This window comes from Burkholderia sp. Ac-20344 (assembly GCF_017104975.1).
Taxonomy (GTDB): Bacteria; Pseudomonadota; Gammaproteobacteria; order Burkholderiales; family Burkholderiaceae; genus Burkholderia.
In genome coordinates, this window is sequence record NZ_JAAGPP010000071.1 from 1 (window position 1) to 44,408 (window position 44,408).

At 58.3% G+C, this 44,408-nt stretch carries 38 protein-coding genes and 4 pseudogenes; 24 read left to right on the top strand and 18 right to left on the bottom strand.

What is annotated here, in order from left to right; genetic code table 11:
- From G3N64_RS21575 to G3N64_RS21590, 4 genes are all read left to right on the top strand, one after another.
- A partial coding sequence (locus G3N64_RS21575; protein ID WP_241021136.1) for a lyase family protein occupies window positions 1–750 on the top strand: 750 nt, incomplete at its 5' end.
- Between the two features lie 13 nt (window positions 751–763).
- A complete protein-coding gene (gene pcaD, locus G3N64_RS21580; RefSeq protein ID WP_205785734.1) occupies window positions 764–1,549 on the top strand; it encodes a 3-oxoadipate enol-lactonase in 786 nt (261 codons plus the stop codon).
- 10 nt (window positions 1,550–1,559) lie between these two features.
- Window positions 1,560–1,946, top strand: a complete 387-nt coding sequence (gene pcaC, locus G3N64_RS21585) for a 4-carboxymuconolactone decarboxylase (protein ID WP_046548861.1) — start codon at window positions 1,560–1,562, stop codon at window positions 1,944–1,946.
- Window positions 1,947–2,131: 185 nt separating this feature from the next.
- A complete protein-coding gene (locus G3N64_RS21590) occupies window positions 2,132–3,490 on the top strand; it encodes an MFS transporter (protein ID WP_205785735.1) in 1,359 nt (452 codons plus the stop codon).
- Window positions 3,491–3,550: 60 nt separating this feature from the next.
- On the opposite strand, the gene G3N64_RS21595 is transcribed toward G3N64_RS21590, so the two are convergent.
- Window positions 3,551–3,799 carry a hypothetical protein gene (locus G3N64_RS21595; protein ID WP_205785736.1) on the bottom strand — a complete coding sequence of 83 codons (249 nt, stop codon included), beginning with the start codon at window positions 3,797–3,799 and terminating at the stop codon, window positions 3,551–3,553.
- 110 nt (window positions 3,800–3,909) lie between these two features.
- A complete protein-coding gene (locus G3N64_RS21600) occupies window positions 3,910–4,524 on the bottom strand; it encodes a LysE family translocator (protein WP_205785737.1) in 615 nt (204 codons plus the stop codon).
- Between the two features lie 560 nt (window positions 4,525–5,084).
- On the opposite strand from G3N64_RS21600, the gene G3N64_RS21605 reads away from it, so the two are divergent.
- From G3N64_RS21605 to G3N64_RS21645, 9 genes are all read left to right on the top strand, one after another.
- Complete coding sequence (locus G3N64_RS21605) at window positions 5,085–5,783, top strand: DNA adenine methylase (RefSeq protein WP_205785738.1); 699 nt, start codon at window positions 5,085–5,087, stop codon at window positions 5,781–5,783.
- A 14-nt stretch (window positions 5,784–5,797) separates the two neighbouring features.
- Entirely contained in the window at window positions 5,798–6,829 is a 1,032-nt protein-coding gene (locus tag G3N64_RS21610) for a DNA adenine methylase (protein WP_047852065.1), read from the top strand.
- Window positions 6,830–6,869: 40 nt separating this feature from the next.
- Window positions 6,870–7,730: an HAD hydrolase family protein gene (locus G3N64_RS21615; protein WP_160313561.1), complete on the top strand. Its 861-nt coding sequence runs from the start codon at window positions 6,870–6,872 to the stop codon at window positions 7,728–7,730.
- Window positions 7,711–10,278 (top strand): diguanylate cyclase, encoded by a 2,568-nt coding sequence (locus tag G3N64_RS21620; RefSeq protein ID WP_081421211.1) that lies wholly within the window; start codon window positions 7,711–7,713, stop codon window positions 10,276–10,278. The genes G3N64_RS21615 and G3N64_RS21620 overlap by 20 nt, the downstream gene beginning before the upstream one ends.
- Window positions 10,271–11,017 (top strand): class I SAM-dependent methyltransferase, encoded by a 747-nt coding sequence (locus tag G3N64_RS21625; protein WP_205785739.1) that lies wholly within the window; start codon window positions 10,271–10,273, stop codon window positions 11,015–11,017. Before G3N64_RS21620 ends, G3N64_RS21625 begins: the two co-directional genes overlap by 8 nt.
- An 80-nt stretch (window positions 11,018–11,097) precedes the next feature.
- Window positions 11,098–12,744: a hypothetical protein gene (locus G3N64_RS21630; RefSeq protein ID WP_152034461.1), complete on the top strand. Its 1,647-nt coding sequence runs from the start codon at window positions 11,098–11,100 to the stop codon at window positions 12,742–12,744.
- A gap of 105 nt (window positions 12,745–12,849) precedes the next feature.
- Window positions 12,850–14,064 carry a hypothetical protein gene (locus G3N64_RS21635; protein ID WP_205785740.1) on the top strand — a complete coding sequence of 405 codons (1,215 nt, stop codon included), beginning with the start codon at window positions 12,850–12,852 and terminating at the stop codon, window positions 14,062–14,064.
- Window positions 14,061–15,251: a caspase family protein gene (locus G3N64_RS21640; RefSeq protein ID WP_241021137.1), complete on the top strand. Its 1,191-nt coding sequence runs from the start codon at window positions 14,061–14,063 to the stop codon at window positions 15,249–15,251. Before G3N64_RS21635 ends, G3N64_RS21640 begins: the two co-directional genes overlap by 4 nt.
- A 12-nt stretch (window positions 15,252–15,263) precedes the next feature.
- Window positions 15,264–16,889 carry a hypothetical protein gene (locus tag G3N64_RS21645; protein ID WP_205785741.1) on the top strand — a complete coding sequence of 542 codons (1,626 nt, stop codon included), beginning with the start codon at window positions 15,264–15,266 and terminating at the stop codon, window positions 16,887–16,889.
- Window positions 16,890–17,185: 296 nt separating this feature from the next.
- On the opposite strand, the gene G3N64_RS21650 is transcribed toward G3N64_RS21645, so the two are convergent.
- Window positions 17,186–17,845 carry a hypothetical protein gene (locus G3N64_RS21650; protein ID WP_205785742.1) on the bottom strand — a complete coding sequence of 220 codons (660 nt, stop codon included), beginning with the start codon at window positions 17,843–17,845 and terminating at the stop codon, window positions 17,186–17,188.
- 265 nt (window positions 17,846–18,110) lie between these two features.
- Between G3N64_RS21650 and G3N64_RS21655 the strand changes: the two are divergent.
- Window positions 18,111–18,688, top strand: a pseudogene (locus G3N64_RS21655) (helix-turn-helix domain-containing protein); the annotation flags it as partial.
- A gap of 204 nt (window positions 18,689–18,892) precedes the next feature.
- Here the strand turns inward: G3N64_RS21655 and G3N64_RS21660 are convergent.
- Entirely contained in the window at window positions 18,893–19,297 is a 405-nt protein-coding gene (locus G3N64_RS21660; RefSeq protein WP_205785743.1) for a DUF2384 domain-containing protein, read from the bottom strand.
- Window positions 19,298–20,161: 864 nt separating this feature from the next.
- On the opposite strand from G3N64_RS21660, the gene G3N64_RS21670 reads away from it, so the two are divergent.
- From G3N64_RS21670 to G3N64_RS21705, 8 genes and pseudogenes are all read left to right on the top strand, one after another.
- Window positions 20,162–20,518 (top strand): helix-turn-helix transcriptional regulator, encoded by a 357-nt coding sequence (locus G3N64_RS21670; RefSeq protein ID WP_205785745.1) that lies wholly within the window; start codon window positions 20,162–20,164, stop codon window positions 20,516–20,518.
- Window positions 20,519–20,808: 290 nt separating this feature from the next.
- Entirely contained in the window at window positions 20,809–21,444 is a 636-nt protein-coding gene (locus tag G3N64_RS39845) for a TnsA endonuclease N-terminal domain-containing protein (protein WP_241021138.1), read from the top strand.
- A complete protein-coding gene (locus G3N64_RS21680; protein ID WP_205785746.1) occupies window positions 21,425–23,374 on the top strand; it encodes a Mu transposase C-terminal domain-containing protein in 1,950 nt (649 codons plus the stop codon). Before G3N64_RS39845 ends, G3N64_RS21680 begins: the two co-directional genes overlap by 20 nt.
- Window positions 23,375–23,384: 10 nt before the next feature.
- Entirely contained in the window at window positions 23,385–24,293 is a 909-nt protein-coding gene (locus tag G3N64_RS21685) for a TniB family NTP-binding protein (protein ID WP_205785747.1), read from the top strand.
- Window positions 24,290–25,258, top strand: coding sequence for a TniQ family protein (locus G3N64_RS21690; protein WP_205785748.1), 969 nt, complete (start codon window positions 24,290–24,292; stop codon window positions 25,256–25,258). The genes G3N64_RS21685 and G3N64_RS21690 overlap by 4 nt, the downstream gene beginning before the upstream one ends.
- 95 nt (window positions 25,259–25,353) lie before the next feature.
- On the top strand, window positions 25,354–25,629 hold the full coding sequence (locus tag G3N64_RS21695; protein WP_241021139.1) for an antitoxin Xre/MbcA/ParS toxin-binding domain-containing protein: 276 nt from the start codon (window positions 25,354–25,356) through the stop codon (window positions 25,627–25,629).
- Between the two features lie 31 nt (window positions 25,630–25,660).
- Window positions 25,661–26,431 (top strand): TniQ family protein, encoded by a 771-nt coding sequence (locus tag G3N64_RS21700; RefSeq protein ID WP_205785749.1) that lies wholly within the window; start codon window positions 25,661–25,663, stop codon window positions 26,429–26,431.
- An 84-nt stretch (window positions 26,432–26,515) separates the two neighbouring features.
- A pseudogene (locus G3N64_RS21705) lies at window positions 26,516–27,107 on the top strand (transposase).
- A gap of 23 nt (window positions 27,108–27,130) precedes the next feature.
- Here G3N64_RS21705 and G3N64_RS21710 read toward each other — a convergent pair.
- The 6 genes from G3N64_RS21710 to G3N64_RS21740 all read right to left on the bottom strand — a co-directional run bounded on the left by G3N64_RS21710 (window position 27,131) and on the right by G3N64_RS21740 (window position 34,651).
- Complete coding sequence (locus G3N64_RS21710) at window positions 27,131–28,285, bottom strand: alkene reductase (protein ID WP_241021140.1); 1,155 nt, start codon at window positions 28,283–28,285, stop codon at window positions 27,131–27,133.
- A 53-nt stretch (window positions 28,286–28,338) separates the two neighbouring features.
- A complete protein-coding gene (locus G3N64_RS21715; protein WP_205785751.1) occupies window positions 28,339–29,589 on the bottom strand; it encodes an MFS transporter in 1,251 nt (416 codons plus the stop codon).
- A gap of 823 nt (window positions 29,590–30,412) precedes the next feature.
- On the bottom strand, window positions 30,413–31,132 hold the full coding sequence (locus tag G3N64_RS21725; RefSeq protein ID WP_205785753.1) for a hypothetical protein: 720 nt from the start codon (window positions 31,130–31,132) through the stop codon (window positions 30,413–30,415).
- Between the two features lie 269 nt (window positions 31,133–31,401).
- A complete protein-coding gene (locus G3N64_RS21730; protein WP_346778832.1) occupies window positions 31,402–32,319 on the bottom strand; it encodes a LysR family transcriptional regulator in 918 nt (305 codons plus the stop codon).
- A gap of 74 nt (window positions 32,320–32,393) precedes the next feature.
- A complete protein-coding gene (locus G3N64_RS21735; RefSeq protein ID WP_205785755.1) occupies window positions 32,394–33,527 on the bottom strand; it encodes an alkene reductase in 1,134 nt (377 codons plus the stop codon).
- Between the two features lie 197 nt (window positions 33,528–33,724).
- Window positions 33,725–34,651, bottom strand: a complete 927-nt coding sequence (locus G3N64_RS21740; RefSeq protein WP_205785756.1) for a LysR family transcriptional regulator — start codon at window positions 34,649–34,651, stop codon at window positions 33,725–33,727.
- Between the two features lie 258 nt (window positions 34,652–34,909).
- On the opposite strand from G3N64_RS21740, the gene G3N64_RS21745 reads away from it, so the two are divergent.
- Complete coding sequence (locus G3N64_RS21745; RefSeq protein ID WP_205785757.1) at window positions 34,910–36,166, top strand: MFS transporter; 1,257 nt, start codon at window positions 34,910–34,912, stop codon at window positions 36,164–36,166.
- A 184-nt stretch (window positions 36,167–36,350) separates the two neighbouring features.
- On the opposite strand, the gene G3N64_RS21750 is transcribed toward G3N64_RS21745, so the two are convergent.
- The 4 genes from G3N64_RS21750 to G3N64_RS21765 form a co-directional block, all read right to left on the bottom strand.
- A complete protein-coding gene (locus G3N64_RS21750) occupies window positions 36,351–37,340 on the bottom strand; it encodes a zinc-dependent alcohol dehydrogenase family protein (protein WP_205785758.1) in 990 nt (329 codons plus the stop codon).
- Window positions 37,341–37,408: 68 nt separating this feature from the next.
- A complete protein-coding gene (locus tag G3N64_RS21755; RefSeq protein WP_205785759.1) occupies window positions 37,409–38,527 on the bottom strand; it encodes a Gfo/Idh/MocA family oxidoreductase in 1,119 nt (372 codons plus the stop codon).
- A 94-nt stretch (window positions 38,528–38,621) separates the two neighbouring features.
- Complete coding sequence (locus tag G3N64_RS21760) at window positions 38,622–39,362, bottom strand: SDR family NAD(P)-dependent oxidoreductase (RefSeq protein WP_205785760.1); 741 nt, start codon at window positions 39,360–39,362, stop codon at window positions 38,622–38,624.
- Window positions 39,363–39,563: 201 nt separating this feature from the next.
- Window positions 39,564–39,965: a nuclear transport factor 2 family protein gene (locus tag G3N64_RS21765; RefSeq protein WP_205785761.1), complete on the bottom strand. Its 402-nt coding sequence runs from the start codon at window positions 39,963–39,965 to the stop codon at window positions 39,564–39,566.
- A gap of 340 nt (window positions 39,966–40,305) precedes the next feature.
- Between G3N64_RS21765 and G3N64_RS21770 the strand changes: the two genes are divergently transcribed.
- Complete coding sequence (locus tag G3N64_RS21770; RefSeq protein ID WP_205785762.1) at window positions 40,306–41,283, top strand: GlxA family transcriptional regulator; 978 nt, start codon at window positions 40,306–40,308, stop codon at window positions 41,281–41,283.
- 78 nt (window positions 41,284–41,361) lie between these two features.
- Here the strand turns inward: G3N64_RS21770 and G3N64_RS21775 are convergent, their stop codons facing one another.
- The 4 genes and pseudogenes from G3N64_RS21775 to G3N64_RS21785 all read right to left on the bottom strand — a co-directional run.
- Entirely contained in the window at window positions 41,362–42,183 is an 822-nt protein-coding gene (locus tag G3N64_RS21775) for an alpha/beta hydrolase (protein WP_205785763.1), read from the bottom strand.
- A 136-nt stretch (window positions 42,184–42,319) separates the two neighbouring features.
- Entirely contained in the window at window positions 42,320–43,078 is a 759-nt protein-coding gene (locus G3N64_RS21780; protein ID WP_241021141.1) for an alpha/beta hydrolase, read from the bottom strand.
- A 280-nt stretch (window positions 43,079–43,358) separates the two neighbouring features.
- Window positions 43,359–43,454: pseudogene (locus tag G3N64_RS40435) on the bottom strand (Lrp/AsnC family transcriptional regulator); the annotation flags it as partial.
- 773 nt (window positions 43,455–44,227) lie between these two features.
- Window positions 44,228–44,408: pseudogene (locus tag G3N64_RS21785) on the bottom strand (helix-turn-helix domain-containing protein); the annotation flags it as partial.

Genomic DNA, 44,408 nt, shown 5'->3' on the forward strand with positions numbered 1-44,408 from the left:
TGCCTGCGCGAGCAGGCGGCCGGCGTCACGGCCGCGCTTGCGGCGGACCTGAAGCTCGCGGCACCGGCCTTGCCGTGGCACACGCAGCGCGACCGCATCGCGGAAGCCGCGTCCTGTTTCGGGATGCTGACGGGTACGCTCGGCAAGATCGCGCGCGACGTGTCGCTGCAGATGCAGACCGAAGTCGGCGAGCTCGGCGAGCCGGCCGCCGCCGGCAAGGGCGGCTCGTCGACGATGCCGCACAAGCGCAACCCGGTCGGATGCGCGGCGGTGCTTACCGCCGCCGTGCGCGCGCCGAACCTCGTCGCGACGGTGTTCGCGGGGATGGTGCAGGAACACGAACGGGCACTCGGCGGCTGGCAGGCCGAATGGGATGCCTTGCCCGATCTCGCGCGCCTGACCGGCGGCGCACTTGCGCAGATCGCGCAGATCGTCGCAGGCCTCGACGTGAACACCGAACGCCTCGCCGCGAACCTCGACCTCACGCGCGGGCTGATTCTCGGCGAAGCGGTGATGCTCGCGCTCGGCGACAAGATCGGCCGGCTCGACGCGCATCACGTCGTCGAACAGGCGTCGAAGGAGGCCGTGCGCACGGGCGCGACGCTGTTCGACGTGCTCGCCGCCGATGCGACCGTGTCGGCCCACCTGTCGCGCGACGCGCTCGCGCGGCTGCTCGATCCCGCTCATTACGTCGGCGAGGCGCAGGCCTACGTCGACGCCGTGCTCGCGCTGCACGCGGGCGCGCAATAACCAGGAGAACAAGATGCCTTTCGCCACTGTCAACGGCGTGAAACTGCATTACCGGATCGACCGTGCCGCGCGCGACGACGCGCCGTGGCTCGTCTTTTCGAACTCGCTCGGCGCCGACCTGCAGATGTGGGCGCCGCAGATCCGTCCGCTCACGCAGCACTTCAACATCCTGCGCTACGACACGCGCGGCCACGGCCATTCCGACGCGCCGGCCGGTTCGTACACGATCGAGCAGCTCGCCGGCGACGTGATCGGCCTGCTCGACCACGTCGGCATCGCGCGCGCGCATTTCTGCGGGATCTCGATGGGCGGGCTGACGGGCGCAGCGCTTGCCGCACGCTTCCCGTCGCGCATCGTTCGCGCGGTGCTGTCGAACACCGCCGCGAAGATCGGCTCGCCGGAAGTGTGGGCGCCGCGTGCGCAGAAGGCGCGTGCCGAAGGGATGGCCGCGCTCGCCGACGCCGTGCTGCCGCGCTGGTTCACGGACGCGTTCGTCGAACGCGAGCCGCGCCTGTTCGATGCGATCCGCGACACTTTCGTGCATACCGACAAGGACGGCTATGCGGCGAACTGCGACGCGCTGAACGCAGCCGACCTGCGCGAAGAGGTGAAAGACATCGCGCTGCCGGTGCTCGTCGTGACCGGCGCGAAGGACATGTCGACGCCGCCCGACCAGGGCCGCTCGCTTGCCGCCGCGATTCCGGGTGCGCAGCACGTCGAATTCGACGCCGCGCATATTTCGAACATCGAGTGCACCGACGGTTTCAACCGCGCGCTGCTCGATTTCCTGACCGCGTGAGGTGCCGGCGATGGATGACCAGGAACGTTATGAAGCAGGGATGAAGGTGCGTCGCGCGGTGCTCGGCGACGCGCACGTCGATCGTTCGCTCGAGAACCGCACCGAGGTGACCGACGAATTCCAGAACCTGATCACGCGCTATGCATGGGGCGAGATCTGGACGCGCGACGGCCTGCCGCGCCATACGCGCAGCCTGCTGACCATCGCGATGATGGTGGCGCTGAACCGCGGCGAGGAACTGGCGCTGCACCTGCGCGCCGCGCGCAACAACGGCGTGACGCGCGACGAGATCAAGGAAGTGCTGCTGCAGACCGCGATCTATTGCGGCGTGCCGGCCGCGAATTCCGCATTCCATCTCGCGGACAAGATCTTCAAGGAGCAGGATGGGGCCGCCTAGGTGCGGCCGGTTAAACACCAGCTGTAATTCGATCCTGAGCGACGCCCGTTGATGGTTGGCGGGCCGTCGCCGATGAATGAACGCGCCGGCAGAGTATCGGCGCGCGGTGCACCGGATGGCCGGTGTGCGCACAAAGGCAAGACGCGGTTCCGAGGCCGCGTCGCTTATATATCAGGAGACTCGCGATGAATCGCGCACCCGTGGTCGATGTCCAGACCTTCATCAACGAGCAGCCGTTCGGCGGCTTTCAATGGCTCGTGTTCCTCATGTGTTTCGTGATCGTGCTGCTCGACGGCTTCGATACGGCCGCGATCGGCTTCATCGCGCCGTCGCTGCTCGGCGAATGGAACCTCACCAAGCCCGATCTCGCGCCGGTGCTGAGCGCCGCGCTGTTCGGTCTCGCGTGCGGCGCGCTCGTGTCGGGCCCGCTGTCCGACAAGCTCGGGCGCCGCTCGCTGTTGCTCGGCTCGGTATTCCTGTTCGGCGTCGCATGCCTGATGTCCGCGTTCTCGACGACCATCGGGCACCTGACGGTCCTGCGTTTCATTACTGGCGTCGGGCTGGGTGCGGCGATGCCGAATGCGGTCACGATGATGGGCGAGTTCTGCCCGGACAAGCGCCGCGCGACCGTGATCAACCTGATGTTCTGCGGCTTCCCGCTCGGCGCCGCATTCGGCGGTTTCCTGGCCGCATGGATGATTCCGCATTTCGGCTGGCGCAGCGTGCTGATCCTCGGCGGCGTGACGCCGCTGCTGCTCGGCGTGCTGTTGCTGCTGAAGATGCCGGAATCGGTGCGCTTCATGGTCGCCAACGGCCACGCCGTCGACAAGATCCGCGCGACGCTCGCGCGCATCTCGCGCGATGCGCTGAACGCCGGCTCGTTCGCGATGACCGAAGCCGCGCCGCAGACCGGCAGCAAAGGCCTCGGCGTCGTGCTGTCGCGCTCGTACCTCGTCGGCTCGGTGATGCTGTGGCTCGCGTACTTCATGGGGCTCGTGATCTTCTACGCGTCGATCAACTGGATGCCGATCCTGCTGAAGGATGCCGGCCTGACGCCGAAGAGCGCGACGCTGATCTCCGCGCTGTTCCCGCTCGGCGGCGTGGGCGCGGTGCTGTGCGGCGTGCTGATGGACCGCTTCAACGCGAACCGCGTGATCGCCGTGTGCTACGCGCTGACCGCGGTGAGCGTCTATGCGATCGGGCAGGCGGCCGGTAACGTCGGGCTGCTCGTGCTGATCGTGTTCGTGGCCGGCGTGCTGATGAACACCGCGCAATCGTCGATGCCGGCGCTCGCCGCTGCGTTCTATCCGACCGAGGGGCGCGGCACGGGTGTCGCGTGGATGCTCGGCGTCGGCCGCTTCGGCGGGATTGCGGGATCGTTCCTCGTCGCCGAGCTGACGCGCCGGCATTTCTCGTTCGCGGGCGTGTTCGCGACGATCGCCGTCGCGGGCGTGTTCGCGTGTGTCGCGCTGCTGATCAAGCAGATGGCGCGGCCGCATGGCGTGACCCAGCCGGCAGGCAAGATCGAATCGCTCGGGCATTGAGCGAAGCGCGGGCCGGTGCGATGCGCCGGCCCGTCGCTACGGCGGCCGTCGGGCCGCCGGCTATTCTTCCGCGTCGTGTTGCTTCACGAAGTTGCGCAGATATGCGCGCAGCGCGGCCTCCCGGCTGCGATGATCGGCGAGGTTCGCGGCGCCCATGTCTTCCTCTTCGCCGAACATCGTCGGCGGCGCGCAGTAGATGCCGATCTCGATGTCTTCGCGCAGCACGCGAATCTCGTGCGTGAGCGGGTGATACTCGGCGATCCAGTGCATCCCCTCGATGTGTTCGCCCGCCCTCAGCAGTGGCTTCATCGACACTCTCCCGGCAGCAGCGGCGCAACCGGCCAAACGGTTGCGCGCGCCCGTACCAAAAGGGTACGCCTGCATCGGGCGAATCTCAACGGGCGCGCGGTGAGCGCTCACTACGCCAGCAGGTGCGCGACCAGCGGATACAGCGACAGGATCAGCAGCACGGCCATCGTCACGTTGAAGAGGCGCAGCGCGCGGGGATTCGACAGGAAGCGGCGCAGGCCGAGCCCGAATGCGGCCCACAGGCTGATGCACGGGAAGCCGATCAGGATGAACACGACGGCCATCCACGCGGCGTTCATCCCGTAGTCGGCGGACAGGCGGATCGTCGTCGCGGCGGTCAGCACCATCATCCATGCCTTCGGATTGATCCACTGGAACGCGGCGGCTTCGATGAACGTCATCGGCCGCGGCTTGCCGCCGTTTGCCTTCACTTCGCCCGACGTGCCGATGCGCCACGCGAGGTACAGCAGGTACGCGACGCTCGCGGCTTCGAGGATCGTGTAGAGCAGCGGAACGCGCTTGAACACCTCGCCGAGCCCGAAGCCGACGCAGAGCATCAGGATCGCGACGCCGATGCTGATGCCGAACAGGTGCGGCATCGTGCGGCGGAATCCGAAATTGACGCCGGACGCGAGCAGCATCGTGTTGTTCGGGCCGGGCGTGATCGTCGTGACGAGCGCGAACAGCATGCCGGCGGGCAGCGCGCTCAGGGTGAGGAATTCCATCGCGGATTCTCCATTCGGTTCTTGACTGGGATGGAGGTCAGTTTAGCGACGGTTTTCTGTACAGTACCTGTACAGTTGGTTTGACGATTGCCGGTACGGGGATGAAGGGCAGGTGACGGACCTAGCAACACGTGTTGTCTCTCAGAAAAGATGTCCGCAGTCTCAATAAGTTGTCTTTGAATATTTGAGGTAAAGACAGAGATATTTTGCACTATATTTACATAACTTCTGTTTTTGTGAAATTACTATCAATAAATGTGAATACATTTGGAGTTTCACACCTTCGCACTGTCCGCCGCCATGAGCAAAACCGCGACTTGTGGCTGTTCGCAAAGCGGTAGTGGCCGCCTTTTTGTCGGCTCATCATCCGGGGGGCGATCGAATGATCGAGGTTGTGATGTAAGTGCTCGCGCACTTATCCGAGGTCGAAAAATTGATGCGACGCTGCAACGCCGGCCGAGTGCTTGTGCGACTGCGTTGGTGCTGCGTCCGGTCCAGCGTCTGTCGGACGGACGCATAGGCCACTTGACACCATCGTCAATTCCGACGATGCTCCTTGCATGACATATCCCGGTGGCAAAGGCCAACTATTTCGTCGCTTGATCAATCTCATCCCGGAGCACGAGACGTACATCGAGGCGTATCTGGGCATGGGAGCGGTGCTACGGAACAAGCTTCCCGCGTCCGTGAGCATTGGCATCGAGTCGGACCCGGAGGTGCTGGCCCGGTGGCGTGGCGACGAAGTTCCGAACTTGCGCCTTGTTCAACGTGACGCATTGGAATTTTTGAGGTCCTTCGAGTTTAAAGGAGCTGAGTTCATCTATCTGGACCCGCCGTATCTACCTACTACGCGCCGTCGCTCGGCAATCTATCGTCATGAGTACACGTCGTTGGATCACGAAGCTTTGCTTGATGTCCTAGTCAACGTTCCGTGCCCTGTAATGATCTCGGGGTATGGCAGCGATCTTTACAGCGAGCGTCTTCGTGATTGGCGGGAACTCTCGTTTAGCGTGGGGAGTCACGGCTGCGCTCGAGAGGAGCGTGTTTGGCTCAATTACGATCCGCCAACCGTTCCGGCCGATCTGCAATGGGTGGGCGAATCGTACCGTGACCGACAACGTATTCGGCGTAAGCAGGAGCGGCTGCGCGCAAAAATAGTCGGTCTACCGGATGTCGAGCGTGCGCTGCTACTGAACTGGATGAGAGACACATTTTCAGATCAGATTAACGTACGCGTTGAGCCATTCGCGTCATCATAGGGAGAGGCGATTCTGTGCGCTATTTCGGCTCGAAATCCTCGACGCTCGAGGCAGTGGTCGGCCTAGCCCTCGATGGGATGCGAATCCAGACGGCGGCCGATGCTTTCGGGGGGCTCGGAACTATTGGTGCTGCACTGCGGCAGCGCGATGTTCGCGTCACCACTTGCGACATTCTGTCCATGCCGCATGCCTTTCAACATACCCGGGTGGTTTGCTCGAGTGTGCCAAGATATTTACATGTCCGTCGCAATTTGAATCTGGACTCGCGGGAAGCGGTACTTGACCATTTGGTTCAACAGCGCAACCCACGGTCATGGATCGTGAACGAGTTTGCCAGACAGAGAATGTTTTTCACCGTCGAAAATGCGATTCGCATTGCGGGCGTTTGGGACGAGATGTGCCGATGGAATGAGAGCGGGTGGCTGTCGACCTCGGAGCGTGCGCACTTAGTCTCGTCATTTGTTGACGCGATGGACGCGTGCGCCAACACGGCCGGCACCTACTATGCCCACCTTAAACACTGGGATCGCAAGGCTTTGCGTCCCTTCAGCCTATCATTCCTGCCGGTATCTTCGGGCTTCCCCTCTGGACAAGCTCTTCGCGGCGACGCGTTGGAAACCTTGCGAGGCCGCAACTTCGATCTGCTCTACCTCGATCCTCCGTACAACGACCGGGACTATGCCCGTTACTATCATCTGCCGGAATCTTTGGCCCAGTTGAGCCGGCCCCGAACTAATCCGGACAGCCTTGCAGGGCTTCCCAAAACAATTGGTGTGGAGAGTACTCAGTTCCGACAGGCAATGAGACTCGATTACCTTCAGAAATTGCTGAGCGAAGTTGGCTGGAAGCGCGTTGTCGTGCAGTATTGCGATGACGCTTTTATTCCTTTGCCTGATCTCAGGGACTGTCTTAGTGCGCGGGGTACTATGACAGAATACGAGGTCAACGCATTGGGCTACACCACAACAAGCCGGAAACGGCGTTCTAGGCATCATGTGTTCATCGTCGATCGGCCGACCGGCTCCCCTCCCAAACGCCCTGTCTGATGTTCAGGACCTAAAGCCCTTTGCTCAGGTCGAACTCGTCGTGCTCGACCTGGACGGCACCCTGCTGACAAATTCCGATGACTTGCCGACCAAAACTGAGTGGAGTAAGCGATCTCACTTGGTGAATCGGCTCAAATCCCGCGGCGTACCGCTGACGCTTGCTACTGGCCGCGCGCTTGCAGGAGCTCGGGCTGCGATCGAAGCAGTATCTCGACATAAAGACATTCCGGTCATTCTCTACAACGGTAGCGTCGTCATGACGGCCGCTGGTGTACTGTTGGCGCAACGAGTTCTTGGTCCTGAGTCGATTAGCGCGCTGGCGAGTGCGGTATCAAGCGTCGGGGGGAGTGCCCTACTGTATTGGTTGCATGCGGATCTCGCCGGGCGGTTGGATGGTGAATGGGCAACATTCGTTGGCCAAGATATACCCCCCGAGCGGGAATTCAATGGACTCCCGGTATCTCCGATGGAGTCAGTTCCTTCGGACGCCAATTGCGTTGCGGCATTGCTTTGGTCCGAGGACACTGCCGTACGAACGCAACTCGCGGCCGCACTCGAGCACATTCGGGGCATTGCACCGACGGTGAGTGGATCGCGCTATATTGAGGTTCGGCCGTTCGGGTCGAGCAAGGCGGTAGGACTGGAGTCCCTGTTGAGCTATTTGCGGATTCCACCAAATCAGGTCATGGCGATAGGCGATAACGATAACGACGTCGAGCTGCTTCAGGCTGTGGGGGTGAGCGTCTGTGTTGCGAATGCATCTGCTCAAGCGCAATCGTCGAGTCGCTTTCAAACAACATATCCGTCTACGAGCGGAGTGATCGAAGCACTTCAATTGGTCGCTCAGGCTCGCAGATTACTAACGGGGAAAATGACGCGACATGGAAATGACCACCAGTGAAGCGAAGGACGCGCTGGAAAAACTGATCGAGGAGACCAATTGGCAGTTTCTTTCGCCTCAGGAGGTGACGCGTCGTCTCGACGTGATTGCAAAATCATTGTTCGCCGGTCGCCTTAGGGTACAAATCGAACAGTTCGACCAGAAATATCTTTGGGGCGCAATTGAAGGCAGTGTGCCTCCCCACGTACTGCAAAAAGGTGATTTAAGTGCCGATGTGCAGTTTATCGTATTCGCCGATCACTTTCCTCAGACAGCAGAGGAGCAAGAGATTCTTCCACGGCTGAAGGTCTTGGCAAAAGCACTGTGGGGCGAAGATATGCGGCCTGCCGGTGGCTTGGCTTGGAAACGGGAGTCTGTACGCGTTCGCTTGCCGAAGTCAGTGGAGCGTTTACGAGAATTGTCTCCCGACAAAGGGTCTATCGCGATTCTGTTTGCCGATCTGGATAAGTTCAAAAACCTGAACGACCAAGCCGGCCATGAAAAAGGAGACGAGGCAATTCGCATGGTTAATCGTGAATTGCACGATCTATGCCTGCATCACGGAGGGCTACCTTTTCACCCGAGCGGTGATGAATATTATCTGATTTTGCCTGACGTGGGCCTGCTTCCCATGATGGAGGCGCTCTATGATCTGCGCCAACGAATTCAGCAGTACACATTTCACGGAGATGATGGTCGTCCTCACCATATCGACTTGACTCTTGGGCTGCAGTTTCTGCACAACGAGGTGACATTCGAACATATCCGACAAGCAATTGTCGAGGCAGAAGAAGCGACAAAATCGCCGGTGGTCGATGGTGAAAGCAATGCATCGAGCATGGAATCGAACAGCGAGAATCGCGACAAAGATAAGCGTCGTGGACGGCTGTCCATCGCGAGTGTCGTAGGCGTTCAGGGAGAATGCACAACTGCACATAATTTTGCACGCTTTGGCACTGTTTTGGTTCGACGACGTGCATGCCTGTCCAGTCCCACATTCCCTGATCCGAGATTGGGCATGGTGGAACTAGTAGCGCAGAATCACAAGATGGATGGCGAGGCGACTCTGGGCGACGCAGTAGAGCATCTGCGGAAGTGGCTCGACATTGAGACGACCGAGATGTGCTCGATGGGCAGCTTGCTACAGGAGCAACCCGTGCAAGCGGTTCCGCAAATTGCATTGGCGCTTGCAGTTGCAAGCGGAATCCTGCGTGCTCAATATTTGACCGATCAGACGCTCCCCAACGATCTGCGCATCGCGTTTACGTCCGATGGCTCCCGTGCACAAGTATTGATTGACGGCAATGTGAAGTGGGGCGACAGCCTCGATGATTGTGAAGGAGTCGAAAACGCGGAAATCTTGACCCCTGAACGAGTGCGAGGGTCAATTCCCCTGATCGGGTTGCAGGTAGGCCTATCAGATCGGCCTACCTTTGCGGGGGGAGACGAACTGCCACGAGACTTATTTTCTCATGTGGTTGTAATCGACGACCGCCCGAATTCAGGCGGTGGCTTGCCGGATTTCTGGCAGGTAGCGGTGGCACAGGTATGCCAGTCCGCCGCACGTGGTGATGGTCGCTTGTATGTTTTTGGATGGGGGCGTGCGTGCGATAACAGCGAAACAGTTCGTCGCCTGAAGCAGGAAGTCGACTGGTCTATCGATGAGATCGCTTCACTCGCTGATATCGCCTCTGACTCGGTTCGAGATCTGAGACCAGTGTTGCAGCAGAATATCAAAATCGTGAAGACCCCGGAGGAACTGGTCGAGTCACTCTACGAGAACGCTCCTGTGGAAATCATAGGGGAGCCTTATCAAGCAGAGGAATCTAATCCGACTTTGGACGTTTTGGCGCGCAAGATGCTGGAGTCGCAATCGCTTGAACCGATCGATGGGGTTCGCTGCCGCACTGCGGCACAGGCGTATCCGGTGATCATAGACGTGCTTCGCCGAGCAGCGATTCGGCAATCGGCGGATGATGCATTTCAGACACTGAAGGAACTGATCGCGTTCAAGCTCGTGCTCGAGGCTCCTCAGCAAGACCCGATACCCGCATATCTTCGAGCGCAAGATAAGGATCTGGAGCGTTACGCATCCCAGGTATTGATCGGGCCGGAGAGTCGTATTGGGAAAATCTTGGAGGAAGGTGGGCAGGTAAAGGCGTTTAGACGAGAACTTGAATCCTGCTACAGAACAGGTGCTCAGCATCGTTCCACGCGTCGTGCATTGCTGGTTGTGCCACATGTACCCAGGGCAGATGGCTCTCCTTCGCCAGAAGGCCTTGTTTCAGTATGGGCCTCGCCTAGAGTCGGTGATGACGATGGCGAGAACATCGTGGACTGGGTGTTTGTATGGCGCACTGTGGAAGCCTTCATTGGCTTGCCCTACAGCTTATACGGCTCGATTCAGCTCGCCCAATCGCTATTGGCGGAGGGTGTGCCTACGGGGGCATCCACGCAAACGCAACTTCGAATGGGGCAGCTCACATATGTCGCCTTGAGTCTGCACATGCGGGTCGATGGTGTTCATCGTCGCATTGCGAAACGAATTGTGGATTTGTCCAGTGACTAATGCCGATCGCTTAATTCTTCCCGCCGATGATGCGTTGATTGGTAGGTTGCTGCGTGAGCCGAATGTCACGGTGACGTATCGCTCGTCAAACTTGGCTGTTTTGGTCTCTACCTGTTCGGCGCCTAGTACCGTGTGGCGTAATGGATCCTCTGGATGGACTCGCGTTTTTGAGCATACTTACATGGCACCGGTGTCGGATGATATCGCGCGCGGTCATTTGGTTGCAGAGTTCTTCAATTGGCTAGGAGATCGCTACGAACTTGAGATCGATCCGACGAGAAACATAGCATGTTACGAGTTCTTGTTTAGTCATGCACAGGAGATTAGGAGTCACTCATCTTGCGCAACGGTACTTGATATCGGATGCGGGCCAGGGACGATCTTGGGAACAACTTTGCCAGCGAAGGTGCCGATGATTAGAGGTTTTGATATCGGTGATGAAGTTCGGCTGGCGGCGCACAACGCGGGTCTTCCTATCTTGACTGAAGACGAGTTCCATTCCGGAAGACAGGATACCCACGTTGCATTGAGTGCATATGTGATGCATTACGCATGCGACATGCATCAGACGCTAACATCCGTTGCGCGCCATTTGGCACCAGGGGGCGTTTGGGTCATGAATTTTCATAAGGGAATGAACTCCTCTCTATTCATGGCATGGCTCCCTGGCGCAGGGTTACGCTTGGCAAGTGATCCGCATGACTCTCCCTTTGGTCTCATCGTAGCGGTGGCAACTTGATAAAGACAACTGATGACGTGCCGCTGCTTCGATTGTTTGACGAGTCGGATCCGACGCATACACCGTGGAGACGGATTGGATTGCTTCCGGCGATCACGGGACCCGACGACCAAGCGTGGGTGTCACAAAGCCAATTCGATCGGCTCCGCGCCCTCACATCCTCCTCCTTCGATTGGGGAACTGAACCGCAACTCACTGATGATCTTTTTGCTCCGGCGATCATTACGCCTCTCGGTTCAAACACGTGTGTGACCGCCGGAGCTACTGCAGTTCGGTCATCGGCGGAAGAGCTGTGGATGCAGCTTTTGCCGCTGTGGGTGGCGGGGGGAGCCACGGACAATATCTGTAAGCAAGCGCCCTCATGGCAAGAACTAGATTTGCGCGAATATCGGGCATACACGCTCGATGTGTCGCTCATAGATCGAGCGGCCCGAAGCAGGGCGCGGCACCGACAACTGGCTGCAAGTCGTAGCGGGCTATTTGCTCGATCTGCGAATTACATGGGCTCGAAGGCTGCATTGGCTGGGCAACTTCTGGACATAGTGAATGCCTTGGAATCGGACGGAACCACGTTGATGGACTTAATGTGTGGTTCCGGTGCCATGGCGGGCGCTTTTTCACGCCACTACCCTACCATCGCGTCAGATGCACAGATTTTTTGTAGATACCTCGGACTCGTCCAAGGCGGGGGGATGACGCTTGCGCACGGGAATGTGATTGCGGAGGAGGTGATACGAGGTGCGAGATCCCGTTATGAATCGCTTTCCGACGAGCATCGCAAGCGAATCGATGAAGAGGATCGCTTATTAAATTCAGAGCTATCACAAACTGTACAGGAATCGGTTGCAGATAGTCTTCGGCGTCGTGCGTTGGCTTGGGAGCTGGAGTGCCTCGGCGGTATCGAGGCCGTAACAGATGCATGGCGCCATGGTCACCTCTTGTCGCATCTTTACTCCGGTCTTTACTTCGGCGAGCGCCAAGGGATAGAGCTGGATTGCCTGCGCCAGGCAATTGACGATTTGCCGGAGGAGCGCGATCGGAGGTGGGCGCTTGGCGCGCTGGTATGCGCGGCGAGCGCCTGTGCGTATACGTACGGGGGACACTTCGCACAACCTAAACTTGATATAGCTTCAGACGGTAAGCGGCGCGGTGACTTGTCAGACGCGCTAAAGCAACGCTCATTGTCGGTATCACATGAATTCTTCGTCCGTCTAACGAGATTGGCGGAGGAGAGTGAGCATGTCAAGTATCCAGTCGAGGTGATGCCTGGACCCTGGGAGGCCGCGCTGGGACAGCTGACACAGCATGTAAGTCGACGCCCAGTGTGCGTGTACGTCGATCCGCCCTACACTCGCGACGAGTACAGTCGTTACTACCATGTGCTGGAAGCCATCGTGCGATACCAGCCGCATTCGGTATCTGGAAAAGGGCGATTACCTCAGCGCGGTAGTCCTGCTCGATTTGCTTCATCGCTTAGTGGGCGACGTCCCGAATTGATCGAGCGAGAGATCGCTAAGGTCTTGCACGCTTGTCTTGCAAACGGGTGGTCTTGTCTGTGGAGTTATTCAAATTCCGGCACAGCGTCCATTCAGGGAACTCTAAAGCATCTGAGCGATGTTGCACATAGAATAGAAATTTTTCAGATGAATCACGTGTATAAGGCGCAAGGAAAGCGTAACGCCAAGCAGGTGATGGAATATGCAATTTACCTGCAACCTCGTCAGTAACTGCTTCCGATCTTGCTAGTATGGGTCAGCTAAATTAACACGGTAAAAGGCGACGTCATCATTGAAGGTGTGATCGCAAAAAAATCAAGCGCAAGGAGGAGGAAAATGCCCATCGTTTTCGTGCACGGTGTCAATAACCGGATCGAGGATTTGGACTATGCGGAGGGGGTGGCTTGCAAAACGGAGTTTCTGAAAACGCTACTCGCGCCCGGACTCGGTCTCGATGTCGCGAAGGTCTCTGTTTTCTTTCCCTACTGGGGCGGCGAAGGGGTGAAATTCCGTTGGAACCAGGCCTCCGTGCCGTCAGGATCGGATGATGTCGAGGCGCTTGCGCTTGGTGGTGCCGGCGGCGTTGTTGCCAATTCCGAGATTTGGCTTGGCGAAGCGCGATTCCAGTACGGGCGCGACGGCGTAAACCTTGGGCGACTCAGCAAGACCAAGGGTTTCGCGACAGCCGTGGACCTCGTCTGGGATACGGCATCCGCGATACAGCAGTCTAGTCAGGGCTATCGCGAGGTACTCGACGGCTATGTGGCTTCCGTGGCCTATGCGGAGAAGCATCCCGTTCCAGCCTGGGCTTTTCAGGAGCCGTCATTGTCCAACCAAGCATTCGTTGAGCGGCTGATGACGGAGATCGAACCCTTCCGCGTAGCTCATGCGGGGGGAAAGGTCCCGGAGACACTGGGCTTGGGCAATTGGCTTCAGTCCTTGCGCGAGGCGGTTAGCCGTTTGGCCAGCGCGCCTAGCGACGTCTTGTCAGCAGCAGTTGTTGGTACGGGGCGTAAGTGGGCGCATGCCAAAGCATCGCGCTTCCTCGGTGACGTCTTTGTTTACCTGGACAAGCGTGGCACCCCGGAGAAGCCGGGCAAGATCCTTGAGGACGTGCTGGCTAATCTGCGCGCGGCCGAGGCAGCCAGACAGGACGGCGACGATCGACTCATCGTTATCGGGCACAGCCTGGGCGGCGTCATTATGTACGACCTGCTCACCTACTTCGCACCTGATGTCAAAGTAGACCAGTTCGTTACCGTGGGGTCACAAGTGGCCTTGTTTGCGGAGATGGATCTTTATGGCGCGAAACTACTAAAGCCGTCGATCAACCCCGACAAGGACCGACTGGAGCGACCGGCGAGCGCTGCGCGCTGGTTGAATGTATACGACACGAACGATGTGTTTTCATTCTGCGCGGAGAAAGTCTTCAACGGCGTGGTCGATTACCGCTTCGACACAGGCTACGGGCTCCTGGAGGCTCATGGCGGCTATTTCGCGCGGCCGAGTTTCTACAAGCGGCTGGCGTCCCGATTGAACGAGGGCGCATGATGGGACTGGTCTTCGAATCGGATGCAGTGCGGCAAAACCCGACGATCACTGCGACTCACGTGCTGTTGGTTGGCTGTGGCGAATACCCGAGCTTGGCCGCAGCGGGATACGGTGGCTTGAAGTCGCTCCGTTCGCCGCGGCTGTCCGCGGTGGCCATGGCGGATTGGTTTCTGAGCGGCGCCGACGCGATGCCGGCTGGACAACAACTGCCGCCTGACCTAGCGTTCCACAACCCTGATGCGCCGCTAGGTTCGCTGGTGATGTTGACTTCACCTGCCGATCCTTACGAGGCGCCATCTGGCACCGTCTCACCGACCACGCGGCCAACCTTGGCCAATATCAAGGCTGCCTACATACAATGGCTCAGTAGGCTTGGTGCTAATCCCAACAGTCGCGGAGTGTTTCATTTCTGTGGACATGGCGTAAGCGACGGCGTTAGCCAATTCTTGGTGGCTGACGATTTCGGCGAAGATCCGGATGATCTCTGGCAGGGGGTCTTCCATGTGTCCAACACTTGCCAAGCTTCGATCCGCAAGACATCAGCTAGCCTGACTTTCTTGATCGACGCCTGTATGGAACTCAGCGAGGAACTGATCAACCAGATCGACGGCCCAAGAGCGCTAATCAGCGGTAGACGGAATGGTGCACCGCAGACCACTGAATGGGCTGTTCTGCGCGCGACCACCACAAGCCGGCTTGCCTATGCGCCACCGGACGGTGTGGCTCGGTTCACAGCGGCGCTGTTGCAGGCGTTACAGGGGCATTGCGGAAGCCAAGATACCGCTGGGCCAGGCTATGGTGTTGGTGTATCCGACCTGCGCGATGCCGCAGCGGCGCTGCTGACGCTCTCACAGCAGGCGGAGAGGGGTGAACGGCAGAAATTGGGCCAGACAGAAGGCGAAGGTAACTGGAATGTGCCGATGCACGTCCAGACTCGGCGACCTTCCGTGGTGGTGGAGTTGGATATCGAACCAGAAGGTTATCGGCCCGTGGCACGTGCGTTCATGGAGGATGCTGCGAAGCTGAGAGACGTCAAGACGCTCGCGGCTGGCCCTGCCCGTTTTATCAAGGAGCAGGGTGAATGGACGTACGGTACCAATGCCATGAACAATGAGTACGGCGAGCAGGTAATCACTCGACGATTTCTTACGAAAGCGGTCTTTACCTCCCGCTTCGTCATACCTTGAAGGAGGACGGCCATGGTGCAATTGACCGTGTCTGTATCAGGTTGGCCGAGAGAAAGGCGGCTTTTGACTCTGCCGGTCGACGTCTATGCCCCCGATGGGACGGTGCTCGCCAGCGGGGTTGCCTCGGCGGGGCGGCCGACGCAGTTTGAGCTTTCGCCGCGAGCAGAGGGTCTAGATCGGGTGCATGTGCTGGGCAGGCTGCCCAACGGGGAGACTCTGCAGCAGACGGCTGAATTGCACGGCAGTCGGGGTAGTGCCACGCTGGATCTCGGAAACGACAGCCCGCACGAGTGGCTGCAATGGGTGGCGCCGTTCCGCTCACTGCACCATCTGCAGACTAGCGCTGTATCGGGGAATATTCCACCGAGGCGTATCGGCAAGGTATGGATGACGCTATGGGCCTTGCGTGATGGCCGATGGGAAGCCCAAGACGCGCGAGCGGTCGATCGGAGGCGTGATAATGGGATGCAGATGATTGTCCTCGACCTCCCGCAGGCACCTCATTTGCTGCAGATCGGTGGTGAGGAGGTGGCTTGGCGCCTGGTGGCGCTACCTCCAGGTGGCCCTGTGCGCGTGGCTTTGACGCGCAGTCCGACGGAGGAGGGTGATACGCTCGAAATCACCATCGGGCGCTCCGAGCCGGACAACGATTTGATCATGTCTTATCTGGCGCGCGGTGCGATTTCAGATGCGAATCGCCTAGCCGAAGCCTGGGACGCGGCAGACCTGTCGCTTTATGCCAAGCGACGAGATCCGGTGGCCGCAGCTGCCGGCGCTTACCTCTTGCTCAAGGACCGGCGTCTGCAGCGCCGTCGACACTGGGTGGATAACCTTGTTGAGTGGGTCCCCTATTTGGCGGACGGCGCCATCGTTTCAGCTGCTCTTGCTCTCCAGCGGGATGATAAGACAGAGGCCGATGTCCGCAAGATGTTGGAGGTTGCACTTGAGCGCGGGCTGCCGATTTTTGCCATGGGCGCGACGGTGTTGGTAGAGACTATGGCAGCTATTCATCGTGGAAAGAAGGAAACGAAACGATTTCACGCTGCCTACTTGGCAGCGCAGGCTTATGCGAGGGCGCGTTGCTCCACGGGGGCGTACTTCGCTTTCTATGGCAAGAGTCCGGCGGAGCCTTCGTGGACACCAATTTACGGATTGGAAGGAGGTGCCGCGACCAATCCGGCGAGCGCTGAACCGCGGGAGGCTGTGGTTTATGCTCGCCCCTGGGATGGCATCCGGGCGGGCAAATTCGGCGGTACACGCGTGGCCCTGCCCCGTGCCCCGGTCAGTGCCTCAGTCGTCGAAGCACTTCGTTTAGGCGGGTCAATGTCAGACGGCCGGCAGTCTGGTCAGATACCCCAAAGGCCTGACCAACGGCCGATAGAGCCTGAGCCGTTGTTTCGACGGACCGTGGATCTAGGTATCCCTGTCGTAGAAACCAGTTTTCTGCAAGAGTTCTCGGCGCCCTCAGAGCGTGGGATTCCGCGCGTAGCTAGTCAGGCACCTTCGCGACGACACGATGACTTGATTGCTGAGACTCCCAAGTCTATGCCAGCCAAACGCGTGCCGCGGCAAACTCCGAAGTACTGGCGCGAGGAGCGCCGCAAGCATGCGACGTCAGTTTTCGACGGCGAGGAGTGAGTTAATACACTGAACCGTTCAAGAACCTATTCTTCTCGCGATGTTCCGTCTGGACCCCTACCCACTCACTTCGGCCCTTCATCGATACGTAGTTAGCGGCCGCGGCCCAGCCAAGAAGCTCGAGTGAATCGAACAAGCCGCCGCTCGAAGATCTGTAAGGGGGCAGGCCATTGACCGAATTAGGCTGGCAAGCGGCCGTCCGCCGCACAATTGCGTGTCTGTTCACAAGGGCGCGATCTCGCCAGCGCAGGCGTGAACTGTCCGACGGCGAGGGGGCGCCCCCGGTACCGGCCCGGCTATAGAGTTTCGCGTCCTGCGCGGATTGCCGCCTCTAGTTCGGGCAGTGATACTCTGCAACCGATGAGAGGCTTCGCAACAGATCGCACGGTTTCGAAGTTCGTCCCAAGCTGTATTGCCAGACGCCCACCTGAACCTATAGTGCTTAGGGCTCTAACCTCACTCACGTGCACAAGAAAGTAAGCGAGTTCGGGAACGTCGTCACGCCCTTCTCCCACTGGCATCTCACCAATCAGGACAAGGAAGTCGTACCTCTTCGGGCGACGCACCGAGCCCAACACGTTGCTCCAGATCCAGCAATAGGTCTTCGCATAGCTCTCCCTGTACTCCGAATAGTCCTCATTCGACTTATCATGCGCACGACTGACCTTTACCTCGATCTTCGCGTTCTCCGGCGTGCGCACATCGAACCTTGAAGCGTAATCCATTAACGCTCCGCGACTGACGTCCGCGACGAGCAGTTCGCCCCTTCGCCCCTGAAAGATCGTGGGCAAGACTCTGCATCGTCGCCCCATCTCCCGATTTAGCTTTCTCTCAGCCGCAATTTGTCGCTTCAACTCCTCAACTTGTGCCCGCAGACGTGTGTTCTGCTCCATAAGTCTAAGAATCGGCTTCGGGAGCGCACGGTGAAGCCGTTTTACGATTCCTTTTGATTTCATATACGCCTCCGATCAATAGGTAGCAGCATAGGAAATCTAGGAGTCCCATGTAAGTCCTATTATGTTGAGACTGATGGGAGATTGTTCGTCACAAAATGACGGGCAAGGGAGCGCCGCGCCGATCGTCTCGGCACGACGACACACAGTCCTAATCGGGCGGATGGCGGCTGCGGATTCGACCCGTCGATGCAACACACTTGAGGCTTGCGGATTCAACCCGTCGATGCAACACACTTGAGGCTGCATAGCAGCAAGGAGTGTTGCAATGAAACAGAGACGGCGGATCTACTATACAGACAGCCAGAAGGCGTTAATGTGGGAGCGCTGGTGCAAGGGCGAATCGCTGCAGCAGATCGCCCAGCTGTTTGATCGGAACCATTCGTCGATACACGGGATTCTGGCGGAAACGGGCGGCATACAGCCAAAGCAACGGCACCGTTCGAGATTGGCACTGACTCTTGCCGAGCGGGAAGAGATTTCGCGCTCGATGATTTCTGGCGTTCGATTCGCGCAATTGCGAATCAACTCGGACGTGCTCTGTCGACCATTAGCCGCGAGCTCAAGCGGAACGGAGGTATGCCGGGCTATCGGGCGAGCAATGCTGACGAACATGCTTGGGAACGAGCCCGTCGCCCACAAATCTGTAAGTTCGTCAAGAACCGCGAACTTGCCCAGGTCGTGGCAAGCAAGCTCCGGCTGCAGTGGTCGCCCGAGCAGATCGCCGGTTGGCTTAAGCACGTGTACGCGGTCAACAGGGACTATCAGGTGTCGCACGAGACCATATACCGCAGCCTCCACATACAAGCTCGTGGTGCGCTCAAAAAGGAATTGCTCGAGCATTTATCCGTACGCCCTGAACCGCAAGACCCGTATTGCGGCAGGCAAGGAAATGGACTATTGGCGGCCGACGCGCTGCCGGCCTACGTGATCCGCCTCTATCACGCGGCAGGCCTGAAGAAGAAGGCGTCGACGCCGGTTCGATTCAGCCGACTGCCATGACGTTGGGCACATGGGCACGATAGGCCGACTCGATCACATGCATGAGCTTCATCCGAGGAATCCGGCCTCGGCCATCTGCAGATACTGGATCGCCGCGTCCGCGCGACCCTCAGATACGAGAGTCTGCGCCGTTTTGTAATCAAACTCGCGCAGCGGTTCGTTCTTGAACCAGAAAATCGCACGCTCGACATCGCCGGAGATGTCAGTGGCTGCGCGAAGCACGCGGAGCGTTTCGCGCAAAAAGCGCTGGATCGTCTCGGAATCCGGCGCACGGCTGATCGTGCTCCGATGGACATGAGCTTGCGCAGCGAGATCCTGCAGTTCGAGACGAAGCACGCTGCTGTAGCGCCGCGGCGAAATCGACACCGGGCTGGCGTCGGCGTCATGCAGGTATCTCATCAAGGCGCCGAAATCAGCCTTGAACGTCGGGACGGCATCAGCTTGAGTGGACATTTTGCGACCCCAATGCAACACATATACGACGTAATAGTAACGCGAGGGATGCTGGTTGGTTCAACAGCGAACAGGTTATCTGTTCTGCCCCGGCTGTCCTCGCCGGGAAGTTGGTGCCGCAGTTGTGGGATCCGGCCACGTCAGATCAATGATTGCAGGCGCTGTGCATCGTGAGGTCACCCGTCAATTGCGGGCAATCGGTCGACCGGACGGTGATTCGCTGTGCGCAGTGAGTGCCTGTGCTCGCGAGGTATTCGGTAGAGCGGCTAAAGCTGACCGCTGGCTCGGGAGGCCAGCGATCCGCCTCGACGGTGAAAGTCCGGTCACTTGTCTGCAAAACCACAACGATCCTGTAGATGTCTACAGCGCATTGGACGCGATTGCTTACGGCACCCCGCTGTAAGAGGCGATCGTATGCCGTGTTCAGTGGCCCGTGGAACGACCCGCCAGCGAGTTCCAGTTTGAGCGCCCATGTCGGTCTGCGATCCGATTCGGACTTGCACTAAAAGTGTAACTCTCATACAACGGTCGCAGATCGGACGGCGGGTATCGCTCGACCGTCATCGAAAATTTGTGTGCGTTTTGAACACCTATTGATTAATTTTTCCTGATTTCCTCACACACTTCGTCCAGAAGTTTGACGAATGAATTGTCCCTACTCGGGAAATGTCCGAGCCGTTACTTGTGCAAAAAGGGAAATTATATTCTTCTAATTTTCTGCGTCTCCATAACATGTCTCACTATTTTTTAATTCGCAGACGGCTTCTTCTATCCTTTCTGGCGATAAGAGCAAGAAAATTCCCCTTGCCGGCCGGCTGGGTCACGGCATAGATTGGGAGGTAGGAAACATCGAGGTGCGAAGCGATGACGCCATTCTCAAATGCGTTGGTGTATTACAGGAAGCGAGCTGGTCTGAGTCAGACGAATCTGGCCAAGCAACTCGGGGTCGCGATCCAGTATGTGTGGAAGCTCGAGCGCGGAGTGAAGCCGCCGCCGTTGCTTGGGCAAATCGAGCGCATCGCCGCGGCACTGGACATGGGCGAAGCCGATGTCGCTTCATTACTCGAGGCGGCCCGGGATTCACAAAAGAAATTGCGACTGCCTGACGACCTGCACTCAGACACGTTGCGGGTGATCAATCGTTTGGTGCAAGCAGCAACACGTCTAAACGGTGACGAAGTCACCCAGCTGGACGAATTGGTTGCGAGGATTGATCGGTAGCATCGCGCAAAAATACATTTCCCCATCAACCTATTGGATTAGGAGTGCTGCCTATTTAACAGAAAAGAAAAAACCAACCCATCTAGGACGGATTGGTTTCTTCGACCCGGCTGAGCGGGGCACCAACTACTGAGGTATTCGCAGCTTCAGTATAGCCCTCTCCTCATCCGCGTCAAGGCCCCAACTCGTCTCCTCGTTGCGTGGAAGTGACATTCACGCGGCCGGCGCTCGCCCCTACGGGCCGGCGCCCCCTCCATCCACGCGCCCTCAGAGGCGCAGGAGACATCACCATGCCTTCGTACGATACTCGCAGTGGCGGAAATTTTCGAGGTTTCACGCCCTCCGTCAAAAACGCTTGCTCGATGCCCTGGTATTCCCTGGCTGAAGAGGCGACGACCCTCTTGCTCGAGTTCAGCTCAGAGGTGCTGCGCTTCCGTAGCGCACAAGATAGAACATTTGATCTGCATGAGGCCGGCCAGACTTTTCGGTACACGCCCGACTACGAGGTTGTACGCCGCGACGGTTCGGTTGTCTTCGTCGAAGCCAAACCTGCAAAGGATTTACAGAAGCCTTCAGTACAGGTCCGCATGGCGCGCGCGAGAGCTATCCTCGCGCAGCACGGATACGCTCTTTTCATTTGGGACGAACGCACCTACATCTGCGGCACGCGTCACGAGACTCTGCGGCTCTTGCGGCCGTGGCGGGGGCGAATGTTATCCGAACGGATTCGAGAAGCACAGCGGCTCGTCGAAAAGAAGCATCCGAAAACTTTCCGAAACCTTGTACATCTAGCCCGTACGCGCGACGTCGCGTTAACCTGGATCGCCAATGGCGCCGCGGGCATCGATCTCGATGTGCCGCTGACCTCGGACGCAGCCATTTACGTCGCTCCTTCGGAGGTGCGCCATGCAGAAATTTTTAATTAAGCGTGGTGTCGAGTTCCGTGAGGGCGAGTACGTCTGGCGTGTCCAGAGTGCGCTGCCCGATGGTCGAATCGAGCTCAGCTCAGACTACGGCTCGCCAATACGCCTGCATGAAACGGAAATCTGGGCACGACACGGTAACGGGACATGGTCCGTCAGTATCGAATCGCTACGCGAAACGGGTGCCTCACCGATCGTTGTTGCCCGGCGTGATGTCTCCACCTTCGAAGAAAAGGATCTCGTCGTGATGCGTGCGAGGCTCGTCTACCTGAGAGCCGTTGAGGAGGCGAAGTGCTCACGCGTTCGCGAGGTCGAAACAGTCATCAAACGGGTCGCGTGTGAGGTTGGTGCATCGATGCCGCCGGACTATCGAACCTTCTGTCGCTGGAGAAAGCGCTATCAGCACTCACGTGATGTCATGGACGTGGTGCCGCGCCATGAGAACAAGGGGCGACGTGAAGTCCTCGACGGACCACTGCTCGCGCTGGTGGAGGATGTCATCGAAACGCACTATCTGAATGACCAGAAGCTCAACGTCGCGAGATTGTACGATCGCGTAGAGGAGGTCATTGACGCTTATAACGAACGTGATCCGGAAAATCTGTTACGCAAGATTAGTAGAGCGACGCTTTATCGCCATGTCGAGAAACTGAATGGCTATCTCGTCACCGCGGCCCGGGAGGGCCGCACCGAAGCACTGAAGCGGTATCGGCCGGTGTTTCGCCGGCTCAAAACAAAGCGACTCAACGAACGGTGGGAGATTGACCACACGCCGGTGAACTTGATGTGTGTCTGTGAGCGCACCCGTATGGTCATTGTCCGTCCGGTTCTGACGCTCATCATTGACGCGCACACCCGCATGGTGATGGGCTTTCATATTGGGGCGCGCTCGCCTGGCCAGGAGGAAGTCGGATGGGCAATGAGAATGGCCATGCTCAGCAAGCGCGATTTGTTGAATCGATTGGGTCTGGGGCACCTTGAATGGCTGGCGCGAGGTGTGGCAGAGATGGTCGTCGGGGACAACGCGTGGGAATTCCACGGGTCCGCCATGCGAGCAGGCTGTGACGAGTTGGGGATTTCACTCGTGTACTGCCCGAGGCGTGCGCCATGGTTCAAAGGCCGCATCGAACGGTTCATGCGCACGATAGCGGAACAGCTCTTTCACTTGATTCCCGGGACGACCCGATCGAACACCAAGGACCGTGGAGACTACCCGTCCGAGAAGCTTGCGTGCGTCTCTCTCGAGGAGCTGACGGTGTTTGTCGTGCGCTGGATTGTGGAGTGTTACCAGCACGCGCCACATCGCGGCCTGAAGCGCAAGACGCCAGCCCAGGTCTGGCAGGAGAGTGCACGGCTGACACCCATCTATATGCCGGCCGATCCGGATCAGCTATCTATCGCGTTTTCGGACACCATCATGCGCCCGATTACAAACAGTGGTGTGACGTTTGATCACCTTTCATACAACTCCAGTGCACTGCAGTTGCTCCGTCACAGCATCCCCGACGATGAAAAAGTCAGGGTTCGGTATTTCAATGAGCAGACCGGCTTTGTCTACGTCTATGACCCACGCCAGAAGGAATACCTTCGCGTTGATTGTACCGATCCGGATTACACGAAGGAATTGACCAGATGGATGCACAACGAAGTCACCGGCGCCATGCGAGACAGTAGCATCGATGTCAACCCTGTCTCGCTTCGGAAAGCACGTATTCGTCTCGCGGACGACATTGCCAAGGCGGAGCTTGATCAGAGACTCAAGAAGCGTAAATGGGTTGCGCAGATCAAGGGGAAGTCGAGCAAGGATCTTTTGTTGGGAGCCGCTGGCGGGAACGCCGTGGACGATTCCACCCAGTTCGATCAAGTGGATCCAGCGGTCGTCAGATTCGATAGTGTTCCTGAATTTTCAGTTACGAAGCGTACCGAACGGTGAGGAGATAATCATGAAACGATTTAATGTCCGCAAAAGCATCGTCGAACATCCCGATTTCGTTGCTGCGCTCAAGAGCATCGAGGACGTCCACCAGTGGCTGCGGGAATCCGGCGAGGCCGGTTGCCTGGCAACGATCGGAGAGTCTGGCGCCGGAAAATCGACCGTGCTCGAATGCTATCGCGCCAAGTTCCCCGTGCGCGAAGAGCTGCTGCGCCGGCATGCGCCGGTTTTGTACGTCATCGTGCCTGCTGTGCCAACCGTTCGGTCTCTTGCAGAAGCGATCTTGATTGCCTTGGGCGAGATTCCGCAAGCCGGTCAGTCGAGTGCGCGCCTCACGGAACAGATTGTCAAGCTGGTACACGGTTGCGGTGTCGAGATCATCATGCTCGACGAGTTTCAGCACTTTGTCGAGGGCGATCGTCGTTCGCTGAGACAGGTCGCGAACTGGTTGAAGGTGCTGCTGGACCGGCTCCCCGCCGCTGTTGTGCTCGCCGGGCTCCCGTCGCTGCTGGGTGTGCTGCGGGTCAACGGACAGTTGAGACGCCGTTTCTCGCGCGTGACGGAGATTCGTCGGTTCGATGTGAACACCCAGGAGGGTGCTCACACGTTTATTGGTGTGATGCAGGCGCTTGCCAAGGATATGCCCCTGCCGATGACGGACATTGCTGACAAGCGTGTTGCGATGAAGCTGTACTACGCGACTGCAGGCCTGGTGGATTACATGTGCAAGCTGTTGAACGGCGCCTACCAGATCGCCGAACGACGAGGTGCGAAAGCGGTCGCACTACATGATTTCGCCGCAGCGTTCCGCGTTCATATCTGGAAGGATGCGCCCCCGTCGCGCAATCCCTTCGATGCGAAGTTCAATGGTGTGCCGCTCGACCAACCGGGTGAGCCGTTTGCGGGAGACGTGCAATGACGATGCCTCTTCTTCTCAGCGTCGCGCCGCATCGTGGAGAGGCACTCTCGTCGCTGCTACATCGAGTTGCGGAGGTTAACGGGCTGAGTGGCCCAGGAATGGTACTTCGCCGCGCGGGCATGGTGGCCGCGCGCCCGCGCTTCGTCTCGGAGGTCGATGCGCTTGCCCGTGTTTGCCGGCTTTCCCCGAAACTGGTCCGGGCGATGACACCGCTGAGCGTAGGCGCGATGGACTGTAACGGGGTGAAGCACGCGAAGATTAGCTTGTACGGTCACTGGGTTGAACCCGATGCAATCCTTGTCGGCGCCAACGAGCGCATATGCCCGGTGTGTATCGCTGAGCACCAACATGTGCTGGGCGTGAATGCTTACATATTCGCGACGTGCTGCGCTGTCCACGGCGTCCAACTACTCGATCGCTGTCCGAGCTGTCGACGTGATGTGTCGTCCATGCGGCCGGGCCTGGCGCGTTGTCAGTGTGGGACGGATCTCGGGTCGGCCGCGTGTCAACCCGCGAAGCCGGACGACCTGATGATCACTCGGCTCATCGATCGACGCTGGCGTATGAGTTTTGAGCATGATGTGCGGGATTGTCCGCCAGGCGTCCCTCCCGATTTCGCCGCGCTTGACCTTGGGGAGTTGCTGCGTGTGCTTTCGTTTCTATATCGCGTCAGTGGTGCAACGAGTGGGTCGACAGATAAGGGGCTGCGCTCGAAGGCCATTTCCGAACTGACGCCACGCATGCAGAAAGTCGGACGGATCATGTTGGACTGGCCTCGGGGATTCGCGGAACTGGTCAACGCAGAACGGCAATACCGACCTCGGTCGGGTTCGATCCTGAGCTCGGCCCGAAGCGTTGAGCACATCTCCTTGCGTTTGTTCACGGAGTTGCCGGAGCCCCCGTTTGCGTTCCTTCATCGCGCATTGGTCGACGCAATAGGCGGCGAAGTGGTGCAAGCCGTGTGACGCGGTGTTGTTGTCAATGAGCCGTGGCGATCCGATTCAAATCGGATCGCCACGGGTTCCGACGTGGGACTTCGAATCCGGGTGAGGTGAACATCATGAAAGCGTGCCGTTGTGGTACATGGCGATCCGAATGCATGGTCGAGCGCGTGCCTGAAGAGGTCTGGAGCAGGCTCGTGAATCTTGTGCAGAAAATGGTCAACGAGTCAGGCGAGCCGGAGGGATTTGATGCGAAAAAGTGGTTGTGTACGTGGCTGCACGAAGAGGTTCCGTCACTCGGGTGGAGGAAGCCCGTCACGTATCTCGATACCGCCGACGGAGAGGAACTTGTGGCCCGGACGCTGCTGAGCATGCAGACAGGCGCCTATCGCTAGGAACGAGCACCTCATCGATGTGGAGTTCGATATGGAAAATCGCAGTTGGGCATCGTATTCGGTCATACCGGCGAATGCGATGTTACGGTTACCGCTTGCGCTTCGCGTCGAACCATATCTCGACGAGTCGTTGTCGTCGGTGCTCATGCGCCTGGTGGATGTCAACGGTCTGAGAAGTGTTGGGGCGTTGCTGCGCGACGCCGGTTGCGTTGCGTTCGGTCCGCTGGTTTCCGCCGAGATTGCGGAATTGTCTCGTGTTTGCCGGATCGGTCAATCGACGATGAGATCGATGTGTCCGGTCGAAGTTGGTGGGCGAGCACGAGGGACCGCCTTCAGTTACGCGGTGGGGCGTCACGTGATTGAGGCGAGGCATTTGCTCGTTCGAGAGCGCGAGCGGATTTGTCCACTGTGCCTTCTAGACGGCGGCATCATGCTTGCGTCACATCGTCTTACGTGGATGACGGCATGTCCCGTGCATGCTGTTCAATTGCTTGATGTCTGTCCGCAGTGCGAGAAGCCGATCATGATGACGCGCCCAAACATGACGCGATGCCGATGTGGTTTCGATTTTTCTCGCATTGAACCCGCGGCATCTGCACTGGAGGAAACTGAGAACGCGTGCTATCTGGACCAGTGCTGGCGCATGCCGCCAACGACAGGATCCGAACTTTCCGAACGACTGACGGCAGTAGAGAAGCGAGTGGCCCGGCAACATACCGTTCTAACAAAAAGGGGCAACGACTTGGTCGACCGGCGGGGAGTTCCGTTGCATCAGCTACGGAACGCATTGGGCTTCAACTGATTCGCGTGGAGGCTGAACTTACTGCGGCAGTCGATCGGTATCCGAGACTCGAACATCGTGACGCGATTGCCAAGGATGACCGAGATGAGCTGTATCGACGTCTCTCAGGAGCTTCAGGCTCTGGTGGCCCGCCGTCGCCAGCTCGTCACATTATTAACGTCCGAGCGGCAACGACTTGGAATCAGTCACGAGGCCGTACGCGAAAGTGTGACCGCCGTCATTGGGGTTCTTCGAGGTCAACTCAAAGCTGTTGAAGCCGCCCTGGCGAAGCACGTCAAAGCGCATCACGCGAGTCTTGTCGACCTGCTGTCCAGTGTCCGTGGAATCGGTCCTGCTACCGTCTCCACACTGATCGCCGACGTGCCCGAACTCGGCAAGCTGACGCGGCGTGAGGTCAGCGCACTGATCGGGGTAGCGCCCTTCAACCGCGATTCAGGCGTTTCGCGGCAAACGAACAATCTTCGGCGGACGTGCGGCCGTCAGGCGCATGCTGTACATGGCGGCGCTAGCAGCCGTCCGCTTCAACCCAGTGATCGGGACCTTCTATCATCCGCTCGTCGCGACCGGTAAGCCGAACAAGGTGGTCCTAGTTGCCTGCATGCGAAAGCTGCTGACCATCCTCAACGCCATCGCAAAAACAGGAAAGCCGTGGGATGAGTCCATCCACACGGCGTGACTGGTAAGACAGTTGCTCATTAATTACTGACAGGCCCCGATCCGCGGATAGTCGGTATAGCCCCGTTCTGCTCCACCGTAAAACGTACTGCGGTCATAGTTGTTCAGTGGCGCTTGCATTTCCAGCCGTTGGACCAGGTCGGGATTCGAAATGAACATCCGGCCAAAGCCTATCGCATCCGCGAGTCCTTCGGCAATTGCTGCGCTACCGCTCTCGGCATCGTAGCCTCCAGCCGAAATCACCCGCCCCTTGAACGACCGCCTGAATAGAGCGGCATTGTTCGCGCTATCCACACTCAAATCCTCGCCGACACCGATCGATGACGAACGCGGTTCGATCAAATGCAGGTACGCGAGCCCGAAGCCATTGAGTTCACTGATTACATGACCGAAAAGCGCTTGCGGGTCGCTGTCGTACATGTCGTTGAAGTTGCCGTGCGGGGATAGGCGTACACCGACCCGGTTCGAGCCGATCGCCTGCGATACTGCGGCTACAGTCTCAAGCAGGAATCGCGAACGCGCGGCGATCGAGCCACCATAACGATCTGTGCGGCGATTGCTACCGTCCTGCAAGAATTCATCAAGCAGATAGCCATTGGCAGCATGGAGTTCGACGGCGTCGAATCCGGCTTCAAGGGCGTTCAGCGCAGCGTGGCGGAAGTCCTCGACGATAGCAGACACTTCTTCGGTATCGAGTGCTCGGGGCGTTTCGAAATCAACCAGCGAGAATGCGGGTGTAAACGCCTGCCCAGTCGCCGGCGCGATCGCGGATGGTCCGACGGGTAATGATCCATCAGCGTTGTATGAAGAGTGGGATGCGCGTCCACTATGGACGATTTGCATCGCAACAAGCCCACCCTGTTCGTGAACTGCTTTAGTCACCTCGCTCCAGCCGACGATCTGCGCACGACTGTAAATGCCTGGCATGTTCGGGTATCCGTGCGCTTGCGGCGTAATGGCGGTCGCCTCCGTAATGATCAAGCCGGCAGTAGCCCGTTGCGCATAGTAAGTTGCACTGAGCAAAGTTGGCACGCCGCCTGTGGCAGCCCGCATTCGAGTCAACGGTGGCATCACGATTCGATTCGGCAATGACAGTGCACCGAGAGACAAGGGGGTGAAGAGGTTATCGAGGGGCATGATGGTCTTCCAGGTAAAGATGAAGTAATCAAGATCAGACAAGGGCGTTGCATACTTGACGACGGGGAGATCGTAGCTTTGAAAGACAAAAGCGGTCAGTTGTTGACTCTTTGGGTATCCAGCACTGAATCGTTTCGTGCGACAGTGCTAGCCGGCCTCGTTTCGACTTTGCTGCTCACCAACAGCACAAGGGCCGCGATCTCGCACATCGCGCCAACCCAGCCGAGGTGTTCGACTCCGCCATGGCTTAGCGTGTACGCCCCGATCGATGCACCAAGGGCAAAGCCCATATAGAGAAAAGACGCGTTGAGCGACAGCGCTACTGGCGCCGCTTGACTGCCTGCGACCTGAATCAGGCGGGCCTGCTGTGCCGGGTGAACTGCCCATGCGGCAATACCCCATACGACGACGATAACGAGCATCGGTATCAACGCGGCGTTGGGGGACACGAAGTGGCCCAGTAGCGACAGCGAGATCAGAGCAACGGAAAGTGCCGGAAGGCCGATAGCGATGATCCTCCTTGCACCGAGCCGGTCTGTGCCGATACCGCCTGCGAATACCCCCACCGCTGCTGCGGCCCCCCATAGAAAGAAGACGATACCAAAGTGAGTGGCTTGCAGCGTCGTGATGGACGATAGCAAAGATGCCAGATACGTATAGACGGCATAGGTACCGGACGACCAGAGTGTTGTCATTGACAATGCTTTCAGGACGGCCGGGCGTCGAATGATGGTGAAGCGTTCCCTGAGGCCCGCGACATGAGCTGCCGTATCGTTGTGCGTCTTGAGGCCGACCGTCAGTCCGACGGTCGCGAGCGTGGCGAGCGCCGCCACGGACGCGAATGTCGCATGCCAGCCACACGCATTGCCCATGAGCGTGCCTAACGGCACACCAAGAGCAATCGCGACCGTAGTCCCCGCGCTAACAATCGCCAGCGCCTGGCCGCGACGTGCTGGTTCGACCAATGCGCTGGCGAGAGCGATAGCAGCAGGCATGTACACGCCCGCAGTCAGCGCAAGCATGATGCGGGCGACGACCAGGTCCCAGTAGCTGTACGAAAGTGCAGCAATTACATTGCTGAGCGCAAACGCGCTTATGGACACGAGTAGAATCTTGCGACGATTGTGATGACTGGTTAGCGCAGTAATAAACGGCGAGCAGATGGCGTAGGCCAACGCGAAGATCGTCACCAACTGCCCCGCGGTGGCGGTGGAAACGGATAGATCCTTCGCCACGGCAGGCAAGATCCCTGCGATCATGAAGCCTTCCGTGCCGATGGCGAATGCGCCGAGCCCCATCCAGTAGAGCGGGGTGAGCGATACACGGCCGGCGGGAGAGTTTGTCATTTGAGCACCTCGTCTAAGGGAACCACGTCATGGAGGTGAAGATACGAGAGCGAAAATTTGGAATAAATATCTATTCATGTAATGTATTGTTTCTGCGGAGAAATAATCTAGTCGAGTGCCCTCTTGCAACGCCATGTACGCCCGCCCATTCCATTTCATCGCTCAGCGAGCGTTCTATTCCGCACGTGACGTGCTTCGCTTCATCCCGGTCGACATTGTGCAAACAGAATCTGGATGCGGTCGACCTGGGGCGGGAGAAAGTCGTTCCACTGAACGATCTGTCCGTTCCAACGAAGTTCGCTCAACGAGCTAACTAAGTAGTGCGAATTTATCTAGGGATGACAAAATGCGTGCCCGTTATCCAATAACCCGATTTCATGCGAGCGAGCCGACAGCGCCGAGAGCAGGATCATTTCATGCCGATTGGCAGGCGCTCGCGAGCCGCGACACTGTGGTTTGTAGATCAAGTCCCCACACTGGATGGGCAAGCCCGTCAGCGCACAACACCCATTCTTGCGAGCAGTCACGTTGACCCAGACTTGGTCGATATAGTGACAGCTTGTCGGATCACACCACGACACCAGCAGCGAATTTTTGCCATGCGGTTCGATAGCTTTTATCGACGTTCGGTTGGGAACCCAGTTTGTCCGCTCCGGCAAGTCTCGAGCTGAACGTGGGTCGGGACGTACGGGCGCCGGCGGGGACATCCTGAGCGTTGCCGGGGACTGCCCCGAAGCAATGGCGAGCGACATCAGGATCTGGTTCCATGAACTGCGTTCGTCCATATGGAAAATTTTCCTGGTCGGAATTTCGGGGGGCAGTGTCAATTGAACTTCAGTTCACCGAAATCCAGCGACACAAGCAGAGGTTCAGGTATCTTCTGCAATTGCGCGTCGTAGGCATAGATTCGCCGCGTTGTCGGCATCTTGATACCTTGAAAGTCTCGATAGTTGGTCGTGTAGTTCGCGCCGCTTGCACCGCCGAGAATATCGACTGTGTAGTCGTGACGCCGCATCAAACCGTCGGGGCCGAAATGCGTGATCTGTGTCTTGGTGTGGCTCGCAATATAGTCCGGGAAGGTAATCTTCAAGCGGCGCCACTTCTCGCCGTTCTCGAACCACGGTTCGATTTCTTCCGTTTCAAAGCCTGGATAGGTATACAGAAATGGCGAAGTCAGATAGGTCCACAGCGCCTCGCTGGCGAAATACGCGACGTGGAATTTGTCCCACGGTGTTTCGATGGTCTGGCCTGAATAGGCGGCCTCCGGATGATCGCGTGTTTCAACGACATCACCATTGAGTGTCTCCAGCGTCAGCTTGCCGGGACGAAAGACACTCTTTCGGTCAGGCGCGCTAAACGGTGTAATGGTGAGTTGCTCCGAGTGCGTCTTGATCGAGAACACCTTGTCACTCAGAAGGCCCGGTTGCTGCTTGAGATGCCAGATGGCACCATCAATCGACACCGGCGCTTGCAGCTCCGTGAACTCGTTCCAGCGTTCGAGACCGCCGTGTGCGATAACGGCAAGTTCCAGCAGGTCGTTCATAGCGTGCTCCTTTCGATGAATAGCCGGTTTTACTTGGCAATACGGCGATTTGCGGCGGCGACGGTTGTGATATCACGCGCGATATCCTGCGGTTGCCTGGCAGCGTATCACTCGAAGCGGACCGTGACGCGGTGTGCAAACTCGTTGCGGATATCGCATTTCCGACAACCGTTAATCTAACCGGACAGCAAGATCGTCGAATGCCGCAAATCCCTCCTTTTGGGACATTGCGGAACGGCTGAAGGGCGTATGTAATTGCCTGCGTCGTTTTACGCGATTTCGCGGTCCCACGGCGGTAGTGGTTGCCACGTCTCGACAAGCCGATCGATAAAGAGGCGAACCTTCGGTGTCAAATGCCGCCGCGTTGGATAGATCGCACGGATCGGCATTCCTTCGACGGAGAAGTTCGCGAGAATCGGCCGCAACCGGCCTTCGCGGATGTCTGACGCCAGCAGGTAGGTGGGCAGGTTCACAATGCCTGCACCGTCGACAGCCGCTGCCACGAGTGCCTCCGCGCTATCCATGCGCAATCGACCGCGTGTATCCATCACGCGGTGGTCGATGCCCGCAAAGCTCCAGGGTTGTGGCCGCCCCGCACTCACGAACTGGAGGCACTCGTGATCGACGAGATCGGACGGGGTGGCCGGTACGCCTCGCTTTTCCAGATAGCCTGGCGAGGCGCAGACTGCCAGCCGTTGGGTTGCAACCGTGCGTGCGATGAGGCGAGAGTCCGGCTTGGGTTCGCCGATCCTGATTGCAATATCGAAACCCTCATCCACCAAGTCGACGAACCTGTCCGTAAAACTGACCTCGGCAGTGACAGCAACCCAGCTTGCCAGAAAGGATTCGATAACCGGCAGCACCTGTCGATGGCCAAGCGCAATGGGAACGCTGATTCGGAGTGCCCCGGTTGGCGTCGCGCTTCGCGCGGCCATGGCTGTTTCGGTCTCTTCGAGGTCGTCAAGGATCTGAGTGCACCGCGCAAAGAAGGCCGAGCCATCGTCGGTGAGCCCCAGACTGCGCGGAGTACGATGAAGCAGGCGAACCTGCAGGTGCGACTCGAGACGTGCGATGATTTTTCCCACCGCGGAGCGCGTAAGACCAAGTTGTTGCGCCGCCGAGGTGAAACTTCCAGCTTTCACCACGGCGACGAAGGTCGCAATGTCGTTCACGTTGCCAAGTGCCACTTCGATTTCCTCGCAAGTTGAGGCGTCCCGCGCTACGAAGACGACGCAGCCGGGACGCGTACTCATACCGTGGTTCAGGCGACCGACTCCACTATCGGCTCTTGGCTCGCAATCGGTGTTTGATGGAACGGGTAGTCTGTATAGCCGACAGCCGTACCGCCGTAGAACGTATCGCGGTCGTAGTCATTCAACGGCAGTCCGCGACGGAAACGCTCCGGCAGGTCGGGATTCGAGATGAAGTAACGGCCGAACGCCACCAAATCGGCACTACCTTCGGCAATGATCGCGTCTGCCGAATCCGCATCGAATCCACCCGCGGCGATGATCACGCCGCGATACGACTGACGGAATAGCCGTGCAGCGATCGGGTTTTGATCCCGACTTTCATCGGCAGAATTGCCGGCTATCCGCGGCTCGATCAGATGGAGATAGGCCAGATCCAGTCGATCGAGTTCCTTCACGACGTGCGTGAAGAGCGCCACCGGGTCGCTATCCGACATATCACCAAACGAACCGCTGGGGCCAAGGCGCACACCCACACGATCGCTGCCCCATACGGAAATCGCTGCTTTAACGATCTCGAGAAGGAAGCGGGCTCGATTTGCGATCGATCCACCGTAGGCGTCTTGGCGTCGGTTGCTACCGTCGTGCAGGAATTGGTCGATGATGTAGCCGTTGGCGCCGTGGATTTCCACACCGTCAAAGCCAGCCTCGAGACCGCGATCTGCCGCAGAGCGAAAATCTTCAACCAGCTTCCTGATTTCGGCCGCAGTCAATGCACGGTTAGGGGTGCTCGGCACCCATCCATTGGCGGTGTAGGCAAGGCCTTCCGACTCAACCTCTGAAGGGCCGACAGGCAGCGCCCGGTTCGGCTGCATATCCCGGTGTGACTGGCGCCCGGCGTGGAACAACTGAAGAAAAATGCGGCCGCCCTTTTCGTGAACCGCGTCGGTGATCCTTTTCCAGCCTGGAACCTGGGCATCGGAATAAATCCCTGGCGCTCCCAGATAGCCGTTGCCGTTTGGCGAGACCACGGTCGCCTCCGACACGATAAAGCCGCCCGCCGAGGTGCGCTGTGAATAGTATTCGCGCATTAACTCGTTGGGTACATCGCCTTCTTCGGAGCGCATCCGAGTCAGCGGCGCCATGGCGACGCGGTGTTGCAATTGATAGGGGCCCAGCTTGACGGGCTTGAAGAGTTCAGACATGACGATCACCTGTTCCGTGAGTAATGCGCCGGTGAGCTCACCGCATATGGCAAGGCGGGGCGCTTACGGCGCTGCGTTTCCGCATGTGACGACTGCTCGGATGAGCAGATGAACGGAGATTAGATGATCGGTCTTCGACAATAAATATCGCTTTTGGTCCAGCTTTATTTCATGTATGGAACAATCTCATCGGCCGCTTACTTGCGCAGTCCGGGTTTGCTCGCTGTATCGCTGGTAGAAAACAGCGTGACCAGCCAGTCGACAAATACCCGGACCTTTGCGCTCAGATGACGGTTCGGTGGATAGACGACATAGACAGGAATCGGCTCGGCCCACCAATCGGCGAAGGCTGGCTCGAGCGTACCGTTATCGAAGTGCATATGACTTAAGAAGGTCAGTGCATGCACGACTCCCAGACCCGCCAGGCCCATGGCGAGGCATGCAGTCGAATCGTTCGCGGTCAGCGTGCGATCGGGCGTTACCTCGACTTTTTCGCCATTCCTGCTGACGACGATTGGGAAGGCACGCCCGGTTCGCGCGGCGACCATCTGGATCACGTCGTGTCCGTGTTCCAGTTCGGACGGATGCTTGGGGCGGCCGTGTCTCTTCCAGTAATCCGGGGTGGCGCAAAGCACTTGACGGACTTCGCCGAGCCGTCTCGCGACCAAAGACTGGTCTGTGATCTTCCCGGTGCGGACAACACAGTCGATATTGTCGGCTACCAGGTCAATCGGGCGGTCGCTTACACCGAAATCCAGCTGTATATCGGGATAGCGTGCGACAAACTTCGGCAGTGCGGGAATGATGAGGCCGAGGCCGATCGGCACCGGGAAATCCACGCGCAGCCTCCCGCGAGGATTACTCTTCGCCCGCGACATGACACCTTCGAGTTCTTGAAGCTCGTTGAGCAACCGCACAGCGCGTTCGTAGTATGCGGTGCCGTCGGCGGTCGGGCTGACCTTGCGCGTGGTGCGGTTGAGCAGCTTGGTATCCAGTTGCGCTTCGAGCGTTTGGATCAGGCGTGTGACAGTTGGCTTGGGAATGTCCAGGGTTTCCGAGGCCCTTGTAAACGTTCCTGTTTCCACCACGCGCACAAAGGCCTGCATCGCCTGAAACTTGTCCATGGGACGCCTGTTCGAATTGGATTTGCCGAGTCGCACCGGCCGAGGGTGCGACTTGATGATACATCGAGTCGCGGCGGTTTTTTGTGGTTGTTGAGCGCTGCGTACAACGACATCGTGATCGCTCGTCATCTTTAAGGGGACGCACATTCCCCACCGATCCTCCTATTCTCTGCTTCAGGCGGCAGTTTTGATCGGCGGCCAACTCACGTCACGTGCAGTGCCGTCCACATTCCCATTTACCTGAGTCGGAGAACATCCTTGGATGCCAATCAATTTGCCAGTTCATCCGTAAAACCGCCCCTCGTGGGCGATAGCGTGACTGACATCCCTACCAAGCCGGCGGCGAGCCGGCAATCGTGGCCGGCCGTTTTGTCTGTCGCGGTGGGTGCGTTCGCCTTTGTTGCGACCGAATACATGCCCGTGGGCGTGCTGCCGCAAATCGCCCGAGAACTTGGCGTCACGTCCGGCACGGCGGGCCTTATGACAACAACACCTGGAATCATCGCCGCGATATCCGCGCCCGCTCTGCTGCTCGCCGCCGGTCGAATCAACCGTAGGCTGATTCTGTTGATGCTGGCTGTCCTTCTGCTGGCCTCAAACCTGATTTCGGCAATCGCACCAAGTTTCGCGGTGATGCTGATCGGGCGCGCATTGCTCGGAGCCAGTCTCGGCGGTTTTTGGACCGTGGCGCTGGGTGCGTCGGGGCAATTGGTCCGCGAGGATCAGGCTGCCCGTGCGAGCGCGACGATTTTCATGGGCATCACGCTGGCCACTGTGGTTGGCGTTCCCCTCGGCACCTTGATTGCCGACCTGACGTCGTGGCGCATGTCGTTTTTTGCGACCGCAATTCTCGCGGCGCTGGCGTTGGCGGCGCAGATCGTACTGTTGCCGTCGATTCCGCCGAAGGCCGCAATGAGGGCCAGCGATTTCGGTGCCATGCTGTCTCGTTCCAATGTCCGCCGCAGCCTAATGATGGTCGGGTTGCTGTTCGGTGCACACTTCGCGGCATACACGTATATCGCGCCATTTCTCGAGCGTAACGCGGCGCTCGGCGGGCACTGGATTACCGCGGTGCTGCTTGGTTTCGGAATCGTCGGTTTTGTCTCGAATTTTGCGGCCTCGGCATTTGTCACGCGTCATCTGAAGCTGTCCCTACTCGTCCTGGCCACACTCGTCATGGTTGCGCTCTTTGCGCTGCCTGTGTTGCAGGCGTCGCATGTCGGCGTGATCGCGACGGTCATGGTCTGGGGCATCGTGTACGGCGCGATCCCGCTCTGCCTGAGCGTATGGATGCAACTGACGTCGCCCCATCGCCCTGAGGCAGGTTCGTCGATGTTTGTCAGCACCGTGCAGATAGCGATCGCCCTCGGCTCGCTCGGGGGCGGTGCCGTGGTGGACCATCTCGGCATTGCTTCGACGATGCGCTTCGGTGGTGCTCTCGCGTTGCTCAGCCTGTTTGTGATCGTGACGTTCAGCACGCGCGAGGCCGCACTTAGGGAGGTGCTGGAAAAGTGACCTGTACGGGTGACAGACACTGATCGGCACGCCCCGACAGCCGCCCTGCTTTCGGGGTTAGATGACCTTGCTGCGTGGGCAGTGCCTATGAACGGGAATCCGGCGCCGTACCATCGATGCGTGGATGGCGAATTGCTTACCGGAGCGATCGGTAGCGCGCGTGAACAAACATCGGGAGCGGTGGTCAGACTGTAACGACCAAGCGGCCGAAATGCTGATTTCGCTCGAGTGTTCGATGGGCTTCGGCGATCTCTTCGAATGCGAAACGTTGCGAGATGACTGTCTTCAGCTTGCCGGATGCAAGGCCATCGACGATAAACGCGACGGCATCCGCTTGTCGCGCAGGCGTGGTGGTCGTGTCGAAAAGGTTGTAGCCGTGGATCGTGATGCGCTTGGAAAGCACCGCCAGCATGGGAAGCGGAGTAACGTCTTCACTGAGCGCGCCGTACACCAGTATCGTTCCGCCGGGTACGGTTGCGTCGACCAGCTTTGCAAAGGCGGGGCCACCTATCGGATCGAATACCAGATCGGCACCGTTTCCGCCAGTAAGGCGAGCGACCTCCCCAACCAGGTTTTGCTCACTCGTCACGATCACGTGCGCCGCGCCCACTTCCAGCAACGCGTCGCGTTTTTCGCGAGTGCGAGTGAGCGCAATCGGAATGGCGCCGAGCGCATTCGCAACCTGAATTGCCCCGATCCCGACACCGCTGGACGCTGCTGGAATCAGGACGGTCTGTCCGGCGGACAGGCGGTTGTTTTCGGTGAACGCTGCATAGGGTGTGATGAACACGTTCCAGATTGCTACCGCATCTTCGAAGGAAATCGGCGCTGTATGCCTGACGACCGCATGCGCAGGCGCAAGGACGACTTCGCCGTACATCCCGTAATCATTCATCGAAAATGAAGGTACCGTGCTGACAACGTCGCCCGGCGCCACATGCGTGACGTTTGCGCCGACCAAGTCCACCACGCCTGCAATTTCGTATCCCAGTCGCGCAGGTAGTGTCGCGGCCTCGACGTAGACGCCCTGGCGCCACATCACTTCAGCCCGGTTGAGGCCGATTGCTTTGACTTCGATGCGAACCTCGTCGGCTGCGGGTGCCGCGACCTGGACATCGTGAATTTCAAGAACTTCGGGGCCGCCAAAGCGGGAAAAGCTGACTACGCGGGACATACCTACCTCGAAAGATTGAACAACGTGGCAAATGCCACCGAACCACCGCATTGGACGTCACGGCACCGTTAAGCGAGTTCGACGTGCCTTCCGGTATCCGACGACTCGGTTGCAGCATTGATCAGCTGATGCACGCGGACCGCGTCTTCAAAGGTCGGCGCGGTATGGCTACCCGTGTGCAGATCATTCGCATAGGCGGCGTACAACTGTGCGAGTTCGAGCACAGCCGACGGTAAATCGGACGAGGGGAGCCGATCATACGAGTCAGGCACAGGCAATCGTGAAAGCGGAATATTGTTGCCGTGCGCGCCTTCGATCACGTAATCGTCACCGACGTCGCCGAATGCCGAACGGTTGGTGATACGCAGATCGCCCTCGGTACCCGTAATGTCGATCTGAACGCCCGAGCCATTGCGTTTGCCACCTTCGATGTGTACCGAGACAACGGCGCCGTCATGTAACCGCCCAGCCAGCACGAGCTGGTCGGGTGTCGATGTTGGCAGCACTTCGCCCGTCTGCTCGATCGTCACCAGCTCGAACTGGTTGACACTGAGTGCCGCGACGCTGAGGGGCCAACCGGTCGCCTCGAAGAGCATGTCGAGGAAGTGCCCAGCGTAGATGGCAATGACGCTCGAGAAGTTTTCCGGCGGAATGGTCCAGCGCAGTGCGCTTGAGCGCACGGCCTGGAAGTAGTTCATGCTCACGTGAATGCGGACCGAACGGAGCCCGCCGACGTAGCCCTCGGTGATTAAATCCCGGAGGTAACGATTATGGGGCGCGAGGCGGCGCTGCAGGCCGACGATGTGACGTACGCCCGCGCTATTGGCGAGTTCGATCAGTTCGCGCGATGTGTCGATATTGGGTGTGAGCGGCCATTCGCAGTAAACATTCTTGCGCGCTGCGATGGCCGCACGCACGCCCTGTTCATGCTGCGGCGCGGTCGTCAGAATGATGACCAGGTCGACTTCTGGATGCTCGACCAAATCGGTCAGCGAGTCGGTGACATATTTGAAGCCGTAACGTTCGGCCAAGGACCGCGCGGCATCGCCTCGTTGACTGTATACGGCAGTGAGTTCGTATTGTGGCAGGAGGCTCAACACGCGCACATGGCCATGTTGGGCCCAGTTTCCTACACCAACGATACCAACGCGGATCGGGGCGGGGGTGGATACTTCAAAAACAGTCATGACATCACCTGCGTAAAGTGTGAAGCGGACAGCGAACGCAGCAAAACCGCGCTATCCCATGCATATTGTTCGGTTTGAGAAGAGCGCATCCGGCTCAGGAAAACATGTCGTTGAACTGCGTAACGAATGCCGCTTCGTTTGGTCCGGCATGGTTGCGTATCGGACGAGCGATCTCGACGAGCGCCTCGTTCGCATCCGTGTCGAGTTCGTGCATTGTTTGCTCGATGAACGACGCGAGCGGCATTGCCCGCGGTTCGTTTTTGCTGTCCAGCAAATCGGTTTGAACCCAAGGCGGCGCGATTTCGACCACCCGCACCGATGTGTCTTTCAGCTTGTAGCGCAGAGATTGAGTGTACGAATGGATCGCGGCTTTGGTCGACGAGTAGACGCCGGCAATCGCCATCGGCACGAATCCGAGCACTGACGATACATTGATGATCGTTGCGTCGCGCTGCTGTTTGAGGTGCTCGACGAGCGAGCCTGTCATGCGGATCGGGCCCATGAGATTGGTGGTCAGCGTCGATACCAGCATCGCATCATCGACAGGATGGCCGAGATCGTCGATGTGCATCACGCCCGCATTGTTGATGAGTACGTTGAGCGACGGCCAATTGGCGAGAAGTGTTTCCGCAGCCGACGCGATGCTTCGCGGATCGGCGATGTCGAGTTCGATCGCGCGCATTCCGGGGTTGGCTGCGATCGTTTCGTCCAGATTTGCGCGACGTCGCCCAGCAATGATGACCTGATTGCCGAGTCGATGAAATGCTTCGGCGAGTCCGCGACCGATGCCGGAACCGCCGCCGGTGATAAGAATCGTATTTCCGGTCGTTTTCATAGATTTTCCTCAATGTTGATGTCGACGAGTCCGCCACGACCCGATGAGAAATCGATACATCCGCCCGTATCGACTGGATCAGTCTGACGCAGTGCGGCAACGATACTTGCGGCCAGCGTGGCAATAAACAGGTCGCCAGATAACGTTCTATTTCATGGGAGAAATAATCGAATCATTCTTGGACATCTGACGCGGCGATGCTCAGCCGATGCTCAAGGGGCCGGATCGGACGGCGGCGAGTTCGGTTGAAAAGGCAAGTACTTGCCCCAACGGACGATGATGAAGCCAGATGTTGCTTACGACACCGCTCGCATTTCGACACAGGACGGTGACACCGGCGACAGCGTTGCCGGCGAAGACGCCTTCCCATGCGATATAGGTATGCGAGTCAGTGCTCGCTTCGTGGACAAAGATAAGCGATTCATACATATTTCGCGTCGCATCGAAAAAGCGTCTGATTTTGGCGGCACCCACCACTGGCGCGTCGAGAACAGTTGCTTCGAGCGTCGCATCTTCCGTGAACGCGGCTGCAAACGTTTCCAGGGACCGTTCGTTGACCAGTTCGATCCACTTGCGAGCTGACGATATGGAGGTCTCGTACATTTCCATTTCCTTCATCGTAAGTGGGTCGTTGGCCGGACACGTTGAACTCCCGGGGACAGCCTATCGGAAATGCTCTTGCGTGACATGTCAAAACTCCACCTTTTCGGGTCATTCAAACGAGAGCAGGTGTGTTTATTTTGGTAAACTAAACAAATGGAATGGTCTCGTGGAGACGCTTTGAACAGAAATCGGCGCGTGATAAAGTCGAAACGGTGAATCGGTCAAACATACGCCCCCAAAACTCCAGCGGCGCGGGTATTTTGATAGGAGTCCATCTCTACGAAATGCGACTCGTTTGCCGACGCACGATGTGATTCACCTATGGCGACATCGACACAACATGCTGCGTATCGGCCTTGTTCTATTCCCGGGTTTTGGCGTCATGAGCCTCTGCACGATGTCGGTCTTCGACATCACGAACATTGAGCTTGGTGAGAGATTCTACGACATTCATCTGATTTCCGAAGCTGGTGGTCCAATACGGAGCTCGATGGGCGCTATCGTCGAGACGGAGCAGTTCGACGACTCGTCGTTCGACACGCTGATCATTTGCGGCACCGGAGGCATGCCGTCCAGTGCCGCGTTCCGGGCGTATCTGCGCAGGGTCGCCAGTAGTGCGCGACGCATCGGCACAACTTGCCGAGGGGTGTTTTCATTAGCTGAAGCCGGCATCCTGGACGATGTTCGAGTCACGACTCATTGGTCCTTCGCCGCCGATTTCCGACGCCGTTTCCCCCATGTCAGACTTGACGAGGAGCGACTTTTCATCGCCGATGGTCCCATATGGACCTCGGCCGGTATGACCGCAAGTATCGATCAGTCTCTCGCGATGGTCGAGAAGGACCTTGGTTTCAATATCGCGAAAGCCGTCGCGAAGAATCTCAATTTGCCATATCGGCGGTCCGGTGGTCAGCCGCAAGCGTCCGTTCTCCTCGACCTCGGTCCGAAGACCGACCGGATTCAATGCGCGATTGCGTACGCGCAATCAAATCTTCATAAAAATCTGTCGGTCGAAGAACTTGCGCGTGCGGCGCATCTGAGTCCACGCCAGTTCGCACGGGTGTTTAGAGAAGAAACGGGCATATCCCCAGCAAAAGCGATCGAAAAGATGCGTATTGAGGCAGCCAGGCTGCTCGTGCGTGACGGGCGTCATTCAATCGAGCTGATCGCAAGACAGACTGGCTTTGGGAAGGCCGAACGGATGCGGCGTGCTTTCATGCGTGTGTATGGCAAGCCGCCACAGGCGCTCCGGCGCGATGCCCGAGTCGACAAGGATGTGTATGAGAGCGAGCGATCATTGGCGAGCGTCATTGAGTAAGCCCGCTTCGGCATATTGCGACGGGGCCTTCATGCCGGTTGATAGCCGACGTGAAGACCCCGTCAGGCGATTGTGGAATTACGAACGAAGGAACGTGAGCAGGTCCGCGTTGACCTGGTCTGCGTTAACGACGCACATTCCGTGCGAGGCGCCCGGGTAGACTTTCAGCGTTGCATTTCCAACGATCTTCGCGGACAAGCGACCGGAGTCGTCGATTGGCACGATCTGATCGTCGTCGCCGTGCAAGATCAGCGTTGGGACGTCGATCTTCTTCAGGTCGTCCGTGTAATCGACCTCGGAGAACTCACGGATGCACAAATACTGAGCGTAGACACTGCCTGTCATGCCTTGCGCCCAGAACGCGTCGATCGTGCCTTGGGAGAATTTCGCGTCTGGCCGATTGAAGCCGAAGAACGGTATCGCCAGATCTTGATAGAACTGTGAGCGATTTTCGGAGACGTGCTGACGGATACTGTCGAACGCTTCGAGCGGTTGGCCACCCGGGTTCACGGCAGTTTTCAGCATGAGCGGGGGCACTGCGCCGATTAGCACCGCCTTTGCGACTCGCTTTGTACCGTGGCGGCCAATGTAGTGCGCAACCTCACCTCCGCCGGTGGAGTGACCGACCAGTGTGGCGTCGTGAAGATCAAGGGTATCGAGCAGTGCAGCGAGATCGTCGGCATACGTATCTATGTCGTTGCCTGTCGACGGCTGCCCCGAGCGACCGTGACCGCGACGATCATGTGCAATGACCCGATAGCCGTGCTGCAGTAGAAACAGCATCTGCGCATCCCAGGCATCGGAGTTGAGTGGCCATCCGTGAGAAAAAACCACTGGGCGGCCTTCGCCCCAGTCCTTGTAATAGATTTGCGTACCGTCTTTAGTCGTGATCGAGCTCATAGGAGATGCTTCAGAGAGGTGATATGAATTTGGATAGCTAAGAAAATATTGTGAGCCGGGAGCGAAGAGCGGTTTGTCCTGATCCAGGATGGCTAATGCGCTAACCTGATCATGGGCAACCGCGACTATCACTCGCTTATTGGGACTTTGTAGCCTCTTCAATCACCTTCGCCACCGCGCGCGGTTGCGAGATGTAGACAGCGTGACTGGCATTGATCTCGGTTGTGGTGGAGTGCGAGCGGTTGTACATCGATCGCTCCAGATCGGGATTGATCGCGCGGTCCTCGGTTGCGACAATGGCGAAGCTCGGCTTGTTCTTCCATGCCGGAGATTTGATGGTTGCAGAAATGGCCTTCACCGAAGGCAGCACCTGTGAGACTGCCATAATCTCGGTTTCAGCCCGCGGTAGATCAGCCGCGAAGGCGTCATGGAACTTGGCAGGAGGAAGGAACAAGAATCCGTCCTTTGTCGGCGCAATGTCGTTTGAGGCGGCGGGCTTGCTAGCGAGTAACTGCCCAGCGCTTTCTCCAGTGTCCGGTTGCAGCGCGGCAACATAGACGAGACGCTCCACGCGCGGATGATTGCCGGCTTCGGTGATGATTGCACCACCGTAGCTATGACCAACCAGCACGGCTGGGCCATCTTGCTGGTCCAGAATTCGGTTGGTTGCGGCGACGTCGTCCGCGAGGGATGTTTCAGGCGGTTGCACGATGCTGACCATATAACCGTCCTTGCGGAGGATATCCGCGACCGGCTTCCAACCGGACCCATCCACAAAGGCGCCATGTACCAGCACGATGTTCTTGATCACCCCAACGGGGGCAGCGATCGCGTGTATGGCGCCCATGAGCGTGGTCATCGACAAGGCGGCTATCAAGGGAAGATGCTTGGGCATTACCGTTCCTCTTCTGTGTTGTCGGGATCAATGCGCTGATAACGAACGTCGGAAATTACCAAGCTCGATCGTTGCCGGCGTTGCCGCAGAGCGGCTATCGCTGGCGGTAATCGAAGTGTTCGCGAATACCGGTGAGCTGCGGATTTGCCACCCATTCGATATTTCCGAGAATCTTATATAGATTCAGCTTTTACCATCAGTCGCAAATCCCTCTTTTCGTGCCATGTTGAGGCGCGGCGACCGGACCGCTACGCTTGTCTGCCTTGAAATAGCGTGTACTGGTCAGCTTCGTGACATTTACATGAACGCTGTATCCAGAAATCAAACCAGTGGCCTCGAGCCGTTTGACGCGTTGCAGGCATGGGCTCGCCAACACCTACGCTCGTCTGAAGCTCTTCCGTGACAAGGTTCTGGAGTAAGGCTCGATTCGAGAGTCGAGCAGCTCGTCGAGTTCAGGTGACTGAAACCTGCTGTATCGAGCGCACGGCCAGCGACCTTGACGAAGCTGGAGCTCCCAATAGGAAAGGATGAGGGGGCGTCCGGATAGGTTGCGAATCGTGATCGTATTTCCGCGTTGCTCGTCACTGCAAAACGAAAATCCGACGTCAACGCGATGGCGGTCTCGCCAAACCTCCCAGATCTTGATCGCACCGAGTGCCGTCGAAACGACCGCCCCCCACAGGGCGAGTGCCAACGAGAGAGACGGACCATTCATCGACTATTCCCCGCATCGTATGCGCGAGCGTTAAGCACTCTGGAGTGCGGCCGCGCAATCCTACCCAGCAATTGTGGCCATCAACTGGTTCAGCGCCAAGGCGAGCCCAATCGCATAGGCATGAAGCATGATGGGCAACACCACGACATTCGAAGACCATGCACGGACGCCCCCGGTTTGCCAAGCTTTCATTTGCGACGGTTTGAAGGTATTCCTTATCTCGTTGTCATGCCGTTCGGCGATGTCTGCAAACAACCCCGCGCAACATCGAGTGGCCGCTGCGGAGCCGTGCGAAAGGCGCTTCGCGACCCTTCTGAGCCGTTCGACTCCTCCACAACTCGGTGGCGGCTATCCAAGTCCAACAGTCATCCGCTTCTACTGTCGCTTTTCCAGTCGCCCGTCCACTGGTGCCCCAAACTATCCAAATTCTCCCCTCATCCACGCCGGCGCTGTCGAAGCGTCTGCGATGGGAGAACCCCGAAGTAGGCGCGATAGAGCGCGGCAAACCGGCCAAAGTCCCAGACACCGAATCGACCGCAGATCGCGGATACCGTATCGCCCGGCATTGCATTGCAGAGGGCTGCGCGGATGGCATGCATGCGGTACAGCGCCAGG

Coding starts and splice junctions, on each gene's coding strand:
- G3N64_RS21750 (WP_205785758.1), bottom strand. CDS start 37,340: ATGTCCCGCGTAGTCAGCTTTTCCCGCTTTGGCGGCCCCGAAGTTCTT.
- G3N64_RS21780 (WP_241021141.1), bottom strand. CDS start 43,078: ATGCCCAAGCATCTTCCCTTGATAGCCGCCTTGTCGATGACCACGCTC.
- G3N64_RS21685 (WP_205785747.1), top strand. CDS start 23,385: ATGAAACGATTTAATGTCCGCAAAAGCATCGTCGAACATCCCGATTTC.
- G3N64_RS21770 (WP_205785762.1), top strand. CDS start 40,306: ATGCTGCGTATCGGCCTTGTTCTATTCCCGGGTTTTGGCGTCATGAGC.
- G3N64_RS21690 (WP_205785748.1), top strand. CDS start 24,290: ATGACGATGCCTCTTCTTCTCAGCGTCGCGCCGCATCGTGGAGAGGCA.
- G3N64_RS21640 (WP_241021137.1), top strand. CDS start 14,061: ATGATGGGACTGGTCTTCGAATCGGATGCAGTGCGGCAAAACCCGACG.
- G3N64_RS21600 (WP_205785737.1), bottom strand. CDS start 4,524: ATGGAATTCCTCACCCTGAGCGCGCTGCCCGCCGGCATGCTGTTCGCG.
- pcaD (WP_205785734.1), top strand. CDS start 764: ATGCCTTTCGCCACTGTCAACGGCGTGAAACTGCATTACCGGATCGAC.
- G3N64_RS21755 (WP_205785759.1), bottom strand. CDS start 38,527: ATGACTGTTTTTGAAGTATCCACCCCCGCCCCGATCCGCGTTGGTATC.
- G3N64_RS21760 (WP_205785760.1), bottom strand. CDS start 39,362: ATGAAAACGACCGGAAATACGATTCTTATCACCGGCGGCGGTTCCGGC.
- G3N64_RS21700 (WP_205785749.1), top strand. CDS start 25,661: ATGGAAAATCGCAGTTGGGCATCGTATTCGGTCATACCGGCGAATGCG.
- G3N64_RS21695 (WP_241021139.1), top strand. CDS start 25,354: ATGAAAGCGTGCCGTTGTGGTACATGGCGATCCGAATGCATGGTCGAG.
- G3N64_RS21725 (WP_205785753.1), bottom strand. CDS start 31,132: ATGAACGACCTGCTGGAACTTGCCGTTATCGCACACGGCGGTCTCGAA.
- G3N64_RS21715 (WP_205785751.1), bottom strand. CDS start 29,589: ATGACAAACTCTCCCGCCGGCCGTGTATCGCTCACCCCGCTCTACTGG.
- G3N64_RS21735 (WP_205785755.1), bottom strand. CDS start 33,527: ATGTCTGAACTCTTCAAGCCCGTCAAGCTGGGCCCCTATCAATTGCAA.
- G3N64_RS21680 (WP_205785746.1), top strand. CDS start 21,425: ATGCAGAAATTTTTAATTAAGCGTGGTGTCGAGTTCCGTGAGGGCGAG.
- G3N64_RS21645 (WP_205785741.1), top strand. CDS start 15,264: ATGGTGCAATTGACCGTGTCTGTATCAGGTTGGCCGAGAGAAAGGCGG.
- G3N64_RS21775 (WP_205785763.1), bottom strand. CDS start 42,183: ATGAGCTCGATCACGACTAAAGACGGTACGCAAATCTATTACAAGGAC.
- G3N64_RS21635 (WP_205785740.1), top strand. CDS start 12,850: ATGCCCATCGTTTTCGTGCACGGTGTCAATAACCGGATCGAGGATTTG.
- pcaC (WP_046548861.1), top strand. CDS start 1,560: ATGGATGACCAGGAACGTTATGAAGCAGGGATGAAGGTGCGTCGCGCG.
- G3N64_RS21660 (WP_205785743.1), bottom strand. CDS start 19,297: ATGTCCACTCAAGCTGATGCCGTCCCGACGTTCAAGGCTGATTTCGGC.
- G3N64_RS21765 (WP_205785761.1), bottom strand. CDS start 39,965: ATGTACGAGACCTCCATATCGTCAGCTCGCAAGTGGATCGAACTGGTC.
- G3N64_RS21650 (WP_205785742.1), bottom strand. CDS start 17,845: ATGAAATCAAAAGGAATCGTAAAACGGCTTCACCGTGCGCTCCCGAAG.
- G3N64_RS21590 (WP_205785735.1), top strand. CDS start 2,132: ATGAATCGCGCACCCGTGGTCGATGTCCAGACCTTCATCAACGAGCAG.
- G3N64_RS21670 (WP_205785745.1), top strand. CDS start 20,162: ATGACGCCATTCTCAAATGCGTTGGTGTATTACAGGAAGCGAGCTGGT.
- G3N64_RS21740 (WP_205785756.1), bottom strand. CDS start 34,651: ATGGACAAGTTTCAGGCGATGCAGGCCTTTGTGCGCGTGGTGGAAACA.
- G3N64_RS21595 (WP_205785736.1), bottom strand. CDS start 3,799: ATGAAGCCACTGCTGAGGGCGGGCGAACACATCGAGGGGATGCACTGG.
- G3N64_RS21620 (WP_081421211.1), top strand. CDS start 7,711: ATGGAAATGACCACCAGTGAAGCGAAGGACGCGCTGGAAAAACTGATC.
- G3N64_RS21605 (WP_205785738.1), top strand. CDS start 5,085: ATGACATATCCCGGTGGCAAAGGCCAACTATTTCGTCGCTTGATCAAT.
- G3N64_RS39845 (WP_241021138.1), top strand. CDS start 20,809: ATGCCTTCGTACGATACTCGCAGTGGCGGAAATTTTCGAGGTTTCACG.